The organism is Variovorax sp. Varisp85, assembly GCF_047304045.1.
GTDB lineage: Bacteria > Pseudomonadota > Gammaproteobacteria > Burkholderiales > Burkholderiaceae_C > Variovorax.
Genome location: NZ_JBGLYN010000009.1, coordinates 1 through 56,504, shown reverse-complemented (window position 1 = coordinate 56,504; position 56,504 = coordinate 1). Strand labels below are relative to the sequence as shown.

Below are 56,504 nucleotides of genomic sequence, written 5' to 3'. Positions count from 1 at the left end.
ACCACGGTCTTCACGCGGCGGGCGCTCGCTGTATTCCATGCCGGCCGGACGCTCGGTCAGGGCCTTCATGGACAGCTTGACGCGGCCCTTTTCGTCGGTTTCCAGAACCTTGACCTTCACGATCTGGCCTTCGCTCAGGTAGTCGGTCACCTTCTCGACGCGTTCGTGCGCGATCTGGCTGATGTGCAGCAGGCCGTCCTTGCCGGGCAGCAGGTTGATGAGCGCACCGAAGTCCAGGATCTTGGTGACCGGGCCTTCGTAGACCTTGCCGATTTCGACTTCGGCCGTGATCTGCTCGATGCGCTTCTTGGCCAGTTCGGCCTTTTCCGGGTCGGTCGAGGCGATGGTGATGGTGCCGTCTTCGTCGATGTTGATCGTCGTGCCGGTTTCTTCCTGCAGGCCGCGGATGACCGAGCCGCCCTTGCCGATCACGTCGCGGATCTTCTCGGGGTTGATCTTCAGCGTGGTCAGGCGCGGGGCGAAGCTGGAGACTTCGGCCTTGGCCTCGCCCATGGCTTCCTGCATCTTGCCCAGGATGTGCATGCGCGCTTCCTTGGCTTGCGCCAAGGCGACCTGCATGATTTCCTTGGTGATGCCCTGGATCTTGATGTCCATCTGCAGCGCGGTGATGCCGTTGGTGGTGCCCGCAACCTTGAAGTCCATGTCGCCCAGGTGATCTTCGTCGCCCAGGATGTCGGTCAGCACCGCGAAGCGGTTGTCTTCCTTGATCAGGCCCATGGCGATACCGGCCACGTGCGCCTTCATGGGCACGCCCGCGTCCATCATCGAGAGGCAGCCGCCGCAGACCGAAGCCATCGACGAGGAGCCGTTCGACTCGGTGATTTCCGACACCACGCGCACGGTGTACGGGAATTCTTCCTTGGTCGGCAGCACGGCGACGAGCGCGCGCTTGGCGAGGCGGCCGTGGCCGATTTCGCGGCGCTTGGTCGAGCCCATGCGGCCCACTTCGCCGGTGGCGAAGGGAGGCATGTTGTAGTGGAACAGGAAGCGGTCTTCGTACTCGCCGGCCAGCGCGTCGATGCGCTGTGCATCGCGTTCGGTGCCGAGCGTGGTGATGACCAGCGCCTGGGTTTCACCGCGCGTGAACAGGGCCGAACCGTGGGTGCGCGGCAGCACGGAGTTGCGGATCTCGATAGGGCGCACGGTGCGCGTGTCGCGGCCGTCGATGCGGGGCTCACCCGACAGGATCTGGCTGCGCACGATCTTCGATTCGATGGCGAACAGCAGGTCGTTGACCTTGCCGGCGTCGAAGGGCTCGCCGCTTTCCTTCAGCGTGTTCATCACGCTGGCATTGGCTTCGCGCAGGGCCTGCGTGCGGGCTTGCTTGCTGCGAATTTGATAGACGGCGCGCAGCTTCTCTTCGGCCAGGCCCTTGACCTTGGCGACGAAGGCTTCGTCTTCTGCGGGTGCCTGCCAGTCCCACACCGGCTTGCCGGCGTCGCGCACGAGGTCATGGATCGCGTTGATGGCAATGTTGGCTTGTTCGTGGCCGAACACCACGCCACCCAGCATGACTTCTTCGCTGAGTTGCTGGGCTTCGGACTCGACCATCAGCACGGCGGCTTGCGTGCCGGCGACGACGAGGTCCATCTGCGAATCCTTGCGGGCGGTCTGGCCCGGATTCAGCACGTACTGGCCATTGATGTAGCCCACGCGGGCGGCGCCGATCGGGCCGCTGAACGGAATGCCGGAGATGGCGAGCGCTGCGCTCACGCCGATCATGGCGGCGATGTCGGCATCGACTTCAGGGTTGAGCGACACGGTGTGAATGACCACGTGCACTTCGTTCAGGAAGCCTTCGGGGAACAGCGGGCGGATCGGACGGTCGATCAGGCGGCTGGTCAGCGTTTCATGTTCGCTGGGCTTGGCTTCGCGCTTGAAGAAGCTGCCGGGGATCTTGCCCGCGGCGTAGGTCTTCTCGATGTAGTCGACGGTCAGCGGGAAAAAATCCTGGCCGGGCTTGGCCGACTTGGAGGCGACCACGGTCGCCAGGATCACGGTGCCGTCGATGTCGACCAGCACGGCGCCATTGGCCTGGCGGGCGACTTCGCCCGTTTCCATGACGACGGTCTTGTCGCCCCATTGGAAGGACTTGGTGACTTTGTTGAAGAGGCTCATGTTTGCTCCTGTTTTAGTAGCGAACCACTCAGGGTTCGCAAGGGGCGGAGGCTGTCTCAGAACACGATGCCATTCCAGCGAAGCTCGGAGGGAACTTCATTGGAATGACACAGCTTCGCTCTGTTTGGCACTCCGAAAGTGGATCGCGAAGTAAAAAACGCCTGAGCTAGCGGACTAACCCAGGCGTTTTTTCATGCGATTCGATTTACTTGCGCAGACCCAGCTTGGCGATCAGCGCGGTGTAGCGGTCGGCGTCCTTGGACTTGAGGTAGTCGAGGAGCTTGCGGCGGCGGCTCACCATGCGCAGCAGGCCGCGACGGCCGTGGTGGTCCTTGGCGTGCGTCTTGAAGTGGGGGGTGAGCTCGTTGATGCGGGCGGTCAGCAGTGCGACTTGCACTTCGGGGCTGCCGGTGTCGTTGGCGGCGCGGGCGTTGTCCTTGACGACTTCGGCCTTGATGGAGGCTGCGATCATGATGATTTCCTTGGTTCCTAGGTGTTTGACTTGCGGTGAGCGCTGGAACTGCCCTCACCGTGCGCCTTGCGGCATGCAAAGCCTTGGAATTATAGCTCGCCCCCAGGCTGCGCGCACTTCGTGTCGCTTCGCCTACCCCCTACCGGGGGCAACACCTGCGGCCCGGCAAAGCCGGTTCCGCGGTGTTTCACGAAGGGGTCGCCGCCGGACTGAGCCTCTTTCCTCCCTTGCCATCGAACGAAGCCAGGCCTACCGCGCCGAGCACGCAGGCGGCCCCACCGATCTGCGCCAGACTGATACCTTCCCCCAACCAGAGGGCCGCCAGTATCAGTGCGGAAACCGGCAGGAGCGCAGTGAATAGCGCCGCTTCGGCCCCTTTCAGCCGCGCCGATCCGGCAAACCAGAGGACGAAGCCCAGCACCGTCGGCACCAGCGCGTAGTAGGCAACGCCGATCAGCGCATCGTTCGGCAACGGATGTTCCCAGGCCCGCTCGAACAGCGTCGGAACCAGCGACAGCAGGAGCCCGAAGGCTGCCATCAGCGTCGACAGCGCCAGGGGGCGCACCGGCACGCGCAGCCGCTTGTTGAGCAGGATGAACATTGCCTCACACACGACCGCACCCAGTATCAGCAGGTTGCCGGCGAACGCCGCGGCCGATTTGGAGTCCCCTGCGGAGCCTTCGCCCGGCCAGCTGATTGCCAGCACCCCTGCCGTCGCCAGCACGATGCTGCCCACCAGATATCGCCCCGGCCGCTCGCGCAAAGCCAGCACCGCCGCCAGCGCCGCAACGGCAGGCAGCGTCCCGGCCACCACGCCCGCGCTGGCGGCCGGCGCCCACCTCACACCAAGGATCAGCAGCACCGTATAGCCCACGCTGCCCAAACCCGCCTGGAACAAGAGCAGCACCAGGTCGCGCCGGTCGGGGCGAGGCCAAGGCGTGCGCGTCAGCCGCAGCAGCAGGAGAAACACCGGCAGCGCCATCGCAAACCGCAGCGCGGTCGCGGTGAACGGAGGGAGTCCGCCTGCGATGACCTTGCTGGCCACCACCGTGCTGCCCACCGTGACCATCGCCAGCGCGCACAGCGCCATTCCCTTCAACCGTTCCGACATGCCAGACCTTTCGCCTTCGAGAAAAGTCCGAGCTTCGCGGTCCGGTCGCGCCGCGTATTGAACGAAATTGCAGACGGCCGGATCAGCCCTTGCGCTGCGGCTGCTCCGCCAGCCAGTTGCGCAGGCGCTCCACGCCCTTCACCAGCCGCTGCGGGTCTTTCGAGGCAAAGCACCAGCGCAGCCATCCCTGCGCCTCGGGCGCGAAGGCATTGCCCGGCGCGAGCCCCAGGCCCGCCTCGGCGACCAGCCGCTTGGCCACTTCGAGCGAATCGCCGAAGCCTTCGAGCCGGAAGAAGGCATACATGCCACCCTTGGCCGAAGCCACCTGCACGCCCGGCAGCGCCGCCAGCAGCGGCACCAGCGTGTCGCGGCAGTGCTTCAGGTGCGCCACCACGCGCGGCGTGATCTCGCTCGTGTGTTCGATGGCAGTGATGGCGGCGCGCTGCGTGAACACGCTGGCGCACGAGGTGTTGAACTCGATCAGCTTGCCGATGTCGTCCACCATCGACGACGGCAGCACCAGCCAGCCCAGGCGCCAGCCCGTCATCAGGAAGCTCTTCGAGAAGCTGTGCGTGACGACGAGCCGGTCGTCGGGCTTCGAGATGTCGAGGAAGCTCGGCGCGCAGGCATTGGGCGTCGGCTCGTAGTACAGGCGCTCGTACACCTCGTCGGCGAGGATCCACGTGCCGGTCTGGCGGCAGTGGTCGAGCACGGCCTGCTGCTCGTCGCGCGTCATGGTCCAGCCCGTGGGATTGTTGGGCGCGTTGACGATCAGCAGCTTCGTCTTCGAAGTGACCGCCGCGCGCAGCGCGGGCAGGTCGAGCGTCCACTGCCCGTTCACCGGCACCAGCGGCAAGGTACGAACGCGCGCGCCCATGATGGCGGGCTGAGCCGTCAGGTTGGGCCACACCGGCGTCACGGCGACCACTTCGTCGCCCGCATCGACCAGCGCCTGCACCGCGAGCATCAGCGCGCTCACGCCGCCCGAGGTGACGGCGATGCGAGAGGCATCGACCGCCGGATGCAGCCCGCTCGTGTAGCGCGCGATGGCTTCGCGCAGCTCGGGCAGGCCAAGGTTGTGGGCGTAGAAGGTCTCGCCTCGCTGCAGCGAATCGATGGCCGCCTGGCGGATCACCTCGGGCGTGACTTCGTCGCTTTCGCCGAACCAGAAGGCCAGCACGTCGTCGCGGCCCATGCCGGCGTTGGCGACTTCGCGGATCTTCGACGCTTCAAGCTGATGGATCGCAGAACGCATGGAAATACCTTTCTTTTTCAGGAACGCCGCGGAACCGGCTTTGCCGGGCCGCAGGTGTTGCCCCCGGTGAGGGGGAGGGAGAAGCGACACGAAGTGCGCGAAGCCTGGGGGAGAGCCAAGTTCAAGGTTTCTTCATCTTGCACGAGGTCGGCAGTTCGGCGCGCTCGGCGGGAATCGTCTTGACCACACGGAAGCCGTAGCCCGAGCCCTCGACGTCGAACTGCACGCCCGGCCTGCCCTGCCGGTCCATCACGCCGACGACGAGCTGCTGCTGGAACTGATGGTCCGTCGCGCGCATGCGCCCGCGCTGGCCGTACAGGCTCACGTCGGCCTGCTCCAGCGCGCGCGCCATCGGCACCGCGTCGGCACTGCCCGCACGCTCGATGGCCTGCACGAGCGCTTCGATCATCAGCTGCAGCCGCATGTGCACATAGTCGTCGGCCGGCTTCGGAAAGCGCGTGCGGAAGGCTCGGTAGAAGGTTTCGGACTGCGCCGTCTGCACGTTGGGCAGCCAGTCGGCCACGGCGATCACGCGGCCGATGCCCGCATCGCCGATGGCGGCCGGTGCCCCCAGCGCATTGCCGTAGAAGGTATAGAAAGTACCGTTGAAGCCCGCCTCGCGTGCCGCCTTCACGAGCAGCGTGAGGTCGTTGCCCCAGTTGCCCGTGACCACGGCCTGCGCGCCGCTCGCGATGATCTTGGTGGCGTAGGGCGCGAAGTCCTTCACCTTGCCCATCGGATGCAGTTCGTCGCCCACGATCTCCACGTCGGGGCGCTGCGCACCGAGCTGCCGGCGCGCCTCGCGCAGCACGGCCTGGCCGAAGCTGTAGTCCTGGCCGATCAGGTAGACGCGCTTGAGCGCGGCATCGTCCCTCACCACATCCATCAGCGCAGCCACGCGCATGTCGGCATGCGCGTCGAAGCGGAAGTGCCAGAAGCTGCAACGCTCGTTCGTGAGCGCCGGGTCGACGGCCGCGTAGTTGAGGAAGACCACGCGGCGCGCGGGGTCGCGCTCGTTGTTCTTGTCGATGGCGTCGACCAGCGCCGAGGCCGTGGCCGACGAATTGCCCTGCAGCACGATGCGCGCGCCGTCGTCCATCGCGGCGCGCAGCGCGGAAAGCGCCTCCTCGTTCTGCCCCTTGCTGTCGTAGCGGTCGAGCTGCAACGGACGCGCGCCGCCGGGCAGCTTCACGCCGCCGCGCGCATTCACGCGCTCCACCGCCCACAGCAGGTTGCGGAACACGGCCTCGCCGGTGTTGGCGAACGGGCCGCTCATGCTTTCGATCAGCGCCAGGCGAACGGGTGCGGGCGGGGCCGCCTGCGCCAGCGCGGCGAACGGCCTCGCGCATAGCGCCAGCGCCGCGAATTTCAAGGCCTCGCGACGCCAAATAAAGGGGAGATTCATTGTCTTGAAACGCGTGCCGATGCGCCTAGATGAGGTCTCAAGCGGCACTCACGATGGAACGGCCGCGCAGTGTAAGGGACACACATTCCTTGTCCCCATTGTGTTCACTCAGGAGTTCTTCACCATGCTTTTCGCCCCCACCCTTCGCACCGCCCGCTTCGCTCCCCGCGCCTATGACCGCGCCTTCGAACGCTTCGTGAACGATGCCTTCGCCGCCCCCCGCCGCTCCCCGCTGGTGGAACAGGACGACAAGAGCTGGACCCTCTCGCTGGACGTGCCGGGCCTTGCGCGCGAAGACCTCGCGATCAGCATCGAAGGCGCCGTACTGCGCATCGACAGCAAGGCCGAAGCCAAGCGCCAGTTCAAGGCCGCCTACGAGCTGCCGCAGGACATCGACGTGGCCACCAGCGAGGCCAAGCTCGAGAACGGCGTGCTCACGCTGAAGCTCGGCAAACTGGTGCCCGCGAGCCAGGCCGCACAGTTGCAAATCAACTAGTCTGGCCTATGCCCACAAGAAGAAAATGTTGGTAACGGCCTCGTTTTGACTTTAAACGAGCACCTTATTCACAATAGCGCTGAATAACGTCACATGATGTGACGTTTTCTTAGAACTTTTTTCTTCGTGGGCGTCTCGTAACGCACCGAATTCCCTGCCGGTGCGGTTCGGGTGCCCCCAAAAGGCACCATGAAAACGCACCTTCAACCTGCCAATCCCAACGAACAATCCGACACGCTCCTGGTGTTCCTGCCCGGGGCCTACCTGAAGCCCGACGAGTTCGAGCGCGAAGGGTTCATCGCCGCGGTGCGCGAGCGCCATCTGGCGGCGGACGCGCTGCTGGTGGACGCGGACGTTTCCTACTACTACGAGCAAACGCTGAGCGAGCGCCTGCACACCGAGGTCATCGAGCCCCAGCGTGCCAGGGGCTACAAGTCGATCTGGCTCGTGGGTATTTCCATCGGTGGCTTCGGCGCGCTGATCCACGAACTGGCGCGGCCGGGCTCGGTGGACGGCATCGTGGCACTCGCGCCCTACCTGGGGCGCCGGGTGCTCGGCGCGGAGATCAGGAAGGCCGGCGGCCTGCGCGCCTGGCAGGCGCCCACCGGACCGCAAGCCGACGAGGAGCCCGACCGCAAGCTCTGGCCCTTCTTCCAGCAGTACCTGGACGCCAAGCCGTCGAAGAACCTGCCGCCGCTGTACCTGGGCTTCGGGCTGGACGACCGCTTTGCCAGCAACCACAAGCTGCTGGCCGACGCCCTGCCGCCGGGGCGCGTCTTCACGATCGAGGGCGGCCACGACTGGCCGCAATGGCGCCAGCTGTGGCGCAATGTGCTGGACGTGCTGCCGCTGCCGGCAATCGGCCGCTCGCGGCAGCCGGCTACGCAGCCTCCGGCAGCGGCGCCTCAGCCGACGAGAGCGACGCCATGGGCCATCGCGGCTTGACGTCGAAGGCATAGCGCTCGCTCGCCTGCGACAGCCCGGACTGCAGGCGCATCGCCGCAGCCATGGCGATCATGGCGCCGTTGTCGGTGCACAGGTGCAACTCGGGGTAGTGCACACGCACCTTGCGCTTTGCGCACGCGGCATTCAGCTGTTCGCGCAGATTCCTGTTGGCCCCCACCCCGCCCGCCACCACCAGCCGCTTGAGTCCGGTCTGGTCGAGTGCCGCGAGCGACTTCTTCAGCAGCACCTCGACGATGGCCGCCTGCGTGGACGCCGCCAGATCGGCCTTGTTCGCCTCGAGCTGGTCGCCGAGCTTCTTGGCCTGCGTGAGCACGGCCGTCTTCAGGCCGGCAAAGGAAAAATCGAGATCGCCGCTGTGCAGCAGCGGCCGCGGCAGCTTGAAGGCCGTTGCGTTGCCGCCTTCGGCCAGCTTCGCGAGCCACGGTCCGCCGGGGTACGGCAAACCCATGAGCTTGGCGCTCTTGTCGAAGGCCTCGCCGGCCGCGTCGTCGATGGTTTCGCCGAGCAGCTCGTAGCGGCCCACGCCGTCCACCCGCATCAGCTGCGTATGGCCGCCCGACACCAGCAGCGCGACGAACGGAAACTCCGGCGGATCGGCGCTCAGGAAGGGCGACAGCAGATGTCCCTCTAGGTGATGCACCCCCAGCACCGGCTTGCCAAGCGCCACGCCGAGCGCGCAGGCCACGCCGGCCCCCACCAGCAGCGCGCCCGCCAGGCCCGGCCCGCGCGTGTAGGCCACCACGTCGATCTCGGCCAGCGAGCGTCCGGCTTCGGCCATGACCGTCTCGGTCAACGGCAGCACGCGGCGGATGTGGTCGCGGCTGGCCAGCTCGGGGACCACGCCGCCGTAGGCCTGGTGCATGGCGATCTGGCTGTGCAGCGCGTGCGAACGCAGCATCGGCAGCGCGCTGCCGTGCGACTCGACCAGCGCCACGCCGGTTTCATCGCAGGATGATTCGATTCCCAACAAGAGCATGGCGCCGAGTGTAGGCGGCGCCCCGTGCGGCCGCCCGCGAAGGGGCAAACGGCGTCCTGCAAGGCACGGATGTTGCAGTGAGAGGGTCAGCGCCCCTCCCACCATGAAATCCGGACTGAGTTTTCTGATCGCCGCCCGCCGTTGCGAGATCGACGAGCTGGACCGGCTCGCCCGCACCAGCGAGCTGGTGGGTGTGATCGGCCGCCTCGTCCACGCGCTGCAGCGCGAGCGGGGCATGTCGAACATGTTCCTCGCGTCGCACGGCGGCCGCTTCGCAGACCAGCGCGGCCCGCAGATCGCCGAATGCATGGCGCTCGAGCAGGAGGTGCGCGCCGGCTTCGACCAGCTCGAAGCCGACGACCACCGCGGCGCTGGCGCCGGCCACAGCGCGCGCCTGTTCAGCCGCATCGCCTGGGTGCTCCCGGGCCTGGACGCCCTGCCTGCGCTTCGCCGCCGCATCGATGCGCTCGAACTGAAGCCTGCGCAGTCCACCGCCGCCTTCGCCAAGCTCGTTGCCGGCCTGCTGTCGGTGGTGTTCGAAGCCGCCGACGGCGCCACCGACCCCGAAATCTCGCGCCTGCTGGTCGCGATGTTCAACTTCATGCAGGGCAAGGAATTTGCCGGCCAGGAGCGCGCCTTCGGTGCCGCCGCACTGGCGCTGGGCCGCAGCGACGAGGCGCAGCGCCTGCAGTGGCAGCACCTGATCGAGTCGCAGGAGCGCTGCTTCCAGGTGTTCACCGATTTCTCTGGCCAGGCCGTGCTCGCGCTCTGGCGCAGCAGCCAGCCTGACGCCGAAGTGGCAGAGCTCGAACGCATCCGCCGGCGCGGCGCCACCTCCGCCCCGGCCGACGTACCGCTGAGCCAGGCCTGGTTCGACTGCTGCACCCGCCGCATCGACGCCATGAAGACCGTGGAAGAGCGCCTGGCCGCAGTCTTGCGCGCACTGTGCGAGCGCAAGACCGCGCAGGCGCGCAGCGAGTTGCAGGACTACCGGCAGCTGCTGGACACGCTGGCGCCGCAGGCCGGCGCCCTGTTCTTCGACGACGCCGACGCGCAGGCCGCCACGCCCGCCCAGTTCGGCCGCCACCTCGAACGCTCGGTGCTCGACATGGTCCAGGAGCAGTCGCACCGCCTGCAGGCCATGAGCGACGAGCTCGAAACCGTGCGCGCCTCGCTCAATGAACGCAAGATCGTCGAGCGCGCCAAGGGCCTGCTGATGGCGCACCGCCGGCTCAGCGAGGAAGAGGCGCACAAGATGCTGCGCCAGACCGCCATGAACCAGAAGCGGCGGCTGGTCGACGTGGCCGAGTCGATGCTGGCAATGGCCGACTACCTGCCCATGCTCGACCGCGCGCCCTCTCGCTGAAGCGCCCCCGGCCGTTCAACTTGGTGCAGTGCACAACAACCGTGCGATCGGCGCTGCGCGGCCCGATCGGGCCCTCGCCCGTGCTGCGCCACTGCATCGAGCTACTTTCTTGATAGCAGCACCCAGGTCCTGAAGGCTGGCACACCGCTTGCAAGCATTTCGTTCACAGGCCCCCAATGGGTCTTCAGGCAGGCGGCACCCAACGGCGGGTGCTTGCTACCGAACCGGACAAAGGCGTCCCCATCCCGCAAGGGCTCGTTTTCGAGCAGCCCCTGCGCGGTGCGGACGCCTTTTTTGTTTTTGTCTTTTGTTTGTTCGCCTTCAACCGGAGCCCCGCCCATGACCGACCTGCTCACAACCCGCCTCAGCCGACGCCGCGTCCTGCAAGCCGCCGCCATCGGCGCCGTGGGCATCGAACCCGCGCTGCGCGCCGCCGTCTGGGCCCAGGGCTCGGACAAGCCCGAGAAGGAGGAAGTGAAGATCGGCTTCATCCCGCTGACCGATTGCGCCAGCGTGGTGATGGCCTCGGTGCTGGGCATCGACAAGAAGTACGGCGTGAAGATCGTCCCCAGCAAGGAAGCCAGTTGGGCTGGCGTGCGCGACAAGCTCTCCAACGGCGACATCGACATGGCGCACGTGCTCTACGGCCTGGTCTACGGCATGCACCTGGGCCTGAGCGGCCCGAAAAAGGACATGGCCGTGCTCATGACCTTGAACAACAACGGCCAGGCCATCACGCTGTCGAAGAAGCTCTCGGACAAGGGTGCGGTCGATGCGGCCTCGCTCGCCAAGCTGATCGCAACGGAGAAGCGCGAATACACCTTCGCACAGACCTTCCCCACCGGCACGCATGCCATGTGGCTGTACTACTGGCTCGCCTCGGCCGGCATCGACCCGTTCAAGGACGTCAAGAACATCACCGTGCCGCCGCCGCAGATGGTGGCCAACATGCGCGTGGGCAACATGGACGGCTACTGCGTGGGCGAGCCCTGGGGCCAGCGCGCCATCATGGACGGCATCGGCATCACGGCCATCACCACGCAGGACATCTGGAAGGACCACCCCGAGAAGGTGCTTGGCTGCACCGCCGAGTTCGCGAAGAAGTACCCGAACACCGCACGCGCCGTGACGGCCGCCATCCTCGAGGCCGGCAAGTGGATCGACACCGGCCTGCAGAACAAGAACAAGATGGCCGAGACCATCGCCGACAAGAGCTACGTCAACACGAGCGTGGACGCCATCAACCAGCGCATCCTGGGCCGCTACACCAACGGCCTGGGCAAGAGCTGGGACGACCCCAACCACATGAAGTTCTACAACGGCGGCGCCGTGAACTTCCCGTACCTGTCGGACGGCATGTGGTTCCTCACGCAGCACAAGCGCTGGGGCCTGCTGAAGGAACACCCCGACTACCTGAAGGTGGCCACCGAGATCAACCGCATCGACATCTACAAGCAGGCTGCCGCAGCCACGCAGACGCCGGTGCCCAAGGAAACGATGCGAACCAGCAAGCTGTTCGACGGCTCGGTCTGGGACGGCAAAGACCCAAAGAAGTACGCCGAGTCCTTCAAGCTTCATGCATAGGGAGAACAACATGGTCAGCGCAGTCTTTCACTCGCCGCTCGAAGCGACCACCGCGCAGGTGACGCAGGCGGCCCCTTCCGTCGCCGCCAGGCCGGCAGCCCCCAAGCCCGCACCCGCCCCGGCGCCCGAGCCCCGGGTGCGCACGCCCATCGACCTGCGCGCCTTCTGGATGCGCGTGCTGCCGCCGCTGGCGGGCTTCGGCCTGCTGCTGCTGATCTGGGAAGTGGTGGCCATGAAAAGCACCACCGGCTTCCCCACGCCCGCAGCCACCTGGCAGCAGGCCGTGACGGTGTTCAGCGATCCGTTCTACAGCAAGGGCCCGAACGACCAGGGCGTGGGCTGGAACGTGCTCTCGTCGCTGCAGCGCGTGGCGCTGGGCTTCGGGCTGGCGGCGCTGGTCGGCATTCCGGCCGGCTTCGCCATCGGGCGCTTCGAATTTCTCGCGCGCATGTTCAACCCGCTGATCAGCCTGCTGCGCCCGGTGTCGCCACTGGCCTGGCTGCCCATCGGCCTCTTGGTGTTCAAGGGCGCCAACCCGGCGGCCATCTGGACCATCTTCATCTGCTCTATCTGGCCGATGGTCATCAACACGGCCGTGGGCGTGCAGCGCGTGCCGAGCGACTACATGAACGTGGCCAAGGTGCTGAACCTCAGCGAATGGAAGATCCTCACCAAGATCCTGTTCCCCGCCGTGCTGCCCTACATGCTGACCGGCGTGCGCCTGGCCGTGGGCACCGCGTGGCTGGTGATCGTGGCGGCCGAGATGCTCACGGGCGGCGTCGGCATCGGCTTCTGGGTGTGGGACGAGTGGAACAACCTCAACGTCGCCAACATCATCATCGCGATCTTCGTGATCGGCATCGTCGGCCTGGTGCTGGAGTTCGCGCTCATCAAGCTCGCAACGGCGTTCACATTCGAAGAGGTGAAGTCATGATCGACGACAGCAAGTACATCGAGATCCACGGGGTCGAGCAGGCGTTCAAGACGCCCAAGGGCCGCTTCGTCGCGCTGCGCGACGTGAACCTGAACGTGGCCAAGGGCGAGTTCATCACGCTCATCGGCCACTCGGGCTGCGGCAAGTCGACGCTGCTGAACCTGATTGCCGGGCTCACCACGCCCACCGAAGGCTCGCTGCTGTGCGCCAACAAGGAAATCAGGGGCCCCGGCCCCGAGCGCGCGGTGGTGTTCCAGAACCACTCTCTGCTGCCCTGGCTCACCTGCTTCGAGAACGTGTACCTCGCGGTCGAACGCGTGTTCGCAGCCACCGAAAACAAGGCGCAGCTGCGCGCGCGCACCGATGCGGCGCTGGCGCTGGTGGGCCTCACGCCCGCCGCGCAGAAGCGCCCCGGCGAAATCTCCGGCGGCATGAAACAGCGCGTGGGCATTGCACGCGCGCTGTCGATGGAACCCAAGGTGCTGCTGATGGACGAGCCCTTCGGCGCGCTCGACGCCCTCACCCGCGCCAAGCTGCAGGACGAGCTTCTGGCCATCGTGCAGAAGACGCACAGCACCGTGGTCATGGTGACGCACGACGTGGACGAGGCGGTGCTGCTGAGCGACCGCATCGTGATGCTGACCAACGGTCCGGCCGCCACCATCGGCGACGTGCTGGCCGTGGACATTCCGCGCCCGCGCAACCGCGTCGAGCTGGCCGAAGACCCGGCCTACGTGCACGCGCGCAAGGCGGTGATCGACTTCCTCTACACGCGCCAGGCGCACGTGGAGAAGGCCGCGGCCTGACAGATCGACACAGCGCCCAGGCGCGTCGAGCCATGCCTTCCTTCCAGCAAACACCGCGGAACCGGCTTTGCCGGGCCGCAGGTGTTGCCCCCTGCAAGGGGGTTGGCGTAGCGACACGCAGTGCGCGAAGCCTGGGGGTGTGCCAGTTTCACGACATGATCACCTGGAGGCTGTGCTCGTACGACGCCGTGAGGCGCTCGAAGGTGTCGACCAGCGCGTCGCTGGAGCGAACGAGCGTGGCGCGGCCATCGGCGCTGTCGAGCGCGTGCACGCCGCCGACCAGCCGCAGCCATTCGTCGCGGGCGCTGGCCAGCGCGGTGCGGATCTCCGTGGTGCTGAGCGGGGCGCGCTCGAGTTCGAGCAAGGCGGCCTCGAACTCGGCCATGGTGGGCACCAGCCGCGCGTTCGCGGCTTTCTCTTTCAGCGTGGCAGCGAGCAGCGCGTCTTTCGCCAACCGCTGCGCACGCATGCGCTGCCGTCCGCATATGTTGACGATGCGCAGCGCACGCCGCGCGCCCGAGGCTTCGAGCGCCTCGGTCAGCGCCTCCGCGGCCGAGAGCAGCACTTCGGCGCGCTGGTCGACGTCGGCCAGTCCCGCCGCCGTGGGCCGCGCCGTCAAGGCCGGAGCCAGCCCGCTCCAGGCGGCTTGCGCCTGTACGAGCGCCTGCGCGCCAGCCGCATCGAGCCCGAGGGCCGCCAGGTGATCGAGGTTCTGCTGCACCCGCTCGGCGGACTGCGTGCGCAGCACCCGCGCCCGCTGCGCATCGATGCTGCCCAGCAGCTGCGCCGCCACGCGCACCAGCCGCTGCGAGAGCATGCGCAACTGCCCGGCGCGGTTGATCGCGTCGGCCCACTGCGCCGCCTCGATGACCGAGCGCGACACCTCGCCGAGCCGCAGGTTGGCGTGCATCGCGGCGCCGCGCAGCAGGCCGAAGGCTTCGTCCTCGCCGATGCCGCGCGCGGACATCAGCAGGCCCTTGGCGCGGTCGACCCACTTGCGCTCGTCCATGCGGGTGCGCAGGCTCTCCAGTTCGGTGCGCAAGACGCTCTCGCGCTGCCAGCGGGCCTGGGCACGAGCGGCCAGCGCGGCGAGCGATGCGGCATCGACGGCATCGTTCTGCATCCACGCCTGCACGCCGAGCTGCACCAGCTCTTCGTGCTGCGCACCGCTCAACGGCTCGCCGACGAAGCTCAGCGCACACGGCGGCACGCCGGACCACGCGCGCAGCGCGTCGAGCAATGCGGGCGTGGGCAAAGGCAGGCAGATCAAGGCCTGGGCCGGGGCCAGCGCCTCGACCTGCCGCGCGAAGGTGCCCGCATCCGCGCAGCCGACCACCTCGAGACTGGCGTCGGACAGCGCCTGTGCAAGCGCCTCCGGCAGCACGGGGCCAGCAGTTTCATCGGGCAGGACAACGAGAAGGGGCATCTTGGAAAAGCGGTGTGGGAGCGCACCGCGAGCATAGGCCACGCCCGCGCGAATTCGCAGGCATGCCTCTTGCATGGAACGGACCGCGGTGTAACGAAGCACCGCTTTGGTGAGGCTGCAGGCTCCTGCATCCGGCTCGGCAACGCACATGCCGAGCGCACCCCCACGCCGACAGCGTCCGCTGCCGGCACTCCGTCTCCAACCCCGTCCGTCGACACGGCCCATCCAGGGTCAGGCCGCGGCTTTTTGCACCTTTGAACGCCATGTCCAGTTTCAAGAACTTCTTGCAGTCAGGCCACAGTCCGACGCTGTTCGCGGCCTTCCTGTACTTCTCGTTCTCCTGCTGCATCTGGGTGCTCAACGGCGCCATGGCGCCCTTCATCGGCGAAACCTTCAACCTCTCGCCGGCGCAGAAGGGCCTGATGCTGTCGGTGCCGATCATCGCGGGCGCGCTGATGCGTTTTCCACTCGGCATCCTCTCGCAGTACATCGGCCGCAAGAAGGCCACGCTGGTCGAGATGGGCCTGATTGCAGTGGCGATGCTGTTCGGCTTCTTCTTCGTGAAGAGCTTCAACAACCTGCTCGCCATGGGCGTGCTGCTGGGCATCGCGGGCGCGAGCTTCGGCGTGGCGCTGTCGCTGGGCTCGGGCTGGTTCCCGCCGCAGCACAAGGGCCTGGCCATGGGTCTGGTGGGCGCTGGCAACGTGGGCACCGCGGTGTCGGTGCTGGTGGCGCCGCCGCTCGCGCTGTGGCTGGGCTGGCAGGCGGTGTACGGCGTGGCCGCGGTCGCCATCCTGGTTCCCATGGTGGTGATGGTGGTGTTCGCCAAGGAACCGCCGGACGTGAACGCCCATTCGAGCTTCCGCGAGCACATCGCCTGCCTGTTCGAGAAGGACGGCTGGGTGTTCAGCCTGATCTACGGCGTGACCTTCGGCGGCTTCATCGGCCTGACGACCTTCCTGCCCTCCTACTACTACGACCAGTTCGGCGTGAGCAAGGTGCAGGCCGGCCAGCTAACCATGCTCGCGGCCTTCATGGGCGCGGCGGTGCGCATCGTGGGCGGCTGGCTTTCCGACCGCTGGGGCGGTGTGAACACGCTGACCGTTGTGCTGCTGGTGGTGGCCGTGAGCCTCGTGCTGGTGGGCGTCTCGTCGGGCTCGCTGGCCGTCACCACGCTGGTGCTGATCGTGTGCTTCGCCGCGCTGGGCGCGGGCAACGGCGCGCTGTTCCAGCTGGTGCCGCTGCGCTGGCCCGCAAGCACGGCAGTGGCCGGTTCGATGATCGGCGAGATCGGCGCGCTGGGCGGTGGCCTCGTGCCCAACGCCATGGGCCTGTCGAAGCAGTATCTGGGCAGCTACCTGTGGGGCTTCGTGTTCTTCGCGATGCTGTCGCTAGCGATGCTGGGCGTGATGCGCGTGATGCAGATCCGCTGGACCCGCACCTGGGCCGAGAAGGGTGGCCGAGCGCGCGTTGCACCGGTACATGCTTCGCCCGCAGTCAACAGCAACTCGCGGAAAGCTGCCCGGTCATGAACCGCCCCGCCGACCTCCGTTCAACGTGGCAGGAACAGGAGCCACACGATCAGCAAGAGGTTGAACAGCATCGACACGCCCAGCGCCAGCTGGTAGAGCGCAAGTGGGTCGCGGCGGATCAGCGGCGTGGCGGCGGGCGCGCTCACGGGGCGGGATGCACCGCGTTCGAGCGCGAGCAGCAGCTCCTCGGCGGTCTCGAAGCGCTCGCGCGGATCGCGGGCGACGGCCTTGCGCACCAGGTGGTCGAGCCAGATCGGCACGTCGGGCCGCAGGCGCGAGAGCGCGACCGGGTCTCGCCGGTAGCGCGCCACCTGGTAGGGCTCGATCTCGCCGTAAGGCAGGTGGCCGGTGAGCCACTGGTACAGCGTGACGCCGAGAGCGAACAGGTCGCTACCCGCATCGGCGACGCCACCCTCCTCCCATTGCTCGGGGTTGATGTAGCTCGGCGTGCCGGCATGCAGTTCGCGCTGCGCCGCGCTTTCGCGGCCGGACAGCGCCACCCCCAGGTCGATGATGCGCCAGCGGCCGTCCTCGCCCAGGTGCAGGTTGCCCGGCTTGATGTCGCGGTGCACCACGCCCTGGCGGTGCAGCCGGCCGAGCGCACGGCTCAGTGCGATGGCGGCGGCAACGACCTCGCCCACCGCGCCCCGCGCGTTCGCCTTGCGCAGCTGCTCCAGCGTACGGCCGCCGTGCCAGTCGAACACGATGTACAGCGCGCTCGCATCCGCGGCGCGCTCGTGCACGCGCACGAAGCCGTTGCCGCCGACGCGCAAACCGAGCCACGCCTCGTGCGCCAGCATCGCGCGCTCCTGCGGGTCGCCGGCGCGCGAGGGGTGCAGCGTCTTCAGCGCGACCAGCTCGCGCGTGGCCGGATGCCTGGCCTGGTACAGCAGGTGCACGCCGGTGTCGGCCACCAGCGCGGTGATGGCGTAGCCGTCGAGCACGTCGCCCACCTTCAGCGCGGGCGGTGGTGCGAGCCGGCGGCCGTCGCCGAGTTCGTCGTCGAGCTGCCGCGCGTCGAGCCCCACCACGCGGATGACCAGCGCCGTCGCGTTGTCGCGCGTGCCGGCCTCCAGCGCCGCGCGCACCAGCGCCTCGCTGGCCGCCTCGGCGTCGCCCTGCAAGGCGAGCGCGGCCACCTGCTGCGGCCTGAGCACGCCATGCACGCCGTCGGAGCTCAGCACGAAGCAGTCGCCCACGCGCACGTCGCCCTGCACGTAGTCGACGCGCACCTGGTCGTCCAGGCCGATGGCGCGCGTCAGGCGGCTGCGCATGTCGGGATGGTCGAAGGCATGGTCCTGAGTGAGCGGCACGGCCGGCTCGCCGCCCGCGCGAACGCGCCAGGCACGCGTGTCGCCCACGTGCGCCAGCGTGTAGCCCTGGCCATGCAGCACCAGCGCGGTGAGCGTGGTGAGCGCCGTGCCGCCGCCGTCCTTGCCCTGGCGCCGGCGGTTGTGGTCGGCCAGCCAGCCGTTCTGCGCGCCGATCAGGCGGTCGAGCGCGGCGGTCGGCTCCCAGGTATCGGGCGTGGCGAAGTAGTCGGCCAGCAGGCCCATCACCGTGGTCTGCGCCGCCTCGCGGCCGTGCCCGCCGCTGGACACGCCATCGGCAATGGCCGCGATGAGGCCGCGCGCCTCGTCGCCCCGCGGCGCATGCACCGCGCCGGCGAAGTCTTCATTCAGCTCGCGCGGTCCGCGCTGGCTGCTGTAGCCGATGTCCACTTCAAAGCTCATGGCGCGATTCTCCTCGCGCGCCGCGGGCACTCGCTTGCTTGATTCGACGAAAGGTAGGGCCCCATGAAGAAAATGAAACTCGTGATGGTCGGCAACGGCATGGCCGGCGTGCGCACGCTCGAAGAGCTGCTGAAGATCGCGCCCGACCTGTACGACATCACCGTCTTCGGCGCGGAGCCGCATCCCAATTACAACCGCATCCTGCTGTCGCCCGTGCTGGCCGGCGAGCAGACGGTCGACGAAATCGTGCTCAACAGCTGGGAGTGGTACAGCGACAACCACATCACGCTGCATGCCGGCAAGAAGGTGGTCGAGGTCGACCGCGTGAAGCGCATCGTGCGCGCGGAAGATGGCACCGAAGCCGCCTACGACCGCCTGCTGATGTGCACCGGCTCCAACCCCTTCATGCTGCCGGTGCCAGGCAAGGACCTGAAGGGCGTGATCGCCTACCGCGACATCGCCGACACCGACTACATGATCGAGACCGCGCGCACGCACAAGAACGCGGTGGTCATCGGCGGCGGCCTGCTGGGCCTGGAAGCCGCCAACGGCCTGATGCTGCGCGGCATGAACGTGACGGTGGTGCACGTGATGCCCTGGCTGATGGAACGCCAGCTCGACGACGTGGCGGGCAAGCTGCTGCAGAAGTCGCTGGAAGACCGAGGACTCAAGTTCCTGATGGGTGCGCAGACGCAGGACATGGTCGGCAATGAAGAGGGCCGCGTCAAAGCCATCCGCTTCAAGGACGGCACAGAGGTCGCGGCCGACCTGGTGGTGATGGCGGTCGGCATCCGCCCCAACGTGGAGCTGGCCGAGAAGATGCGCCTGCACTGCAACCGCGGCATCGTCGTCACCGACACGATGCAGACCGTGACCGACGCGCGCATCTATTCGGTGGGCGAATGCGCGGCGCACCGCGGCATCGCCTACGGCCTGGTCGCGCCGCTGTTCGAGCAGGCCAAGGTGGCGGCCAACCATCTCGCCCAGTTCGGCATCGGCCGCTACCTCGGGTCGCTCACCTCCACCAAGCTCAAGGTGACTGGCATCGACCTGTTCAGCGCCGGCGAGTTCATGGGCGGCGAAGGTACCGAAGAGATCGTCATGAGCGACCCCTTCGGCGGCGTCTACAAGAAGCTGGTGCTCAAGGACGACAAGCTGGTCGGCGCCTGCCTGTACGGCGACACGGTGGACGGCAGCTGGTACTTCAAGCTGCTGCGCGATGGCCGCAGCGTGCACGACATTCGCGACAAGCTGATGTTCGGCGAATCCAACATCGGCGACACCGGCCACGAGGGCCACAGCAAGGCCGCGAGCATGCCCGACGACGCCGAGGTGTGCGGCTGCAACGGCGTGAGCAAGGGCACGATCTGCAAGGCCATCAAGGACAAGGGCCTGTTCACGCTCGACGAAGTGAAGAAGCACACCAAGGCCAGCGCGAGCTGCGGCTCGTGCACCGGGCTGGTCGAGCAGATCCTGATGTTCACGGCCGGCGGCGACTACTCGGCCACGCCGAAGAAGAAGGCCGTGTGCGGCTGCACCGACGTGAGCCACCAGGACGTGCGCGACGCGATCCGCAAGCAGCACTACCTCACGCACGACGAGGTGTACCGCAACCTCGGCTGGCGCACGCCCAACGGCTGCGCCACCTGCCGCCCGGCCGTCAACTACTACCTGATCAGCACCTGGCCGAAAGAAGCGAAGGACGATCCGCAGAGCCGCTTCATCAACGAGCGCAGCCACGCCAACATCCAGAAGGACGGCACCTACTCCGTCATTCCGCGCATGTGGGGCGGCCACACCACACCCGACGAGCTGCGCCGCATCGCCGACGCGGCCGACAAGTACAAGATCCCGACCGTCAAGGTCACGGGCGGCCAGCGCATCGACCTGCTGGGCGTGAAGAAGGAAGACCTGGAGAACGTCTGGAAGGACATCGGCATGCCCAGCGGCTTTGCCTACGCCAAGTCGCTGCGCACGGTGAAGACCTGCGTGGGCAGCGAGTGGTGCCGCTTCGGCACGCAAGACTCCACGCAGATGGGCAAGGACCTGGAACGCGCGCTGTGGGCCATGTACTCGCCGCACAAGGTCAAGCTGGCCGTGTCGGGCTGCCCGCGCAACTGCGCGGAGGCCGGCATCAAGGACGTGGGTGTGATCGGCGTCGATTCGGGCTGGGAAATCTACGTCGGCGGCAACGGCGGCATCAAGACCGAGGTGGCCGAATTCCTCGTCAAGGTGAAGACCAGCGAAGAGGTGATGGAGTACGCGGGCGCGTTCCTGCAGCTGTACCGCGAAGAGGGCTGGTACCTGGAACGCACGGTGCACTACATCGGCCGTGTGGGCCTGGACTACGTGAAGAAGCGGATCCTCGAAGACGCGGAGGCCCGCAAGACGCTGTGGGAGCGCCTGCAGTTCGCGCTCGACGGCGAGCCGGATCCGTGGTTCGAGTCGGCGCAGGCCTCGGTCGACGTGCGGCAGTTCACCCCGCTGACCGCATGAAGCGCAGGGCTTTCCTCGCATCCGCGGCCGCCGCCGGCATGGGCGCCGGGCTGGGCGCAAATGCCCAGGTCACCGACCTGAACGATGCGATCAACAAGGCGGGCCGCCAGCGCATGCTGTCGCAGCGCGCGAGCAAGGCATATCTGGCACTGGTGCAGAACGTCGAATCGCGCAACGCGCAGCTGGTGCTCGACAAGTCGATCGCGCTGTTCGAGCGCCAGCTCGGCGAGCTGAAAGCCTTCGCGCCCAGCCCGACCATTCGCGGCACCTACGAGTCGCTCGACAACGCCTGGAGCGAGTTCAAGCGCGCACTCACGAGCATGACGCCCGGCAAGGAGGAAGCCACCCGAGTCGTGAAGCTCGACGCCGCCGTGCTCGCGCTGGCCAACCAGGGCACCGCGCAGTACGAAGCCGCCTCGGGCAGGCCGGTGGGCAAGCTCGTGAACATCGCGGGCCGCCAGCGCATGCTGTCGCAGCGCATGGCCAAGTTCTACCTGGCCTCGGCAATGCAGATCGACCCGGCGGGCAGCACGGCCGAGATCGGCAAGTCGCGCGCCGAATTCCTGGCCGCGCTCGAAGTGCTGCGCAACGCGCCCGAGGCCACCGCGCAGATCAGGCAGGAGCTGGTGCTGGCCGATGCGCAGTGGATGTTCTTCAACCGGGGCCTGCAGCGCCTCGAAGGCGCCGGCGCGTCGCCCGCCCTGATGTCCGACGTGTTCGTCGCCAGCGAGAACCTGCTGGCGATCATGGACCGCGTCACCGGCCTGTACTCAGAAATCAAGACGTAGACGAAAAGAGAGCCACCATGAGCGATTGGAAAGTCATCTGCCGCATCGACGACATCCCCGTGCTCGGCGCCCGCCGCGTGGCGCGGCCTGCCGGCCTGGACGTCGCCGTGTTCCGCAATGCCGAGGACCAGGTGTTCGCGCTGCTCGACCGCTGCCCGCACAAGGGCGGCCCGCTCAGCCAGGGCATCGTGTTCGGCACCAGCGTGGCCTGCCCGCTGCACAACTGGGCGATCGGGCTGGACGACGGCTGCGCCAAGTCGCCCGACGAAGGCTGCACGCCGAAGTTCGCCGTGAAGGTGGAAGACGGCGTGGTGCATCTCGACGCGGGCGAACTGGCCACGCACGCCATCGACCTGCCACGCCCCATTGCCGGTCCCAAGGTGTTGTCCCCTCTCCCTCTGGGAGAGGGCTAGGGTGAGGGCAGCAGCGTGACCTTCGTGAGCGCCGTCAACCCTCACCCCCGCTCGCTCCCGGAGGGAGCGGGTGCAATGCGGGAAACCCGCTCCACCTGCCCCTACTGCGGCGTAGGCTGTGGCGTCATCATCGAATCGAGTGGCGACGAGATCACCGGCGTGCGCGGCGACCCCGATCATCCGGCGAATTTCGGCCGCCTGTGCACCAAGGGCTCGACGCTGCACCTCACGGCCAGCGCAACGGTCACGCGGCAGACGCGGCTGCTGCAGCCCATGCAGCGCCTGGTGCGCGCGGAAGCGCCCGTGGCGGTTGCGTGGGACACCGCGCTCGACAACGCCGCAGGCAAGTTCGCGCAGGTGATCCGCGACCATGGCCCCGACGCGGTCGGCTTCTATGTGTCGGGCCAGCTGCTCACCGAGGACTACTACGTCTTCAACAAGCTCGCCAAGGGCCTGGTCGGCACCAACAACGTCGACACCAATTCGCGCCTGTGCATGAGCAGCGCGGTCGCCGGCTACAAGCAGACGCTGGGCGCCGATGCGCCGCCGGCCTGCTACGACGACCTGAAGCATGCCGACTGCCTGTTCATCGTGGGCAGCAACACGGCGTGGGCACACCCCATTCTTTTCCGCCGCATCGAGGACGCGAAGGCCGCGAACCCCGCGCTCAAGATCATCGTGGCCGACCCGCGCCGTACCGACACGGTCGAGATCGCCGACCTGTTCCTGCCGATCCAGCCCGGCACCGATGTGATGCTGTTCAACGGCATGCTGCACCTGATGCTGTGGGAAGGCTGGATCGATGCGAAGTACATCGCCGCCCACACCAGCGGTTTCGACGCGCTGAAGGCCATCGTGCGCGAATGCACGCCCGACAAGGTGGCGCAGGTCTGCGGCATCTCGAAGGACGACCTGCTCGCGGCCGCACGGCTGTTTGCCACATCGCCTGCCACGCTGAGCCTGTACTGCCAGGGCCTGAACCAGTCGTCGAGCGGCACGGCGAAGAATGCCGCGCTCATCAACCTGCACCTGGCGACCGCGCAGATCGGCCGGCCCGGCGCGGGCCCGTTCTCGCTGACCGGCCAGCCCAATGCGATGGGCGGACGCGAGGTCGGCGGCCTGGCCAACCTGCTGAGCGCGCACCGCGACCTGGCGAACCCCGATCACCGCGCCGAAGTGGCCGCGCTGTGGGGCGTGCCCTCGGTGCCCGAGAAGCCGGGCAAGACGGCGGTCGAGATGTTCCAGGCCGCGGCCGACGGCGAGATCCGCGCGCTGTGGATCGCCTGCACCAACCCCGCGCAATCGATGCCCGACCAGGCGACGGTGCGCCGCGCGCTGGAGCGCGCCGAGTTCGTGGTGGTGCAGGAAGCCTTCGCCACCACCGCCACCTGCGCCTTCGCCGACCTGCTGCTGCCCGCCACCACCTGGGGCGAGAAGGAAGGCACCGTGACCAACAGCGAGCGCCGCATCTCGCGCGTGCGCCCGGCCGTTGCCGCACCTGGCGAGGCGCGCAACGACTGGTCGATCGCGGTGGCCTTCGCGCACCGGCTCGAACGGCAGCTCGGCCGCCCGTCCACGCTGTTCCCGTACGAGACGGCCGAATCGGTCTGGAACGAACACCGCGAATCGACGCGTGGGCGCGACCTCGACATCACCGGCCTGAGCTACGCGATGCTGGAAACCGCCGGCCCGCAGCAATGGCCGCTGAAGGAGGGCGAAAGCACCGGCCGCGTTCGCCTCTACGAAGACGGCGTGTTCCCCACGCCCGACGGCCGCGCCCGTTTTGTCGACACCGTCTACAAGCCGGTGGCCGAGGCCCGCGAAGCGCGCTACCCCTTCTCGCTGAACACCGGCCGCCTGCGCGACCAGTGGCACGGCATGAGCCGCACCGGCACGGCCGGCCGGCTGTTCGGGCACGTGTCGGAGCCAGTCGTGCAGATGAACGCGCAGGACATGGCGCGCCGCCAGATCGGCGAAGGCGACCTCGTGCACCTGACCTCGAAGCGGGGCTCGATCATGCTGCCCGCGCGCGCCAGCGCCGAGATCGGCCTGAGCCAGGCCTTCGTCGCCATGCACTGGGGCGAGGAATACCTGAGCGGTTGCTCGTCGACCGGCGTGCGGCTGGCGGGCATCAACGCGCTCACCACGCCGGCCTATTGCCCGACCTCGAAGCAGCCCGAGCTGAAGCACACGCCGGTGAAGATCCTCAAGGCCGAACTGCCGTGGTCGCTGCTGGCCATGGCCTGGCTGCCCGCCGACGCGGCACTGGCCGCGCACCGCGCGCTGCAGCCGCTGATGGCGCTGTTTCCTTTTGCGACCTGCGTGCCGTTCGCGGGCAACACCCAAGGCCAGGAGCGCAGCGGCATCCTGTTCCGCGCCGCCGCGCACGACGCGCCCGACGAGGCGCTGGTCGAGAAGATCGAAGCCCTGCTCGGCCTGCAGACCGCCGACACCCTGCGCTACGCCGACCGCCGCCGCGGCCAGCGACGCTCCGCGCGACTGGTGCGCCGCGCCGACGGCAGCGCCGGCCTCGAGGCCTTCCTGCTGGGCGGCGACACCAGCGCGGAAGCCTGGATCGCCACGCTGCTGCGGGAAGAGCTGCCGGCACAGAGCTATGGCCGCCTGCTGCTGTCGCCGGGCTCGAAGGCACCGGTGGCGGTGCAGTCGCGCGGCAAGACGGTGTGCACATGCTTCAACGTCGCGGACGTGGCGATCCAGACCGAGCTGGGGCGCTGCAGCGGCACGGCCGACGAGCGGCTGGCCAAGCTGCAGGGGGCCCTGAAGTGCGGCACGAACTGCGGATCGTGCATTCCGGAACTCAAGCGGATGGTGCGGGCGACGCCGGCCGAGGCCGAAGCGGTCACCCCATGATTCCCCGTCTTGCTCCCTCCCCCGCTGGGGGAGGGAGCCAATCCAAGGCATAAGCCATCTCGCATTCCGGCATAAGCCTTGCAGGACAATCCATCCACCCATGGGAATCAGCCAATACATCAAGGAAATCGGCCGCGGCGCGCGAGGCGCCAAGCCGCTCACGCGCGAACAGGCCACCGACCTGTTCGGCCAGGTGCTGGACGGCACCGTCACCGACCTCGAGATCGGCGGCTTCTGCCTGGCCATGCGCATCAAGGGCGAAACGCCCGAGGAGATGGCCGGCTTCCTCGATGCGACCCATGCGCGGCTGAACCGCATCCCGGCCGGTGACCGCCCGCTGGTCGTGCTGCCGAGCTACAACGGCGCGCGCAAGCTGCCGGTGCTCACGCCGCTGCTGGCGCTGCTGCTGGCCCGCGAAGGCCTGCCGGTGCTAGTGCATGGCAGCGCAAGCGAAACCTCGCGCGTGCTCGCATCGAACGTGCTCACGGCACTCGGGCTGCCGCCGATGGCCGAAATCCGCCCCATCGCCAACGGCGAAGCGGCCTTTGCGCCCACCGAGCTGCTGAACCCCGCGCTCAAGCGCCTGCTCGACGTGCGCCGCGTGGTCGGCCTGCGCAACCCCGGCCACAGCGTGGTCAAGCTGATGCAGCCCACCGCCGGCCCCTGCGTGGTGATCGCGAGCTACACGCACCCCGAATACGCGCGCACCATGGGCGAGACCTTCGAGCTCACGGGCATGACCGCCCTGCTCTCGCGCGGCCTCGAAGGCGAAGTGGTGTCCGACCCGCGCCGCACCGCGCAGATCGACGGCTTCGTGCGCGGCGTGCGCACCGAGCTGCAGGCGCAGCAGGCCGGCACCGCCGCCGAAGTGCCGGGCCTGCCGAAGGAAATCGACGTCGCGACCACCGCCGACTACACGCGCCGCGTGCTGGCCGGCGAGCTTCCCGTGCCCGAGGCCATCGCAACGCAAGTCAGGCACATCACGCAACTGGCATCCCACGCATGAACAACGCATCCACTCTCATCACCGGCCACTGCACCCTGGTCGGCGCCGGCCCGGGCGACCCGGAACTGCTGACCGTCAAGGCCGTGAAGGCGATCCAGGCCGCGACGGTGCTGCTGGTCGACGACCTCGTGAGCGACCAGATCGTGCAGGCCTACGCCCGCCCCGGCGCGCGCATCGTGCACGTGGGCAAGCGCGGCGGCTGCAAGAGCACGCCGCAGGCATTCATCGAGCGACTGATGATCACCGCGGTGCGCGAAGGCGAGACCGTGGTCCGGCTCAAGGGCGGCGACCCGTTCATCTTCGGCCGCGGCGGCGAAGAGGTGGAGCACCTGCGCGAAGCCGGCATCGAATGCGCCGTGGTCAACGGCATCACCGCGGGCCTCGCGGCCGTGACCTCGCTGGGGGTGCCGCTCACGCACCGCGACCATGCGCAGGGCGTGGTGTTCGTCACCGGCCACGCCAAGACCGGCGCGGGCGCGGGCGAAGACCCGACCGACTGGCGCGCGCTGGCCGCGACGGCCTACAACGCACGCCTGACGCTGGTGATCTACATGGGCGTGTCGGGTGCCGCGCACATCGAACGCGAGCTGCTGCAAGGCCTGCCGGGCGACACGCCGGTGGCGGTCATCCAGCATGCGAGCCTGCCGCACCAGCGGCACATCGCGACCACGCTGGGCAACCTGCAGAACGGTATCGCCAAGGCCGGCCTGGCCAGCCCGGCGGTGATCGTGGTAGGCGACGTGCTGCGCGGGCTGGCAGCCGCTGAGGTACCGGTGGACGCGGACAAGTTCGGTACCTGATCGGCACCTGACCAGGGCGAGGACAGCACGAGCGGCACGGGCGCCGCGCACCACAACGTGGCATGGATCGTGCTGAGCCATCGGCAATGAATGCCGTCGCCACGCCCGAACCCGCCGCAGTCGAGATCGTCGCGCTCACCAAGCGCTATGCCCCCGGCACACCGGCCGCCGTCGACCGGATAGACCTGCGCATTGCCAGCGGCAGCTACTGCTGCCTGCTCGGCCCGTCGGGCTGCGGCAAGAGCACCACGTTGCGCATGATCGCGGGCCACGAGTCCGTCACCAGCGGCGACATCCTGCTGGACAACCGCAACATCACGAACCTGCCCGCCGCCGCGCGCGGCACCGCGATGATGTTCCAGAGCTTCGCCCTCTTCCCGCATCTCTCGGCCACCGACAATGTGGCCTTCAGCCTCAAGATGAAAGGCGTCGGCAAGGCCGAGCGCCATCGGCGCGCCAACGACCTGCTCGCGCGCGTCGCCATGGGCCACCTGGCCGCGCGCAAGCCCGGTGAACTTTCGGGCGGCCAGCAGCAGCGCGTGGCGCTGGCGCGGGCGCTCATCACCGAACCGCGCGTGCTGCTGCTCGACGAGCCGCTCTCGGCGCTCGACCCCTTCCTGCGCATCCAGATGCGCGCCGAGCTGCGGCGCTGGCAGAAGGAACTGGGCCTGACCTTCGTGCACGTCACGCACTCGCAGGAGGAGGCGATGGCGCTGGCCGACACCATGGTGGTCATGAACCACGGCGTGATCGAGCAGGTCGGCTCGCCGCACGCGGTCTACAACCATCCGGCGAGCGAATTCGTGGCACGCTTCATGGGCGGCCACAACGTGTTCGATACGCCGGCCGGCCCGATCGCGGTGCGCAACGACCACATGCGGATCGCCGCGGCAACGGATGCCGCCACGGCGGCCGGCTTGCCCGCCACCGTCACCGACGTCGAGTACCAGGGCACCTACGTGCTGCTCGGCCTGGCGCTCGACGCCGTCGCGCCGGGGCGCCAGAACGTTTCGGTGCTTCTGGGCGAGGCCGCCTTTCTTTCGCGCCCCTATGCGCAAGGCGAGGCGGTGCGCCTTTCGTGGGCCGAGGCCGACGCTCGCGTGCTCGGCCCCGGCGCCAGGCCGCCGGGCGAGCGCGTGCCGGCGCCCGTCAACGCAAACGCCCTGCGCGACGACACGGCCGCACTCGCCCTGACCCTGTGAGCGCTCCAGTAGCCCGCTTTCTCGTTTTCCCGCGTTCGTCCCCTTCCACTTTTTTTCTGGAGACCTAGCCATGACCGACCCCATCGACTCGTCCACCGGCGTCAAGCGCCGCACCCTTCTGCAAGGCACGGCCGGCATCCTGGCTGCGGGCGTCGCGCCCTTCGTGCATGCGCAGGAGAAGGTCGTGCTGCGCTACCTCGGCACCGCCGTGAACCAGGACAAGGCCATCGCCGAGAAGTTCAAGGCCGACACCGGCATCGAGATCCAGTACGTGGCCGTGACCACCGACGACGTGACCAAGCGCGCAGTCACCGCGCCGAACAGCTTCGACCTGATCGACACCGAGTTCTTCTCGCTCAAGAAGATCGTGCCGACCGGCAACCTCAAGGGCATCGACACCAAGCGCGTGAAGAACGCCGACAAGATCACCTCGCTCTTCACCAAGGGCGAAGTGGCGGGCAAGAAGGTCGGCAGCCAGGGCACGGCGCCGGTCAAGGTGATCTACCTCGAAGGCGAGAAGAGCAAGGCCTTCGCCAAGTCGGCCACGCAGTTCATGTCGCTGATCCCGACCACCTACAACGCCGACACGCTGGGCATCCGCCCGGACCTGATCAAGCGCCCCATCGGCTCGTGGGCCGAGTTGCTGAACCCCGAGTTCAAGGGCAAGGCCGCGATCCTGAACATTCCGTCGATCGGCATCATGGACGCCGCGATGGTGGTGGAGGCCAAGGGCATCCACAAGTACGCCGACAAGGGCAACATGACCAAGGCCGAGATCGACCTGACGATCAAGACCCTGATCGAAGCCAAGAAGGCCGGCCAGTTCCGCGCGCTGTGGAAGGACTTCAACGAGTCGGTGAACCTGATGGCCTCCGGCGAGGTGGTGATCCAGTCGATGTGGTCGCCCGCCGTGACGGCCGTGCGCAGCAAGGGCATCGACTGCACCTTCCAGCCGCTCAAGGAAGGCTATCGCGCCTGGGCATCGGGCTTCGGCCTGCCGGCCACGCTTTCGGGCAAGAAGCTCGACGGTGCCTATGAATTCATCAACTGGTTCCTCGATGGCTGGGCAGGCGCCTACCTCAACCGCCAGGGCTACTACAGCGCCGTGCTCGACACCGCCAAGACCAAGATGGAAGCCTACGAGTGGGCCTACTGGATGGAAGGCAAGCCCGCCACCCAGGACATCAAGAGCCCGCAGGGCGACGTGATCGCCAAGGCCGGTGCGGTGCGCGACGGCGGCAGCTACGAGCAGCGCATGGGCGGCATCGCGTGCTGGAACGCGGTGATGGACGAGAACGAATACATGGTCCGCAAGTGGAACGAGTTCGTTGCGGCCTGACCTTCGACCTGAGCTTGTGAGCGCTCCTTCGACCAGCGCGTCCGTCGCCACCACGCCCATCCATGCTGTGAAAGCATGGTGGCAGGCGGCGCCGTTCGCGCTGGTGTTCCTGCTGTTCTTCCTGATCCCGCTGGCGCTGGTCGCCATGGTCAGCCTGTGGAACTTCAACGAGTACGAGCTGATCCCGGCCGTCACGCTGCGCAACTACCTGAGCCTGTTCGAGGGTTGCGCGAGCCTCACCGACAACGGCGACCTCTGCGTCACGCTCAACACCTACCTGAGCACCTTCAAGTTCTGCGTGCTGGTGTGGGGCATCACGCTGCTCGTCGGCTTTTCGGTGGCCTACTTCCTGGCATTCCACGTGCGCTCGTCGACCATGCAGACGGTGCTGTTCGTGCTGTGCACCGTGCCCTTCTGGACCTCCAACGTGATCCGCATGATCTCGTGGGTGCCGCTGCTGGGACGCAACGGACTGGTCAACCAGGCGCTGATGGGCATGGGCCTCGTGAACCAGCCGGTCGAGTGGCTGCTGTTCTCCGACTTCTCGGTGGTGCTGGCCTTCGTGCACCTGTACACGATGTTCATGATCGTGCCGATCTTCAACAGCATGATGCGCATCGACCGCTCGCTGCTCGAAGCGGCCAGCGACGCGGGCGCCTCGGGCTGGCAGACGCTGTGGAACGTGGTGGTGCCGCTGTCGCGCACCGGCATCCTGATCGGATCGATCTTCGTCATCACGATCGTCATGGGTGACTTCGTCACCATCGGCGTGATGGGCGGCCAGCAGATCGCGTCGATCGGCAAGATCATCCAGGTGCAGACCTCGTACCTGCAGTTTCCGCTGGCTGCGGCCAACGCCATGATCCTGCTGGCGGTGGTGCTGATGATCATCTGGGGCCTGACCCGGATGGTCGACATCCGCAAGGAGCTCTGAGATGCAGACACCCATCGGCGCCCAGCGCGCGCCCGGTTTCTGGCCGCTGGCCACCGTGTTCGGGCTCTTCGTGCTGTTCCTTTACGGCCCGATGATCACGATCTTCGTTCTGAGCTTCCAGGGCCCCGAAGGCGGCCTGACCTTTCCGCTGCGCGGGCTGTCGCTGCACTGGTTCTACAAGCTGGCCGAAGGCCTGGGCACCGTCGACATCGGTGCGGCCTTCCGGCGCTCGCTGGCGCTGGGTGCGGTGGTGATGGCTTTCACCGTCGTGCTGTCGGTGCTCGCCGGGCTCGCATTCCGCAAGAAGCTCGCGGGCAGCAACGCCCTGTTCTTCGTGACGGTCGCCAGCCTCATCATGCCGTCGATCATCATTTCGCTGGGCATCGGCCTGCAGTTCCGGCTGCTCGACACGGGCATCAAGAGCTTGCTCACGGCCGTGGACGCAACCACGCTGCTCGAGGGCTACGGCACCGCGCTCGGCCTGTTCAGCTCCGCCCTCGGCGCGCACCTGACGTGGACGCTGCCATTCGGGCTGCTCATCATGTTCGCGGTGTTCAACCGCTTCAACCCGGCCTACGAGGAAGCCGCGCGCGACCTCGGCGCAACGCCGTGGCAGACCTTCCGCTTCGTGGTGCTGCCGCTGATCGGCCCATCAATCGTTGGCATCGGCATGTTCGGCTTCACGCTGTCGTGGGACGAGATTGCCCGCACCTCGCAGGCCATCGGCGACGTCAACACGCTGCCGCTCGAACTGCAGGGGCTGACCTCGACGGTGACCACGCCTTCGATCTATGCGCTCGGCACGGTGACCACCGTGGTGTCGCTGCTGGTGATGGCGGTGGCGCTGGGCGCGGCTGCCCTGCTGCGCCGGCGCTCCGTGCGGAAGGCGTGAGCGTTTTCCTACAGCCGCCTAAAATCGCGCCCCAACAAAAGCGCAAGCAAGAAAGAGGCGGAAATGCTCGAGAAACTCAATGAATTCACGGAAAGCCACGGCGAATTGCGCCGCGGCCGAGGCCTGGTCACGGGAACCATCGCACTGAGCCTCGGCATTCTGTGCTTCCTCGGTGTGCTGGCCTTCCACTTTCCGCAGTACCTCACCACGCCCGAGCTGCGCAAGAGCTACAACGTCGACGTGATGCGCTTCATCCTGCTGGCGGCCATGGTGATCTCGGGCGGGCTGTCGCTGGTCAACATCATCTTCAACCGCTCGCGCTGGCTGTCGTCGGCCGCGTTCCTGCTGGTAGTGGCCTCGGCGCTGCTGGGCGGGCACAAGGTGCCCGTGCACGACTTCGCGGACAACACGCCGTACATCGGGCTGGACTGGTTCATCCTCGACCTGCTGGGCTCGTCGCTGATCTTCATCTTCATCGAGAAGCTCTTTGCGCTGCGCAAAGACCAACCCGTGTTCCGCGAGGAGTGGCAGACCGACTTCCACCACTTCGTGGTGAACCACATGATCGTGGGCTTCGTGCTGCTGGCCACCAACCTGATGGTGCACAAGTTCTTCGGCTGGGCCGCCAACGACGGCATCCGCGGCTGGGTGGGCAACCTGCCGTTCTGGGCCGGCATCCTGCTGATCATCCTGGTGGCCGACCTCGTGCAGTACTGGACGCACCGCGCGTACCACGAAGTGCCGGTGCTGTGGCGCCTGCACGCGGTGCACCACAGCGTGAAGAGCATGGACTGGATGGCGGGCTCGCGCCAGCACATCCTCGAACTGCTGATCACGCGCACGCTGGTGCTCGCGCCCATCTACGTGCTGGGCTTCAGCAAGGAAGTGATCGACGCCTACATCGTGGTGGTGGGCTTCCAGGCGGTGTTCAACCACTGCAACGTGAGCGTACGGCTCGGCCCGCTGCGCTACCTGATCGTGACGCCCAACTTCCACCACTGGCACCACAGCCAGGACATCGAGGCGCTCGACAAGAACTACGCGGCGCACTACGCCTTCCTCGACTACCTCTTCGGCACCGCGGTGAAGAGCACCAAGCTCTGGCCCGAGAAATACGGCGTGCTGGGCGACTACGTGCCCAACGGCTTCTTCAAGCAGCTGAAGTTCCCCTTCGTCTGGAAAGGCTGATGCACTCCCGCTTCCGGACTTTCGCGGCCCTCGCTGCCGCGGGCGCCGCCTTGCTGCTCACGGCCTGCGCCACCCGCGTCGACCTGCCGACCAAGGACGCCGGCCTGCGCGTGCGGGTGCAGAGCTCGGTCATCGCACCGGGCAACGGCGGCGAGCTCATCGCCGCCGACGCGCTGGCGCCGGGCGACATCCTGCTGACCTCCATCGCCACGTTGAACTCCTTCGGCATCCGGCTGGGCACCTTCTCGCCGGTGAGCCATGCGGTGCTCTACCTCGGCGACGGCCAGATCGCCGAAGCCGTGGGCACCGGCGTGCGCGCACGGCCGCTGGCCGAGGTGGTCGATGAAGAGCAGATGGTGGTGGCCTTCCGCGTGCCGGGCGTGGACGAAGCCAGTGCCGGGCGCATGCGCGAATGGGCGCTGTCGCAGGTCGGCGCGCGCTACAACACCGTGGGCGTGCTGCTGAACGCGCCTTTCGTGCTGAACCGACGCCTGTGCGAGCTGCCGCTGATGCCGGGCGCAGTCAGCCACTACTGCATGAGCGGCATGGCGATGGTTCAGTTGGGCGCGAGCCGCGACGACCAGTTCTTCTGCTCGCAGTTCGTGCTCGAGGCCTACCGGCAGGCCGGCCTGCCGATCACCAGCGCCGATCCGCGCTGGGTGAGCCCGGCCGACTTGCTGCACATGCGCGAAGGCGACGTGCCCTCCATCGCCGCCACGCAGCCGCTGCGTTATGTGGGCCACCTCAAATACAACCCGCCGCCGCTGCTCGCGGCAGACGGCCCTTGAGCGCGCCCGCGTCTTCCCGCTTCGACGTCGTCGTGATCGGCGCCGGGGCCGCCGGGCTGTTCTGCGCCGGCATCGCAGGCCAGCGCGGGCTCAAGGTGCTGGTGGTGGACCACAGCGAGAAGGTGGGCGAGAAGATCCGCATCTCGGGCGGCGGCCGTGCCAACTTCACCAACCGTGATCTCGATGTGCGCGCGCCGCAGCGCCACTTCATCGGCGACAACCCCAATTTCTGCCGCTCGGCGCTGTCGCGCTACGCGCCGCAGCAGTTCATCGAACTGGTACAGAGGCATGGCATCGCCTTCCACGAGAAGCACAAGGGGCAGCTGTTCTGCGATGGCTCCTCACAGCAGATCGTCGACATGCTGCTGGCGGAATGCGAGGCGGGCGGAGTCGAGCGCTGGCAGCCGTGCAAGGCCGGAAACATCACGCTGACGGGCTCTGGCAGCTATCGAATCGAGAGCAGCCGCGGTGCCATCGAGACGCCGAAGATCGTGGTTGCCACCGGCGGCCTGTCGATTCCCCAGATCGGCGCCAGCGACTTCGGCTACCGCATCGCCGAGCAGTTCGGCCTGCGCCTCGTCGCGCCCCGGCCAGCGCTGGTGCCGCTGACCTTCGGCGGCGAGGCCTGGGCGCCGTATGCCGAACTGGCCGGGCTCGCGCTGCCGGTGCGCATCGAGACCGGTGCCAGGAAAGAGAAGACGGCATTCCTCGAAGACCTGCTGTTCACCCACCGAGGCCTGTCGGGCCCGGCCGTGCTGCAGATTTCGAGCTACTGGAAGCCCGGCACCCCGCTGACGCTCGATTTCGCGCCGGGCACGAACGTGGCCGAGGCGCTCGGCGAAGCCAAGCTGCGCTCGAAGAAGCGCATCGCCAACGAACTGGCCACGCTGGTGCCCTCCCGGCTGGCCGACGCCTGGGTCGGCCAGGACCCGGCCCTGCAGCGCCCCGTCAACGAGGCCGCCGACAAGGCGCTGGCCGCCCTGTCGGAGCGCATCGCCCGCTGGCAGATCACGCCCAGCGGCACCGAAGGCTACAAGAAGGCCGAGGTAACGGCCGGCGGTGTCGACACCCGCGACCTGTCGTCCCAGACCATGGAATCGAAGCAGCCGGGCCTGTATTTCATCGGCGAAGTGGTCGATGTGACGGGTTGGTTGGGCGGATACAACTTTCAATGGGCCTGGGCGAGCGCGCATGCCTGCGCAAGCGCGCTATAATCTCGGGCTAACTTCTGGCCTCCCCTCAACGGCCACCAAAGATTTCAGTTGAGGAACCCCGGCTTTGGGCCTCGATCTCCCCGAGCCAACTTCAGTTCAACGATTCATCAATGACCACCATCCGCGTTAAAGAAAACGAGCCCTTCGACGTCGCACTGCGCCGTTTCAAGCGCACCATCGAAAAGCTCGGCCTGCTGACCGACCTGCGCGCCCGCGAGTTCTACGAAAAGCCGACCGCCGAGCGCAAGCGCAAGAAGGCCGCCGCGGTCAAGCGCCACTACAAGCGCGTGCGCAGCATGCAGCTGCCCAAGAAGCTGTACTAAGCAACGCCCCCGGGCGGCAGGCCTCGACGAAAGTCGGCGCCGTCGCCCAGTTGCCTCAGCCGCGCCAGGGAAACCTGCCGCGGCTTTTGTTTTTGCCAAAGGTTGCCGAATGACTCTCAAAGAACAGATCACCGAAGACATGAAGACGGCGATGCGCGCCAAGGACTCCGAGCGCCTCGCCACCATCCGCCTGCTGCTTGCAGCCTTGAAGCAGAAGGAAGTCGACGAGCGCGTGGAACTCGACGACGCCATGGTCGTCGCCATCGTCGACAAGATGGTCAAGCAGCGCAAGGACTCGATCGCCGCCTTCACCACCGGCGGCCGCATCGACCTGGCCGACAAGGAAGCTGCCGAGATCAAGGTGCTCGAGGTCTACCTGCCCCAGCGCATGAGCGCCGATGAAACGGTGGCCGCAGTGAAGGCCATCGTGGCCGAACTGGGCGCCAGCGGCCCCGGCGACATGGGCAAGGTGATGGGCGTGGTCAAGACCCGCCTCGCCGGCAAGGCCGACATGGGCCAGGTCAGCGCTGCCGTCAAAGCGGCCCTGACAGGCGCCTGATGAGCACCGGCAGCCCCCGCGCCCCGATCCTCAAGGCCTGTGCCTGCCTGGTCGACGCGCAGGGCCGGCTGCTGGTGTTTCGCCATCCCGAGGATGGCAACATGCAACTCCCCAAGGGCACCATCGAGCCCGGCGAGTCGCCCGAGATCGCGGTGTGCCGCGAGCTGCTCGAAGAATCGGGCATCGACTACGCCGGCCCGCTGCAGTCGCTCGGCACGCTCGACCGCGAATGCGAAGCCGGCGTCGAGGGCAACACGCACCGCCATCCGCAGCTGTGGCACCTGTTCCTGATGCGCGCCGAGGGCGGGCTGCCCGAGACCTTCATGCACACCGCCACCGGCAGTCCCGAAGAAGAAGGCCTCATCTTCCTGTTCAGCTGGCTCGAACCCGGCGATGCCATCGACGACTTCGCCCTGCCCTACCGCCAGACCATCGAGCGCGTGCGCACGGCCCTGCTGCTCGCGGCCTGAGCCTTTTCAGCCCGCGGCGCGCGTGGCCATGTACACGCCCAGCAGCGCCAGCCCGACCAGGAAGCAGCGCCGGAACACCGCCACCGAAAGCCGCCGCCGCAGCCAAGTCCCGAGCACCATGCCGCCGATGGCCGGCACCAGCATCGCGATCGACCCGCCCACCGCAGACGCCGGATAGCTCCCATTTCCGGCCAGCCCCATGGCCAGCACCACGGTCGAGGTGGTGAACGAAATCCCCATCGCCTGGATCAGCGAGTCGCGCTGGAACCCCAGCGCCTGCAGGTACGGCACGGCCGGCACCACGAACACACCGGTCACGGCCGTCACCAGCCCCGTGGCGATGCCCGCCACAGGCCCCAGCCAGCGCGCCTGCCCCTCGGCTACGTGCAGCTGCCGCCCCGTCAGCCCCCAGCCCGCATAGAGCACCAGCGCCACGCCGAGCGCCACCGTCGCCCATGCCCCCGACGGCACGCCCAGCCACAACGCGCCGCCCAGCGTGCCGACGACGATCCCCGCCTGCATGCCGCCGATGCGCTCGAGCACCGGCAGGAAGCTCGCGCGCGGCCCGGTCTGCCAGACGTTGGTGACCAGCGAGGGCACGATCAGCAGTGCCGCCGCCTGCACTGGCGGCATCCACAGCGCGAGCAGCGCCATCGACACCGTGGGCAGCCCCAGCCCGATCACGCCCTTGATCACCCCGGCCAGCAGGAACACGGCCGCTGCGGCAACCCAGAAGCCCGTCAAGTCGTTCGAATGCATCATCGCGGCCGAGTCTGCCGGGCAATGCCGCACCGGGAAATGCGGTGTTCGCAGAGCCGGCCTCAGGCTGGGACTGAGGCTCTTGATGCACACTCCGCCGAACCATGCGATTCGATCTCACCGACCTTCGGCTTTTTCTCAACGTGGTCGAAGCCGGCAGCCTCACCGGCGGCGCCGGGCGTTCGCACATGACGCTGGCCTCCGCGAGCCAGCGCGTGCGCGGCATGGAAGACGCCCTCGGCAGCCCGCTGCTCACGCGCCACGCGCAGGGCGTGCGCGCCACCGAAGCCGGCCGCACGCTGCTGCACCATGCGCGCGTCGTTCTGCAGCAGATGGAACGCCTGCGCGGCGAGCTCGGCGAATACGGCCAGGGCCTCAAGGGCCACGTGCGCTTCATGTGCGGCACCTCGGCGCTGACCGAGCACCTTCCCGAGGTGCTGAGCCGCTTTCTCGCCGAGCATCCGCGCATTTCGGTCGACCTCGAGGAGCGCGCCAGTCCGGACACGGTGGAAGCGCTGCGCGGCGGCCTGTGCGACATCGGCATCGTCTCGGGCGCCATCGACAGCGAAGGCCTGGAATGCCACCCCTTTCGCCGCGACGACCTCGTGCTCGTGATGCCCCGCGGCCACGCGCTGGCCGGACGCCGGCGCCTGCGGCTAGCCGACGTGGTCGACAGCGAATTCGTGGGCCTGCCTGCGAACAGTGCGCTGCAGCAGCTGATCACCCAGCATGTGCGCGCGCTCGGCAAGCACCTGGCCTACCGGGTGCGCGTGCGCAACTTCGAGGCCGTGTGCCGCATGGTGGAGTACGGCATCGGCGTCGGCATCGTGCCGCAGACCGCGGCCGAACGCTGCGCGCGTTCGATGAAGATTGCGCGCGCCTCGCTCTCCGACACCTGGGCGGAACGCACGCTGATGGCCTGCGTGCGTTCGTCGGAAGACCTGCCGCTCAATGCGCGGCGCATGCTCGAGCACCTGATCGCACCGCCCGCAGAAGCTGCAAAGAAGTGACCGGTGGGCGGGCGCCCGCCCAGGGGCTCAGCTGCCCGCGATCTTCATGCGGTTCACCAGGACCGACCCCGTGGTCTTGGCGCCGAAGGTGTAGGCATCGGCCCCGATGGCCTCGATGCCCATGAGCATGTCCTTCAGGTTGCCGGCGATGGTGATCTCCTGCACCGGGAAGGCGATGCGGCCCTTCTCAACCCAGAAGCCACTGGCGCCGCGCGAGTAGTCGCCGGTCACGTAGTTCACGCCCTGGCCCATCAGCTCGATCACGAACAGGCCGGTGCCGAGCTTGGCGAGCATGGCGTCGAGGTCGTCGCCGTGCTTGGTGAGGCGCGAGCTCAGCGTCAGGTTGTGCGAACCGCCGGCGTTGCCGGTGGTCTTCATACCCAGCTTGCGGGCCGAGTAGGTCGAGAGAAAGTAGCCTTCGAGGCGGCCGGCATCGACCACCTTGCGCGCCCGCGTGGTCACGCCTTCGTCGTCAAAGGGCGAACTGCCCTTGCCGCGAATGAGGTGCGGGTCTTCGGCCACATCGACGTGCTTGGGCAGCACTGGCTTTCCCAGCGAGTCGAGCAGGAAGCTGCTCTTGCGGTACAGCGCACCCCCGCTCACGGCCTGCACCAGCCCGCCCAGCAGGCCCACGGCCAGCGGCGACTCGAACAGCACCGGGCATTCGGTGGTCTTGATCTTGCGCGACTTCAGGCGGCTCAGCGCCCGTTCGGCGGCGTAGCGGCCCACGGCCTGCGGGCTGGCCAGTTCGCCGGCCGAGCGCATGGAGCTGTACCAGGCATCGCGCTGCATGTCGTCGCCCTTGCCGGCGATGGGCGCCACCGAGATCGAGTGCCGCGAGCTGGCATAGCCGCCGCGAAAGCCGTGCGTGTGGGCGCTGAAGAAGTGGCTCTGCTGCGCCGAGACGCCCGCGCCTTCGCTGTTGGTGATGCGCTTGTCGGTCGTCAGGGCCGCCTCTTCGCATTCCAGCGCCAGCCTGGCGGCCTGCTCGCTCGTCACGTCCCAGGGATGGAACAGGTCGAGTTCGGGGTGCACCTTGGCGATGTCCTCTTCGTCCGGCAGGCCGCTGACGGGGTCTTCGGCCGTGAAGCGGGCGATGTCGTAGGCCGCCTGCACGGTCTGCTTGATGGCGGCGTCGGAGAAGTCGGAGGTGCTGGCGTTGCCGCGGCGGTGGCCCACGTAGACCGTGATGCCCAGCGACTTGTCGCGGTTGCGCTCGACGTTTTCCAGCTCGCCCTTGCGTACCGAGACGCTCAGGCCGCAGCCCTCGGAGGCCTCGGCCCCGGCGTCGGTGGCGCCGAGCTTCTTGGCATGGGCCAAGGCCGAGTCGACCAGGTTTTCGAAGAAGGAGCGGCTGTAGGCGAAGCCGGAATCGGCGCGCGAGGAGGATGTCGTCATGTGGTGGCTATGATACTTGCGCCCCCCATTTCCCGTTTTCCCCCCAGCTTCCCACTGCGCATTGCACGCGTTGCAACGCCGCACGGTGCGGCCCAGAATCCACCTCATGTCCCGCAAACCCAAAAAAGGCTATTTCGTCCGTGGCCAGTTCGTAGCCGAAGGCAGCGAACTCGACCTTGAGCTCAAGCGCGAGCTCAAGGGCTCCGACGAAGCCAGCCGCACCGATCTCAAGCGCGAAAGCGACGAATTGCAGAAGCTCGGCACCGAGCTGCTCACACTGCGCGCCGGCCTGTTCGACGCACTCCAGCTCGACGAGAAACTGGTCGACGCCATCGCCGAGGCCAAGCGCATCACCAATTTCGAGGGCAAGCGCCGCCAGATGCAGTTCATCGGCAAGCTCATGCGCAAGCTGGAGCCCGAAGTGCTCGAGGCAGTGAAGCTCGCCCTGAGCGAACAGAACAGCGTGCCGGCCGCCGAAACCGCCGCCCTGCACGAGGCCGAACGGTGGCGCGACCGGCTGATTGCCGACGACGACGCCCTGGGCGGCTGGATCGAAACCCATCCCGCCACCGACTCGCAACAGCTGCGCGCGCTGGTGCGTCAGGCCCGCAAGGACATGAAGTCCGGCCCGGCCGGCGAAGCGCCGCGCCAGGGCAAGGCCTATCGCGAAATCTTTCAGCTCGTGCGCGCGCAACTGGCAGTGCACGGAGGCGCGGACCATGCGGCGGCCGCCGCCGCACAAGACCGGGAAGACGACGCATGAGCCCCTTGTCTTTCTCCCTCCCCTCCCGGGAAGGAGCAACACCATGAGCGCACCGGACTCTGTTCGCATCGGCATCGTCTCGGTCAGCGACCGCGCCTCCAGCGGCACCTACGAAGACAAGGGCCTGCCTGCGCTGAAGGAGTGGCTCGGCCGGGCACTGAAGAATCCCATCGAATTCGAGCCCCGACTGATCCCCGACGAGGCCGACCGCATCAGCGCGACGCTGATCGAACTGGTCGACGCCGGCTGCTCGCTGGTGCTGACCACCGGCGGCACCGGCCCCGCCCTGCGCGACGTGACCCCAGAGGCCACGCTGGCCGTGGCCCACAAGGAAATGCCCGGCTTCGGCGAACAGATGCGCCAGATCAGCCTGCGCTTTGTGCCGACGGCGATCCTGTCGCGGCAGGTGGCGGTAATCCGTGGCAAGAGCCTGATCATCAACCTGCCGGGGCAGCCGAAGTCGATTGCGGAGACGCTCGAAGGGCTCAAGGACACCGAAGGCGTGCAGGTCGTACCCGGCATCTTTGCAGCGGTGCCTTATTGCATCGACCTGATCGGCGGGCCGTACCTCGAGACGGACGATTCGGTCTGCAAGGCGTTCAGGCCGAAATCCGCCATCAGGCGCTGAGGCGCCAGGCCTCGCGCTCGCCTTCCTCCTCCCGCCGATGCGCGATGCGGTAGAGCAGCGGCAGCACCAGCAGCGTCAGCGCGGTCGACGACAGGATGCCGCCGATCACCACCGTCGCCAGCGGCCGCTGCACCTCGGCACCGGTACCGGTGGCGATGGCCATCGGCACGAAACCCAGCGAAGCGACCAGCGCCGTCATCAGCACCGGCCGCAGCCGCGTGAGCGCGCCTTCGCGGATCGCGGCGTCCAGCGGCAGGCCGCCTTCGCGAAGGTTGCGGATGAACGAGATCATCACCAGCCCGTTGAGCACCGCCACGCCCGACAGCGCGATGAAGCCCACCGCCGCCGAGATCGACAGCGGAATGCCGCGCATCCACAGTGCCACGATGCCGCCCGTGAGCGCGAAGGGGATGCCGGTGAACACCAGCAGGCCGTCCTTGAGGTTGCCGAACATCGCGAACAGCAGCGTGAACACCAGCAGCAGCGACACCGGCACCACTACCTGCAGCCGTTCGGTGGCCGAGGCGAGGTTCTCGTACTGGCCGCCCCACACGGTCCAGTAGCCGGCGGGGATCTTCACCTTGCCCATCGCCTCCTCGGCCTCGGCCACGAAGGAGCCGAGGTCGCGGCCGCGCACGTTGGCGCTGACCACGATTCGGCGCTTGCCGTCCTCTCGGCTCACCTGGTTGGGGCCGGGCGCGATGTCCAGCGTTGCCACCTCGCTCAGCGGGATGAAGCTGGTGCGCAGGCCCTCGGCGCCCGCGCCCTTGGGCAGCGCCACGGGCAGGCGCTTGATGGCTTCCAGGTCGGTGCGAAGTTCCTCGGGCAGTCGCACGATGATGTCGAAGCGCCGGTCGCCGTCGAACAGCGTGCCCGCCTCGCGCCCGCCGACCGCCGCCGAGATCGCGTCCTGCACGTCGCCCACGTTGAGGCCGTAGCGCGCGGTCTTGTTGCGGTCGATGTTCACCGTGAGCATCGGCAGGCCGGTGGTCTGCTCGACCTTCACCTCGGCCGCGCCGGCGATCTTGCCCAGCACGCCCGACACCTCGGCCGCGGCCTTGTTCAGCACGTCCATGTCGTCGCCGAAGATCTTCACGGCCACGTCGCTGCGCACGCCCGAGATCAGTTCGTTGAAGCGCAGCTGGATCGGCTGCGAAAACTCGTAGTTGTTGCCCGGCAGTTTCTCCACTTCTTCCTGCACGGCGGCAAGGAGCTCGTCGCGCGTGCGCTTCGGCTTGGGCCACTCGCTCTCGGGCTTGAGCATGATGTAGCCGTCGGAGATGTTCGGTGGCATCGGGTCCGATGCAATCTCGGCCGTGCCCGTGCGCGCGAACACGCGCTCGATCTCCGGAAACCTCGCCTTCAGCGTGCGTTCGAGCTGCTTCTGCATCTCGACCGACTGCGTGAGGCTCGTGCCCGGGATGCGAAGCGCCTGGATCGCGAAATCTCCCTCGCTCAGGCTCGGCACGAACTCCGTGCCCAGGCGCGTCGCCAGCAGACCCGACAGCACCACCGCCACCGCGGCCAGGGTAATGACCAGCGGCTTGGCCGACATGACGCGCGCGAGCAGCGGCTCGTAGCCGCGCTTGGCCCACACCATCAGGCGGTTCTCCTTCTCGCTGACCTTGCTGCCAATGAACAGCGCCACGGCCGCGGGGATGAAGGTGATCGACAGGATCATCGCGCCCAGCAGGGCAATCACCACGGTGAAGGCCATCGGGTGGAACAGCTTGCCCTCGACGCCCGTGAGCGCAAAGATCGGCAGGTACACGATCATGATGATCAGCTGGCCGAACAGCAGCGGCCGGCGCGCCTCCTGCGAGGCCGCGAACACTTCGTGGAAGCGCTCGCTGCGCGTCAGTGGCCGCCCCTTGTGTGACTGCGCATGGGCCAGCCTTCGCACGCAGTTCTCCACGATCACCACCGCGCCGTCGATGATGATGCCGAAGTCCAGCGCGCCCAGGCTCATGAGGTTGGCGCTGACCTTCTGGTTCACCATGCCGGTGAAGGTGAAGAGCATCGACAGCGGAATCACCAGCGCAGTGATCAGTGCCGCACGGATGTTGCCGAGAAACAGGAACAGGATCGCGATGACCAGCACCGCGCCCTCGAACAGGTTCTTCTTCACCGTGGCGATGGCCTTGTCGACCAGCACGGTGCGGTCGTACACCGTCACCGCCTTCACGCCGGCGGGCAGCGTGCGATTGATTTCCTGCATCTTCTTGTCGACAGCCTGCGACACGGTGCGGCTGTTCTCGCCGATCAGCATGAACACGGTTCCGAGCACCACTTCGCGGCCGTTGTCGGTGGCCGCGCCGGTGCGCAGTTCCTTGCCGATGCCGACCTCGGCCACGTCCTGCACGCGCAGCGGAATGCCGCCCGCGTTGCCGAGGATCACGTTGCCGATGTCTTCCACCGACTTCACCTGCCCCGGCGCGCGAATGAGGTACTGCTCGCCGCGCTTCTCGATGTAGCCCGCGCCCACGTTGGCGTTGTTGCGCTCCAGCGCGGTGACCAGGTCGGTCATCGTGAGGCCGTGGGCCAGCAGCTTGGCGGGGTCGGGCGCGATCTGGAACTCCTTGGCGTAACCGCCGATGGAGTTGATCTCGGTCACGCCCGCCACGTTGCGCAACTGCGGCTTGATGATCCAGTCCTGGATCTCGCGCAAGTCGGTGGGCGAGTACGGCTTGCCGTCGGCCTTCTTCGCCCCCTCCTGCGCCTCGACGGTCCAGAGGTAGATCTCGCCGAGGCCGGTCGAGATCGGCCCTATCACCGGCGAAATGCCGCTCGGCATGCTTTCCCGCGCAGACTGGATGCGCTCGTTGACGAGCTGCCGCGCGAAGTAGATGTCGATGCCGTCCTTGAAGATCACCGTCACCTGCGACAGGCCGTAGCGCGACAGCGAACGGGTCTGCTGCAAGCCCGGCAGTCCGGCCATGACCGTCTCGATCGGGTAGGTCACGCGCTGCTCGGCCTCAAGCGGCGAATAGCCGGGTGCGGCAGTGTTGATCTGCACCTGCACGTTGGTGATGTCGGGCACCGCGTCGATGGGCAGCTTCTGGTAGCTGAAGATGCCGAGTGCGGCCATGCCGAGCACGGCGAGCAGGATCAGCCAGCGCTGTTCGATGGAAAAGCGAATGATGCGTTCGAACATGCAGGCGTCCTCAGTGGGTGTGCGTGGCCGAGCTCTTGCCCTGCTGCGACTTCACGACGAAGCTGCCGCTGGCGGCATGGGCCGCGCCGGGCTCCAGTCCGCTCACGATCTCGATACGCTTGCCGTCGCTGCGCCCGGTCTGCACATGCTGCGGCACGAAGCCGCCGGGCACCCTGAGGAACACAGTCGGCTTGTCCTCCACCGTCTGCACCGCCTCGGCCGAGACGGTCACGGGCGCATCCATCTCGGAGGCCACGAGCTCGACGTTCACGAACAGGCCCGGGCGCCAGATGCGCTGCGGGTTGGTGAGCGTGACGCGCGCGGTGGCGGTGCGCGTCTGCGCGCCGATCAGCGAGCCCACGTACGACACCGTGCCACTGGCCGTCTGGTCGAACGAGGTCGAGCGGATGGTCACACGCTCGCCGATGCGCACGAGGTTCAGGTTGTTGGCGGCCACGCTGATCTCGGCCCACACGGTCGACAGGTCGGAGATGGTGAAAACGTTGACGGCTTCTCCCACCGACTCGCCGAGCGAGATGTGCTTCTCGACCACCATGCCGTCGAAGGGCGCGCGCAGCTCGTATCGGCCCAGCGCCGACGAGCCGGGCGTGGCGCCGAGCGCCAGCAGCTTCTGGTTGGCGTTGGCCACTGCGATCTGCGCCTCCTGCATCGCCTGCTGGGCTTGCAGGTAGTCCTGCTGCGCGGAGATCTTTTCTTCCCATAGCTTCTTCTCGCGCTCGTAGGTGGTGCGGGCCAGCTGCAGCCGGCGCTGCGCCGACTGCAATTCGCTGCGCTGCTCCGAAAGACCCGGGCTCGACAGCACCGCGAGCACCTGGCCACGCTTCACTTCCTGCCCCAGGTTGGCCGGCACGCTGTCGACCACGCCCGCCACGCGCGGCACCACGTGGGCCGTGCGGTCCTCGTTGAACTTGATCTCGCCGGGCAGCTGCAGCGACGTCTTGATGCGCGCGGGGCCGGTGCTCTCGATGCTCACGTCGGCCGCCTTGATCTGCTCGTCCGTGAAGGCGATCTTCTCTTCGTCTTCCTTGTGGCCGGCGGGCTCGTGGCTGGCTTCCCGCTTGCCCTCTTCGTGGTGCTCCTTGTCGATATGGCCCGAGGCTTCGCCATGGCTGTGATCGTGGTCCTTGCCCTGCGCCCCGGCTTCCTTGTGGCCTTCTTGGCCTTCGTCTTCGTGATGCTCGCCGTCGCCGTGCCCCGTGGCCTCCGAATGGCCTGCCGCTTCGGGCTTGGCGGGTGCGGTGCGCAGAATCATCGCGCCAGCGCCAAGGCCCAGCACCACGACGACCGCGATGGCGATCCACTGCTTCCTGCCCCCGCTTTTTTCAGCGAAAGGTTTGCGTTCTTCGGTGTTCATGATCTTTGGAATTCCTTGCTTGTCAGCGCGCAATGGGCGCCGTCGCGGGAGAGAAGTCGCTGGCTTCGTTGCCGAGCAGCCGGTCGAGGTCGCCGGCCGCGCGGTGCGCGTCGGCCAGTGCGAGCAGGTACTGCGCACGCACCTGGAACAGCGTGCGCTGCGCATCGAGCGCTTCAAGAAAGCTGAACTTGCCGAGCTCGAAGCCCTTGGCCGCGGCCTTGTAGGCGGCTTCGGCGCCAGGCAGCGCATCGCGTTGCAGCGTCTGCGCGGTGGCGCGCGCGGAGCGCAGCCGCTCCGAAGCCTGCGTAACGTCTGCGCCCAGCTGCAACTCGGCGGCGGCGAGGTCGTCGCGGGCCTTCTCTTCGCGGCTCAGGGCCTCGGCGACGTTGCCGCGGTTGGTGTCGAAGATCGGCAACGGAACCGACAGGCCCACGACCACCTGGTTGCGGCGGCTGCCACCGGTCTCGCCCTCGGAGGACGGCACGCGCTTGGCACCGAGCGACACAGTCAGGTCGGGAATGCGCCTGGCCCGCTCCAGTTCGGACAGCGCCTTGCGCCGCTCGACTTCGAGCCGCGCCTGCCGCACCGCGGGCGCGGCACCCAGGCGGCTTTCCACTTCCTGCGCCGGCACCATCGCCGGCAGTTGGTCGACCGCGCCTTCCACCTGCGTGAAGCGCGGGCTCGGATTGCCCCACAGCGCGGCCAGCTGCCGGCGCGCCGAGCGCAGCGCGCCCTCCGCCTGCTGCAGCTCGACGCGGATGCCGGCCTCGGCCACGCGCGCCCTGGTTTCTTCCAGCGGCGAGACCTTGCCAGCTGCCACGCGGTTGGCCGCCGCGCGGGTGGCCGTCTGCGCGAGTCCGGCGGAATCCTGCGCGAGCCGCAGGCGCTCCTGCGAGGTCAGCACGTCGAAGAAGGCGGTGACCGTCGCCGCGCGGATCTCCGCGCGGCGGCCGGCCAGCGCAGAGACGGCCTGGTCTCTCGCGCGCTCGGCCGCCGTCACGCGGGCAGCGCGCTTGCCGCCCAGTTCGAGCGGCTGGCTCAGCTGCAGCGTGGTGGTGCGGTTGTCGCGGCGCAGGTCTTCCACCTGCGCATCGAGCGTGGGGTTGGGCCAGGCGCCGGCCTGGACGATGGCGGCCTCGGTGGCGTCCTGCTCGCGGGATGCCGCGGACAGGCCGGGGTTGGCCTGCAACGCCATCGCGACGGCGTTGCCCAGCGTCAGCGGGCCTGAGGGCTCCAGCGTGCGGGCCGCCGCGCCGGATGGCTGTGAATACGGGGAGCCGGCAGCGGTCGGTGTGACCTGTGAAAAAGCCGGGGGCGCCGCCATGGCCAACGCGGCCAGCGGCACGAAGAGCGTGCGCATCGAATTCTCCTGGGTTGCGAAACAACGGACGGACGAATTCGGCGAGAGCTCAGCTGATGGTGGAAATCAGAAAAGGGGGTGTTCTCTCGCCGAATCAAAGGGCGAGAGACCAGTCGGGACGGACTGGAACGTCGGAGATGTGCGAGGCGAAGCGCTCGGCGGACGTCGCGCGCAGGGCCGGGGCCACGCGCGCCGCGGCCTTCGCCGGCTCAGCCGAAGCTTCTGCATGCTGCACGCTGCCGGAATGGCAGACCGCGCAGTCGCCGACCACGGCATTCGGCTGGGTGCTGGAGTTCTTCTGCGCGCCCTCCCCGCTGTGGCTGCGGTCGGTGCCGCGGGTTTCGCTTTCGTGATGGCCCCAGTGCTCGGGCTGCGTATCGCGCTCATGCTGGCAGTACGCCGATGCCGACGCCCAGCTGAACTGGAACGGCAACAGGACGAGCAGGAAGATGAGAAACCAGCGGCGCATGGGAGCAAAAAGTATATCGGCGGCGCGCGGCAGGCTCGGGCAAAGGCCTTGCGGCCCGCGGGCCCGGCGCAATGTATGACACCGGGTGAAGGCTTCGTCCGTCAATAGGATTACCAAATCGTAATCCCCGTATCAAAAGCGCTTCGATACCATGCGTGAATGCGGATCCTTGTCATAGAAGACGAACCCAAACTGGGCGACTACCTGAAAAAGGGGCTCGAGGAGAACGGCTACGTCGTGGATATCGCTCGCGACGGCATCGAGGGGAGGTACCTCGCCACCGAGGGCGACTACGCCCTCGTCCTGCTCGACGTGATGCTGCCCGGCATCGACGGCTTTGCCGTGCTGCAGGCCATCCGCCGCACGAAGAACGTGCCCGTGCTGGTGCTGACGGCGCGCGACAAGGTCGAGGACCGCGTGCAGGGGCTGCAGCAGGGCGCGGACGACTACCTCGTCAAGCCCTTCTCCTTCTCCGAACTGCTGGCGCGCGTGCAGGCGCTGATGCGCCGCGGCAAGCAGCAGGAATCCACCGTGCTGCGGCTGGCCGACCTGGAGGTCGATCTCGTCAGCCGCAAGTGCACGCGCAACCGCACGCGGCTCGACCTCACGGCCAAGGAGTTCACGCTGCTGCTGGTGCTGCTGCGCCGGCGCGGCCAGATCCTGTCGCGCACCACGCTCGCCGAGCAGGTGTGGGACATGAACTTCGACAGCGACACCAACGTGGTGGAAGTGGCCATTCGGCGCCTGCGCAGCAAGCTCGACGATCCGTTCGAGGTGAAGCTGCTGCACACCGTGCGCGGCATGGGCTACGTCCTCGAAGACCGCTCCTGGTCTTGACCGCCCGGCCGCACTCACTCCAGAGCCGGTTGTCGCTCTGGTTCGCCGCGCAGACCCTGTTCGGGCTCAGCGTGATCTGCTTCGCCATCTACCTCGTCACGGCCTGGAGCTTCGGGCAGAAACAGGAAGAGGAGCTCAACCAGAAGGCAGTGCTGGTGGAGCACCTGCTCAAGGAGGCCGACAAAGGCGGCGACCTCGTCTTCCTGCGGCACAAGCTCGACGACTTCTTCTCGATGCAGGACGACGTGAGCCTGTCGATCTCGCATGCGGGCAAGCAGCTTTTCCAGTCCAGTCCCACAGCCGGCAGCCGCTGGATGCGGCGCAACCTCTTGGTGCCCTGGCAGCAGAGTGGCCTGACGACGCAGTTGCAGGTTCAGCTCGGCGTGAACACGGCGCAGGAAGACCGCCTGCTGGAGCGACTCGGATGGACACTGCTGGGCGCCGTCGTGCTGGGCACGGCGCTGGTCTCGCTCACGGGCATGTGGCTGGTGCGGCGCGGCCTGCGCCCGCTCAAGGCGCTGGCCGAGCGCACCGCTGCAATGGCGCCCGACAAGGCCAACCGCCCCATCGATGCGATGGACTTCGCCGAAGAGCTGCGCCCCTGGATCACCCAGTTCAACGCGCTGCTGCTGCGGGTGCAGCGCGCCTATGTGCAGCTCGAATCATTCAACGCCGATGTGGCGCACGAGCTGCGCACGCCGCTGGCCAACCTGATCGGCGCCACCGAACTCGCGCTCACGCGTCCGCGCGGCAACGAGGAGCTGCAGGCCGTGCTCGCGTCCAACCTCGAAGAGATCGGGCGGCTCTCGGGCATCGTCACCGACATGCTGTTTCTCTCGCAGGCCGAAAGCGGCACGCCGATGCGCACACGGGCGGCGGCCAGCCTGGCGGCGCAGGCGGGCGACGTGATCGACTTCTACGACGCCATGCTGGAAGAAGCCGGCCTGCGCGCCGAGGTGAAGGGCGACGCCGTGGCCGACGTGGACGCCGCGCTGGTCCGGCGCGCCCTCTTCAACCTGCTGGGCAATGCGATCCGTTTCGCGGCGCCTGCCTCGACGATCCGCATCGAGATCGGGAGCGAGAAGAACCACAGCGAGGTCACCTTGGCGGTGGTCAATCGGGGCGAGCCGATCGACCCCGCCGCGTTGCCTCGCCTGTTCGAGCGCTTCTATCGCGCGGCACCGGCCCGCGACGGCTCGCCTCGGCACCACGGCCTGGGCCTGTCCATCGTGGAAGCCATCGCGCGCATGCACGGCGGGCGCGTGTTCGCGGCGAGCCAGGGCGGCGAGACGCGCATCGGCTTCACAGTGCGCCGCGACGGCTGAGCCGCCGTCAGGACTTGGCGCGAGCGCCGTCCGACGCGACTGCTGCCTTGCGGCCGATGAACAGGTTGATCAGCGGCCCCGTCATTGCCGTGGTCACGAGCGCCATCACCAGCAGCATCGTGAACAGCTCGGGGCCGATGAGCCCTGCATCGAGGCCGATCTTCATCACGATGAGTTCCATCAGACCGCGCGCATTCATCAGCGAGCCCGTGGCGAGGCTGTCGCGCCAGCCATAGCCCGCCATGCGTGCGCCGGCCGCGCCGCCTGCGATCTTGCCCACGGTGGCCACGCCCACGATCAGCAGCATTGCGCCAAGGCTCGCGCCCGAGAAGGCATTGGCCGTGGTGCCCAGTCCCGCCAGCGCGAAGAACAGCGGCATCAGCACGACGATGGAAATCGGCTCGATGCGCTCGGTGAGCGACTTCAGCAGCCGGTCGTCGCGCGGCAGGCAGGCGCCGAACAGGAAGGCGCCGAACACCGCATGCAGGTGCAGCCACTCGGTGACCAGCGCCGTCGCCAGCAGGCCGATCATCAGCGCCGCCATCACCGTGGTCGAAGGCTCGCCCTCGGGCGCCTTGGCGCGCAGCAGCCGCGCGAAGGCCGGCTTGAGCCCGAAGAACAGCGCCAGCAGCACCACCGCCATGCCCAGCGTGGTCTTGAGCAGGCCCCGGTAGCCCTCGCCCGCGCCGACCAGCGCGACCACGACGGCCAACAGGATCCAGGCGAACACGTCGACCACGGCCGCGGCACCCAGCGACAGCTGGCCGAAGGGCGTGCGCGTCATGCCGCGGTCTTTCAGGATGCGCGCCATCACGGGAAAGGCGGTGATCGACAGCGCCGCCGCGATGAACAGCGCGAACGGCCAGAACGCGACCCCGGCCGGCGCGAGCGCCGGATGCAGCGCCGGCGCGATCGCCAGGCCCAGCGCCATCGGCACGGCCACGCTCAGCACGCCCACGTAGCCCGCCGAGCGAAGCTGCTCACGCACGCCCTGCGACGCCCGCAGCTCCAGGCCGACCACAAACATGAACAGCACCAGCCCCAGCGTCGACAGCGACGAAAGCCCCTGCAGCGACTCCTTGGAGAACAGCTGCGCATGCAGCGAGGGAAACAGCGCCCCCATCACGACCGGCCCGAGCATCAGCCCCGCCGCCATCTCGCCGACGACGCCCGGCTGGCCCACGTGGCGAAGAATCCATCCGCACAGGCGCGCGGTGATCAGGATGACGATGAGTTGCAGCAGGAGCGAAGTGACAGACATCGGGAGACGGGAGTACGGAAGGCAATGCGGCGGATGTTAGTTCGAAGCCGTGTCGTCGAGCCAGCGGTTGGCCCATTGGTTCAGCGGCGCGAGGCGCTTGACGAGTTCGCCGCCCGACTCGGTGAGCGCATAGCCTGCATCGGCAAGCTCGACCACGCCGACAGCGCGCAGCTCCTTGAGCCGGTCGTTCAGCACCGAGGGCGACATGTCGTCCGTGCTGGTGCGCAACGCCCTGAAGCTCTGCGGCAGCCCGTCGCGCAGCTCCCACAGGATGCGCAGCGTGCCCTTGCGGCCGAGCTGCTCCAGCAGCCGCATGATGGGCCGGCGCGATGCCGTGGGTTGTGCGTCTTCCATGCCGGGTCCTTCGGTTGATCGGTCGTTCGGCGAGTGTACGCGCTTGCGCTACGCATTTCGTAGCGATAGACTGCAGCGAATCGCTACGCTTTTCGTAGCGATTTCCATCATTGCATTGAAGGAACCGTCCATGGCCGACACAGCCGCAAACCCCACGCCGAGGATTCCCCCGCTCGAAGCGCCCTATCCCGAGCCCATCGGCGAACTGCTCCAGCGCATGACGCCGCCGCAGGCGCCCGAAATCCTCGCCCTGTTCCGCGTGATGGCCGTGAACCCTGCGCTGGCCGAACGCACGCTCGACCTGGGCCGCTACCTGCTGGGCCGCAAGGCGGCCATCGGCCTGCGCGAACGCGAGATCGTCATCCTTCGGGTCTGTGTCCGCTGCGGTGCCGAATACGAATGGGGCGTGCACTGGGCCGGTTTCGCCGACGCGGCCGGCTTCAGCGAAACCGACCGGCGAGTGATGGCATCGGCCGATGGCGATCTTTCATTGCTCGCGCCGCGCGACCGGCTTCTGGTATCGATGGTCGATCAGTTGCACGACACGAGCAATGTGGACGATGCACTGTGGGAGGCCCTGGGCGCGCACTGGAGCCATGCGCAGCTGATCGAGCTGATGATGCTCGCGGGTTGGTATCACTCCGTGAGCTATGTGTGCAATGCGGCGCGGGTGCCGCTGGAGGCGTGGGCTGCGCGCTGGTGAAGTGAAGCCGTGGCTTCTACTTTTGCGCGCGCATCAGACGCAGCCCGTTCGCCACCACCAGCAGGCTCGCCCCCATGTCGGCAAACACCGCCATCCACATGGTCGCGCTGCCGAACACCGCGAGCACGAAGAACACGGCCTTGATGCCCAGCGCCAGCGTGATGTTCTGCCACAGTACCGAATGCGCCCGGCGCGACAGGCGGATGGTCTCGGGGATGCGGCGCAGGTCGTCGTTCATGATGACCACGTCGGCCGCCTCCATCGCGGTGTCGGTGCCGGCCCCGCCCATCGCGAAGCCGATGTCGGCCTGCGCGAGCGCGGGGGCGTCGTTGATGCCGTCGCCGGTCATCGCGGCGGCGCCGTAGCGCTGCTGCATGGCCTTGACGGCTTCGAGCTTCTCCTCGGGCAGCAGGTTGCCGCGCACGTCGTCGATGCCGGCGTGGGCGCCGATGGCCTTCGCGGTGGCGGCGTTGTCGCCGGTGAGCATCACGGGCACGACGCCGAGCGCACGCAGTTCCGCCACCGCGGCCTGCGACGATTCCTTGATGGTGTCGGCAACGGCGAACAGCGCGAGCACGGCCTTGTCCGATGCCAGCAGCGTGACGGTGCGGCCCGCCTCTTCATGGCGCTTCAGTTCGGCTTCGAGCGACGGCGTGCACAGGCCTCGCTCCTCGATCAGGCGGTGGTTGCCGAGCACGTAGGCCTGCCCCGCGTGCGTGGCCTGCACGCCGCGGCCGGGCAGCGCGGCGAAGTCGCCGACTTCGTCCTGCGGCCCCTTCAGGCCTTCGGCAATGGCCTTCGACACCGGGTGGTCCGAACGACCCGCGATGCTGGCAGCAATGGTGAACACCGTGGCCTCGTTGCCCGAGGTGTCGACCAGCACCGAGTCGACCAGCTTCGGCTTGCCTTCGGTGACGGTGCCGGTCTTGTCGAGCGCAACCGCCTTGAGCCTGCGCGCCTCTTCGAGGTACGTGCCGCCCTTGATGAGAATGCCGCGCCGCGCGGCCGCGGCCAGCGCGCTCACCACGGTGACAGGCGTCGAGATCACCAGCGCGCACGGGCAGGCGATGACCAGCAGCACCAGCGCCTTGTAGATGGCCTGCAGCCACGTCCAGTCCATGAACAGCGGCGTGAGCACCGCCACGGCCAGCGCCAGCACGAAGACGGTGGGCGTATAGATGGCGGCGAACCTGTCGACGAAGCGCTGCGTCGGCGCGCGCGAACCCTGCGCCTCCTCGACCGCGTGGATGATGCGCGCCAAGGTGGTGTTGGCCGCCACCGCCGTCACGCGGAACTCCAGCCCGGCGGTCTGGTTGATGGTGCCCGCGAACACCTGGTCGCCGACGGTCTTGTCGACCGGAATGCTCTCGCCCGTGACCGGCGCCTGGTCGATGGCGCTGGTGCCTTCGGTGACGACACCGTCCAGCGGCACGCGCTCGCCGGGGCGGATGCGCGCAATGGCATCCAGCACCACCTCGCTGGCCATCACGGTGCGCCAGCTGCCGTCGGCCTGCTTCACCTCGGCCTGCTCGGGCGCGAGCGCCAGCAGGCTCTGGATGGCATTGCGCGCGCGGTCCACGGCGCGCGCTTCGATCAGTTCCGCGATGGCATAGAGCGCCATCACCATCGCGGCTTCGGGCCACTGGCCGATGATGAAAGCACCGGTGACGGCCACGGCCATCAGTGCGTTGATGTTCAGGCGCCCGCGCACCAATGCGGCAAAGCCCTTCTTGTAGGTGTCGAGACCGGCGAGGCTGATCGCGCCCAGCGCCAGCACCATCTCGGCCGCCATGAAGCCCTTGCTCTCGAACCCCATGAAGGAGATCGATTCGGCCGCGATGGCCAGCAGCAGTGCAGCCACCAGGCGTGCAAGCCCGATGCTCATGCCGGCGATCTTCGCGGGCGCGGCTGCCGCGGCACCCTCTGCGTTCAGCGGCTCGGGCTTGAAGCCGGCCTTGCGGATCGCGGCGAGCGCCTGGGGCAGCACGCCGTCGTCGGTGGTGATGGCCATGGTGCGTTCGCCAAGCCGGAAGCGCAGGCCCTTGACCCCCGCGACCGGCTCGAGCGCACGGCGGATCTCGGATTCCTCGACGGCGCAATCCATCGTGGGAATGCGAAAGAGCAAGGCGCCCTTGGGAATATCGGCCGCGTCGATGGCGGGCGACGAGCCGCAGACCGGATCGCCGCAGCAGGATGTTGCGGCAGGGGAATGCGCATGCCCGGGCGCGTGGTCGTGACCATGATCGTGGTCGTGGTCGTGGTCGTGGTCGTGCGGATGAAGGGCCGGCGTCACCGGCTTCAGGGCGTTCTGATTCGTCATGGCATCGATTGGAAACCCTGAAGCAGGTGTAGAGTCAAACGCTCATTCCCACTCGTTCATTTGCCGCATCATGAAAATCGGGGAACTGGCCAAGGTCGCGAACACGCCGGTCGAAACCATCCGGTACTACGAGCGCGAGCAACTGCTGCCCGAGCCCGCGCGCACCGATGGCAACTACCGCATCTACGACGAAGACCATGCCCAGCGCCTGGGCTTCATCCGCCGCTGCCGCTCGCTCGACATGACGCTCGACGAGATCCGCAGCCTGCTGAAATTCCGCGACGCGCCACAGGACGACTGCGGCGAGGTCAACCAGTTGCTGGACGACCACATCGGCCACGTGGCCACGCGCATCGCCGAACTCAAGATGCTGGAGAAGCAACTGAAGGCGCTGCGCCAACAATGCTGCGGCCCCGAATCGGCCAACGCCTGCGGCATCCTGCAGGAACTGGACACCGCCTCCCTCGCTCCCGAGACCTTCGGCCAGCACGCAGGCCATGTGCACGGGGCGCTGCACGCGCCGGCCAAGCGGGGCGGCTGATCGGGCTTCTTACTTGCCCACCAGCTGCGTGAGCTTGTCCGCCTCGAAGTTCTCGTCGCGCGCCGCATCGCCCGGCACGCAATCCTTGGTGCCCGGCTGCGCCGACAGCTTCTCGATGGCCTGCCACAGCAGCGCGATCTGGTGCTCCTGGCTCGATGCGCTGTCGATCAGCCCGCGCAGCGCCTGGCTCAGCGGGTCGTCTTCCTGCGTGATGCCGTAGGCGGAGAACTTCTGCGGCGCGGCCACATCGGCGCTTTCGCCGGTCTTCGACGGAATGATGCGTGCGGGAATGCCCACCGCGGTCGCCCCCGCCGGCACCGGCTTGATGACCACCGCGTTGCTGCCGATCTTGGCGCCATCGCCCACGACGAAACCGCCCAGCACCTTGGCCCCCGCGCTCACCACCACATCACGCCCCAGCGTCGGGTGCCGCTTGGCGCCCTTGTAGAGCGAGGTGCCGCCCAGCGTCACGCCCTGGTAGATGGTGCAGCCGTCGCCGATCTCGGCCGTCTCGCCGACCACCACGCCCATGGCGTGGTCGAAGAACACGCGCTCGCCGAGCTTGGCGGCCGGATGGATCTCGATGCCGGTGAGCCAGCGCGCCCAGTGCGCGATGAAGCGCGCGGGCCACTTGAAGCCATGCGTCCAACAGGCGTGCGCCCAGCGATGCAGCACCACGGCATGGAAGCCGGGGTAGACCGTGATCACTTCCCATGCGCTGCGGGCGGCCGGGTCGCGTTCGAGGATGCACCGGATGTCGGCGCGCAGTCGAGTGAACATCGCTGCCTTCTGTCTGTTGTCGTTATATCGATAGGGGCGAAGCAGTCTAAGGCCGGGGGTCTTCGCGTAGGGCCGAAGGGGTTTTTTATTCAGGAGCTTTTGCCGGCCTTGGGTGCCTTGGCGGCGTCGGCCATGGCCTTGGCGATGCCACGCAGGATGTGGATTTCCTCCGGCGTAGGCTGGGCGCGGTTGAAAAGCTGCTGCAGCCGCGGCATCAGCTTCTTGGGCGCTTCGGGATCGAGGAAACCGATCTCCACGAGCGAGCGCTCCCAGTGGTCGAGCATGCCGGCCACCGCCTGCGCATCGGCCGCCTGCACGGGGTTGATGGCTTCGCGCACCTCGTAGCCACCGAGCGCGAGCCGCCACTCGTAGGCCACCACCTGGATCGCCGCGCCCAGGTTGAGCGAGCCGAACTTCGGATCGGTCGGGATGCTCAGGGCCACGTTGCAGCGGTAGACGTCCTCGTTGCGCATGCCAAATCGCTCGGAGCCGAACAGGAAGGCCACGTGCTGGTCGCCCTGTTTGGCCAGGGGTTCCAGGTGCTCCCGGGGCGTGCGCGTGGGCGGGCCGAAGTCGCGCGGGATCATGGCCGTGGCGCACAGGTGGGTGACGCCGTCAAGGGCTTCGTCCAGCGTTTCTACGATGCGGGCGTTGGTCAGCACGTCGAGCGCGCCGCTCGCGCGCTGGATGGTTTCCTCGCGCCGCAGCACGTTGGCCCAGCGCGGCGCCACCAGTACGAGGTCGGAAAAACCCATGGTTTTCATGGCGCGGGCGGCGGCGCCCACGTTGCCGGCGTGGCTGGTCTGGATCAGGATGAAACGGGTGCGCATGGCGGATTTGGAGACACGAAACGGCGGAGCCGGTAAAATCCCCCGATTCTCGCTGCCCGCATCGCCGGGCCGCCTCCGGGGGCCTCCCCACCGTTCTTCCCACAATCCAATGTCGTCCCCCAACCTGCATCCCATGCTCAACGTGGCCGTCAAGGCCGCACGCGCCGCCGGCGCGATCATCAACCGCGCCGCCCTCGACGTCGAGGCCGTTCGCATCTCCCAGAAGCAGGTCAACGACTTCGTCACCGAAGTCGATCACGCCAGCGAAAAAGCGATCATCGAGACGCTGCTTGGCGCGTACCCGGGGCACGGCATCCTGGCCGAAGAATCGGGCACCGAACACGGCGCCAAGGACTCCGACTACGTCTGGATCATCGATCCGCTCGACGGCACCACCAATTTCATCCACGGCTTCCCGGTGTACTGCGTGTCCATCGCGCTGTCGGTGCGCGGCAAGATCGAGCAGGCCGTGGTGTACGACCCCACCCGCAACGACCTGTTCACCGCCACCAAGGGCCGCGGCGCCTACATGAACGAGCGCCGCATCCGCGTCTCCAAGCGCACCCGCCTCAACGAGTGCCTGATCTCCACCGGCTTCCCGTTCCGCACCGGCGACAACTTCAAGCAGTACCTGGCCATCATGGCGGACATGATGCCCCGCGCGGCCGGCCTGCGCCGCCCCGGCGCCGCCGCACTCGACCTCGCCTACGTGGCGGCCGGCTTCACCGACGCCTTCTTCGAGACCGGCCTGAATCCCTGGGACGTGGCCGCGGGTTCGCTGCTGGTGACCGAGGCCGGCGGCCTGATCGGCAACTTCACGGGCGAGCCCGAGTTCCTCGAACAGCGCGAATGCCTGGCCGGCGCCCCGCGCATCTACGGCCAGCTGGTGCCGCTGCTCGCCAAGTATTCGAAGTTTGCCAACGTGGACGACAAGCTGCGCGCCAGCGACCGCGTGCGCGCCGTGTCCGCCTCGACCAAGTCGAATGCCGCCGACGCCTCGGTCGACCTGTACGCCCGCAGCACCGTGGTCGACTTCGCGGATGAAGCTGCCGAAGGCGCCGCCCCGGCCCCCGCCCCCCCCCCCCCCCCCCCCCACCTCCCCCCCCCCCCCCCCCCCCCCCCCCCCCCCCCTGGCCCCGCCGCCGGCGCCCCC

50 protein-coding genes (1 of these 50 running past the window's edge) are annotated in these 56,504 nt (G+C 67.7%); 31 read left to right on the top strand and 19 right to left on the bottom strand.

The genetic code is table 11. The features are described 5' to 3' along the window. The 5 genes from pnp to ACCC97_RS05815 form a co-directional block, all read right to left on the bottom strand. Positions 1-2,139, bottom strand: the 5' portion of a protein-coding gene (gene pnp / locus ACCC97_RS05835) for a polyribonucleotide nucleotidyltransferase (protein WP_413331850.1). 162 nt of this gene lie to the left of the window's left edge; only the first 2,139 of its 2,301 coding nucleotides appear in the window; its start codon is at positions 2,137-2,139; its stop codon lies beyond the left edge, outside the window. Between the two features lie 205 nt (positions 2,140-2,344). After that, entirely contained in the window at positions 2,345-2,611 is a 267-nt protein-coding gene (rpsO, locus tag ACCC97_RS05830) for a 30S ribosomal protein S15 (RefSeq protein WP_007837783.1), read from the bottom strand. Between the two features lie 187 nt (positions 2,612-2,798). Further along, complete coding sequence (locus tag ACCC97_RS05825) at positions 2,799-3,722, bottom strand: DMT family transporter (RefSeq protein WP_413331848.1); 924 nt, start codon at positions 3,720-3,722, stop codon at positions 2,799-2,801. Positions 3,723-3,804: 82 nt separating this feature from the next. Further along, positions 3,805-4,977, bottom strand: a complete 1,173-nt coding sequence (locus tag ACCC97_RS05820; protein ID WP_413331847.1) for a pyridoxal phosphate-dependent aminotransferase — start codon at positions 4,975-4,977, stop codon at positions 3,805-3,807. A 121-nt stretch (positions 4,978-5,098) separates the two neighbouring features. Further along, a complete protein-coding gene (locus ACCC97_RS05815) occupies positions 5,099-6,382 on the bottom strand; it encodes a branched-chain amino acid ABC transporter substrate-binding protein (protein WP_413331846.1) in 1,284 nt (427 codons plus the stop codon). Between the two features lie 124 nt (positions 6,383-6,506). Between ACCC97_RS05815 and ACCC97_RS05810 the strand changes: the two genes are divergently transcribed. Both ACCC97_RS05810 and ACCC97_RS05805 read left to right on the top strand, forming a co-directional pair. After that, entirely contained in the window at positions 6,507-6,878 is a 372-nt protein-coding gene (locus tag ACCC97_RS05810; protein ID WP_413312560.1) for an Hsp20/alpha crystallin family protein, read from the top strand. Positions 6,879-7,067: 189 nt separating this feature from the next. After that, positions 7,068-7,823, top strand: a complete 756-nt coding sequence (locus tag ACCC97_RS05805) for an alpha/beta hydrolase-fold protein (protein WP_413331845.1) — start codon at positions 7,068-7,070, stop codon at positions 7,821-7,823. Here ACCC97_RS05805 and tsaD read toward each other — a convergent pair. Continuing rightward, a complete protein-coding gene (tsaD, locus tag ACCC97_RS05800; RefSeq protein ID WP_413331844.1) occupies positions 7,759-8,820 on the bottom strand; it encodes a tRNA (adenosine(37)-N6)-threonylcarbamoyltransferase complex transferase subunit TsaD in 1,062 nt (353 codons plus the stop codon). The genes ACCC97_RS05805 and tsaD overlap by 65 nt on opposite strands. A 103-nt stretch (positions 8,821-8,923) precedes the next feature. Between tsaD and ACCC97_RS05795 the strand changes: the two genes are divergently transcribed. The 4 genes from ACCC97_RS05795 to ACCC97_RS05780 all read left to right on the top strand — a co-directional run bounded on the left by ACCC97_RS05795 (position 8,924) and on the right by ACCC97_RS05780 (position 13,510). Continuing rightward, positions 8,924-10,186, top strand: a complete 1,263-nt coding sequence (locus tag ACCC97_RS05795) for a nitrate- and nitrite sensing domain-containing protein (protein ID WP_413331843.1) — start codon at positions 8,924-8,926, stop codon at positions 10,184-10,186. A 339-nt stretch (positions 10,187-10,525) separates the two neighbouring features. Continuing rightward, entirely contained in the window at positions 10,526-11,770 is a 1,245-nt protein-coding gene (locus tag ACCC97_RS05790) for a CmpA/NrtA family ABC transporter substrate-binding protein (RefSeq protein WP_007838172.1), read from the top strand. Positions 11,771-11,780: 10 nt separating this feature from the next. Beyond that, positions 11,781-12,704 carry a nitrate ABC transporter permease gene (ntrB, locus tag ACCC97_RS05785; protein WP_413331842.1) on the top strand — a complete coding sequence of 308 codons (924 nt, stop codon included), beginning with the start codon at positions 11,781-11,783 and terminating at the stop codon, positions 12,702-12,704. Next, positions 12,701-13,510, top strand: coding sequence for an ABC transporter ATP-binding protein (locus tag ACCC97_RS05780; protein ID WP_413331841.1), 810 nt, complete (start codon positions 12,701-12,703; stop codon positions 13,508-13,510). Before ntrB ends, ACCC97_RS05780 begins: the two co-directional genes overlap by 4 nt. A gap of 148 nt (positions 13,511-13,658) precedes the next feature. On the opposite strand, the gene ACCC97_RS05775 is transcribed toward ACCC97_RS05780, so the two are convergent. Beyond that, entirely contained in the window at positions 13,659-14,936 is a 1,278-nt protein-coding gene (locus ACCC97_RS05775; protein ID WP_413331840.1) for an ANTAR domain-containing protein, read from the bottom strand. 263 nt (positions 14,937-15,199) lie between these two features. Here ACCC97_RS05775 and ACCC97_RS05770 point away from each other — a divergent pair, with 263 nt between their 5' ends. Further along, on the top strand, positions 15,200-16,468 hold the full coding sequence (locus ACCC97_RS05770; protein ID WP_413331839.1) for an MFS transporter: 1,269 nt from the start codon (positions 15,200-15,202) through the stop codon (positions 16,466-16,468). A 20-nt stretch (positions 16,469-16,488) separates the two neighbouring features. On the opposite strand, the gene ACCC97_RS05765 is transcribed toward ACCC97_RS05770, so the two are convergent. Then, a complete protein-coding gene (locus ACCC97_RS05765) occupies positions 16,489-18,201 on the bottom strand; it encodes a bifunctional protein-serine/threonine kinase/phosphatase (RefSeq protein WP_007833663.1) in 1,713 nt (570 codons plus the stop codon). A 63-nt stretch (positions 18,202-18,264) separates the two neighbouring features. Here ACCC97_RS05765 and nirB point away from each other — a divergent pair, with 63 nt between their 5' ends. The 16 genes from nirB (at position 18,265) to ACCC97_RS05685 (ending at position 35,484) form a co-directional block, all read left to right on the top strand. Then, on the top strand, positions 18,265-20,697 hold the full coding sequence (gene nirB, locus ACCC97_RS05760) for a nitrite reductase large subunit NirB (protein ID WP_007833664.1): 2,433 nt from the start codon (positions 18,265-18,267) through the stop codon (positions 20,695-20,697). Continuing rightward, the gene (locus ACCC97_RS05755; RefSeq protein WP_413331838.1) at positions 20,694-21,485 is read left to right on the top strand and encodes a type IV pili methyl-accepting chemotaxis transducer N-terminal domain-containing protein; all 792 of its coding nucleotides are present in this window, start codon (positions 20,694-20,696) and stop codon (positions 21,483-21,485) included. The genes nirB and ACCC97_RS05755 overlap by 4 nt, the downstream gene beginning before the upstream one ends. 17 nt (positions 21,486-21,502) lie before the next feature. Continuing rightward, positions 21,503-21,898 (top strand): nitrite reductase small subunit NirD, encoded by a 396-nt coding sequence (gene nirD, locus ACCC97_RS05750; RefSeq protein WP_413331837.1) that lies wholly within the window; start codon positions 21,503-21,505, stop codon positions 21,896-21,898. A 75-nt stretch (positions 21,899-21,973) separates the two neighbouring features. Continuing rightward, the gene (locus tag ACCC97_RS05745) at positions 21,974-24,769 is read left to right on the top strand and encodes a molybdopterin-dependent oxidoreductase (protein ID WP_413331836.1); all 2,796 of its coding nucleotides are present in this window, start codon (positions 21,974-21,976) and stop codon (positions 24,767-24,769) included. 100 nt (positions 24,770-24,869) lie between these two features. After that, positions 24,870-25,775 (top strand): DNA-binding protein YbiB, encoded by a 906-nt coding sequence (ybiB, locus tag ACCC97_RS05740; protein ID WP_413331835.1) that lies wholly within the window; start codon positions 24,870-24,872, stop codon positions 25,773-25,775. Beyond that, positions 25,772-26,575: a uroporphyrinogen-III C-methyltransferase gene (cobA, locus tag ACCC97_RS05735; protein ID WP_007833673.1), complete on the top strand. Its 804-nt coding sequence runs from the start codon at positions 25,772-25,774 to the stop codon at positions 26,573-26,575. Before ybiB ends, cobA begins: the two co-directional genes overlap by 4 nt. A gap of 86 nt (positions 26,576-26,661) precedes the next feature. Next, on the top strand, positions 26,662-27,777 hold the full coding sequence (locus tag ACCC97_RS05730; RefSeq protein WP_413331834.1) for an ABC transporter ATP-binding protein: 1,116 nt from the start codon (positions 26,662-26,664) through the stop codon (positions 27,775-27,777). A gap of 70 nt (positions 27,778-27,847) precedes the next feature. After that, positions 27,848-29,116: an ABC transporter substrate-binding protein gene (locus tag ACCC97_RS05725; protein ID WP_413312574.1), complete on the top strand. Its 1,269-nt coding sequence runs from the start codon at positions 27,848-27,850 to the stop codon at positions 29,114-29,116. A 16-nt stretch (positions 29,117-29,132) separates the two neighbouring features. Further along, complete coding sequence (locus tag ACCC97_RS05720; protein ID WP_413331833.1) at positions 29,133-30,050, top strand: ABC transporter permease; 918 nt, start codon at positions 29,133-29,135, stop codon at positions 30,048-30,050. 1 nt (position 30,051) lies between these two features. Continuing rightward, positions 30,052-30,942 carry an ABC transporter permease gene (locus ACCC97_RS05715; RefSeq protein ID WP_007833679.1) on the top strand — a complete coding sequence of 297 codons (891 nt, stop codon included), beginning with the start codon at positions 30,052-30,054 and terminating at the stop codon, positions 30,940-30,942. Positions 30,943-31,005: 63 nt separating this feature from the next. Further along, entirely contained in the window at positions 31,006-32,130 is a 1,125-nt protein-coding gene (locus tag ACCC97_RS05710; protein ID WP_007833683.1) for a sterol desaturase family protein, read from the top strand. Further along, positions 32,130-32,918, top strand: a complete 789-nt coding sequence (locus ACCC97_RS05705; protein ID WP_413331832.1) for a YaeF family permuted papain-like enzyme — start codon at positions 32,130-32,132, stop codon at positions 32,916-32,918. The genes ACCC97_RS05710 and ACCC97_RS05705 overlap by 1 nt, the downstream gene beginning before the upstream one ends. Then, complete coding sequence (locus ACCC97_RS05700; RefSeq protein ID WP_007833686.1) at positions 32,915-34,132, top strand: NAD(P)/FAD-dependent oxidoreductase; 1,218 nt, start codon at positions 32,915-32,917, stop codon at positions 34,130-34,132. Before ACCC97_RS05705 ends, ACCC97_RS05700 begins: the two co-directional genes overlap by 4 nt. A 110-nt stretch (positions 34,133-34,242) precedes the next feature. Continuing rightward, positions 34,243-34,455 (top strand): 30S ribosomal protein S21, encoded by a 213-nt coding sequence (rpsU, locus tag ACCC97_RS05695; protein WP_007833691.1) that lies wholly within the window; start codon positions 34,243-34,245, stop codon positions 34,453-34,455. A 109-nt stretch (positions 34,456-34,564) separates the two neighbouring features. Further along, positions 34,565-35,014, top strand: a complete 450-nt coding sequence (locus ACCC97_RS05690) for a GatB/YqeY domain-containing protein (RefSeq protein WP_007833692.1) — start codon at positions 34,565-34,567, stop codon at positions 35,012-35,014. After that, the gene (locus ACCC97_RS05685; protein WP_007833693.1) at positions 35,014-35,484 is read left to right on the top strand and encodes an NUDIX domain-containing protein; all 471 of its coding nucleotides are present in this window, start codon (positions 35,014-35,016) and stop codon (positions 35,482-35,484) included. The genes ACCC97_RS05690 and ACCC97_RS05685 overlap by 1 nt, the downstream gene beginning before the upstream one ends. A gap of 6 nt (positions 35,485-35,490) precedes the next feature. On the opposite strand, the gene ACCC97_RS05680 is transcribed toward ACCC97_RS05685, so the two are convergent. Continuing rightward, positions 35,491-36,246 carry a sulfite exporter TauE/SafE family protein gene (locus ACCC97_RS05680; protein ID WP_413331831.1) on the bottom strand — a complete coding sequence of 252 codons (756 nt, stop codon included), beginning with the start codon at positions 36,244-36,246 and terminating at the stop codon, positions 35,491-35,493. A gap of 101 nt (positions 36,247-36,347) precedes the next feature. On the opposite strand from ACCC97_RS05680, the gene ACCC97_RS05675 reads away from it, so the two are divergent. Further along, positions 36,348-37,253, top strand: a complete 906-nt coding sequence (locus ACCC97_RS05675) for a LysR substrate-binding domain-containing protein (protein WP_413331830.1) — start codon at positions 36,348-36,350, stop codon at positions 37,251-37,253. A gap of 27 nt (positions 37,254-37,280) precedes the next feature. Here ACCC97_RS05675 and pmbA read toward each other — a convergent pair whose 3' ends face one another. Next, on the bottom strand, positions 37,281-38,651 hold the full coding sequence (gene pmbA, locus ACCC97_RS05670; RefSeq protein ID WP_007833703.1) for a metalloprotease PmbA: 1,371 nt from the start codon (positions 38,649-38,651) through the stop codon (positions 37,281-37,283). A 106-nt stretch (positions 38,652-38,757) separates the two neighbouring features. On the opposite strand from pmbA, the gene yjgA reads away from it, so the two are divergent. Then, the gene (gene yjgA / locus ACCC97_RS05665; RefSeq protein WP_413331828.1) at positions 38,758-39,414 is read left to right on the top strand and encodes a ribosome biogenesis factor YjgA; all 657 of its coding nucleotides are present in this window, start codon (positions 38,758-38,760) and stop codon (positions 39,412-39,414) included. Between the two features lie 43 nt (positions 39,415-39,457). Further along, on the top strand, positions 39,458-40,042 hold the full coding sequence (gene mog, locus ACCC97_RS05660; protein ID WP_413312582.1) for a molybdopterin adenylyltransferase: 585 nt from the start codon (positions 39,458-39,460) through the stop codon (positions 40,040-40,042). Here the strand turns inward: mog and ACCC97_RS05655 are convergent. From ACCC97_RS05655 to czcI, 4 genes are all read right to left on the bottom strand, one after another. Beyond that, the gene (locus tag ACCC97_RS05655; protein ID WP_413331827.1) at positions 40,032-43,196 is read right to left on the bottom strand and encodes a CusA/CzcA family heavy metal efflux RND transporter; all 3,165 of its coding nucleotides are present in this window, start codon (positions 43,194-43,196) and stop codon (positions 40,032-40,034) included. The genes mog and ACCC97_RS05655 overlap by 11 nt on opposite strands. 10 nt (positions 43,197-43,206) lie before the next feature. Then, entirely contained in the window at positions 43,207-44,571 is a 1,365-nt protein-coding gene (locus ACCC97_RS05650; RefSeq protein ID WP_413331826.1) for an efflux RND transporter periplasmic adaptor subunit, read from the bottom strand. Between the two features lie 22 nt (positions 44,572-44,593). Then, positions 44,594-45,931 carry a TolC family protein gene (locus tag ACCC97_RS05645; protein ID WP_413331825.1) on the bottom strand — a complete coding sequence of 446 codons (1,338 nt, stop codon included), beginning with the start codon at positions 45,929-45,931 and terminating at the stop codon, positions 44,594-44,596. A gap of 94 nt (positions 45,932-46,025) precedes the next feature. Next, the gene (czcI, locus tag ACCC97_RS05640) at positions 46,026-46,400 is read right to left on the bottom strand and encodes a cation efflux protein, CzcI family (protein WP_413331824.1); all 375 of its coding nucleotides are present in this window, start codon (positions 46,398-46,400) and stop codon (positions 46,026-46,028) included. A 159-nt stretch (positions 46,401-46,559) separates the two neighbouring features. Between czcI and ACCC97_RS05635 the strand changes: the two genes are divergently transcribed. Continuing rightward, on the top strand, positions 46,560-47,237 hold the full coding sequence (locus ACCC97_RS05635) for a heavy metal response regulator transcription factor (protein ID WP_413331823.1): 678 nt from the start codon (positions 46,560-46,562) through the stop codon (positions 47,235-47,237). Continuing rightward, positions 47,234-48,562, top strand: a complete 1,329-nt coding sequence (locus ACCC97_RS05630; RefSeq protein WP_413331822.1) for a heavy metal sensor histidine kinase — start codon at positions 47,234-47,236, stop codon at positions 48,560-48,562. Before ACCC97_RS05635 ends, ACCC97_RS05630 begins: the two co-directional genes overlap by 4 nt. A gap of 7 nt (positions 48,563-48,569) precedes the next feature. On the opposite strand, the gene ACCC97_RS05625 is transcribed toward ACCC97_RS05630, so the two are convergent. Together ACCC97_RS05625 and ACCC97_RS05620 are read right to left on the bottom strand one after the other, a co-directional pair. Then, on the bottom strand, positions 48,570-49,823 hold the full coding sequence (locus tag ACCC97_RS05625; protein WP_413331821.1) for a cation:proton antiporter: 1,254 nt from the start codon (positions 49,821-49,823) through the stop codon (positions 48,570-48,572). A gap of 36 nt (positions 49,824-49,859) precedes the next feature. Beyond that, positions 49,860-50,177 (bottom strand): winged helix-turn-helix transcriptional regulator, encoded by a 318-nt coding sequence (locus ACCC97_RS05620; protein WP_007833720.1) that lies wholly within the window; start codon positions 50,175-50,177, stop codon positions 49,860-49,862. A 130-nt stretch (positions 50,178-50,307) separates the two neighbouring features. Between ACCC97_RS05620 and ACCC97_RS05615 the strand changes: the two genes are divergently transcribed. Next, positions 50,308-50,880, top strand: coding sequence for a carboxymuconolactone decarboxylase family protein (locus ACCC97_RS05615; RefSeq protein ID WP_007833721.1), 573 nt, complete (start codon positions 50,308-50,310; stop codon positions 50,878-50,880). Positions 50,881-50,896: 16 nt separating this feature from the next. Here the strand turns inward: ACCC97_RS05615 and ACCC97_RS05610 are convergent, their stop codons facing one another. Beyond that, positions 50,897-53,200: a heavy metal translocating P-type ATPase gene (locus tag ACCC97_RS05610; RefSeq protein ID WP_413331820.1), complete on the bottom strand. Its 2,304-nt coding sequence runs from the start codon at positions 53,198-53,200 to the stop codon at positions 50,897-50,899. A 70-nt stretch (positions 53,201-53,270) separates the two neighbouring features. On the opposite strand from ACCC97_RS05610, the gene cadR reads away from it, so the two are divergent. Beyond that, on the top strand, positions 53,271-53,741 hold the full coding sequence (gene cadR / locus ACCC97_RS05605; RefSeq protein WP_007833725.1) for a Cd(II)/Pb(II)-responsive transcriptional regulator: 471 nt from the start codon (positions 53,271-53,273) through the stop codon (positions 53,739-53,741). Between the two features lie 9 nt (positions 53,742-53,750). Here the strand turns inward: cadR and cysE are convergent, their stop codons facing one another. Both cysE and ACCC97_RS05595 read right to left on the bottom strand, forming a co-directional pair. After that, a complete protein-coding gene (gene cysE, locus ACCC97_RS05600; RefSeq protein WP_007833726.1) occupies positions 53,751-54,521 on the bottom strand; it encodes a serine O-acetyltransferase in 771 nt (256 codons plus the stop codon). Between the two features lie 89 nt (positions 54,522-54,610). Beyond that, positions 54,611-55,351 carry an RNA methyltransferase gene (locus tag ACCC97_RS05595; protein WP_007833727.1) on the bottom strand — a complete coding sequence of 247 codons (741 nt, stop codon included), beginning with the start codon at positions 55,349-55,351 and terminating at the stop codon, positions 54,611-54,613. 109 nt (positions 55,352-55,460) lie between these two features. Between ACCC97_RS05595 and ACCC97_RS05590 the strand changes: the two genes are divergently transcribed. Beyond that, on the top strand, positions 55,461-56,504 hold a 1,044-nt coding region (locus ACCC97_RS05590; RefSeq protein WP_413331818.1), incomplete at its 3' end, for an inositol monophosphatase family protein.

Excerpts from the sequence above, each read along its gene's own strand:
- ACCC97_RS05680 (WP_413331831.1), bottom strand. The coding sequence starts at position 36,246 with ATGATGCATTCGAACGACTTGACGGGCTTCTGGGTTGCCGCAGCGGCC.
- ACCC97_RS05690 (WP_007833692.1), top strand. The coding sequence starts at position 34,565 with ATGACTCTCAAAGAACAGATCACCGAAGACATGAAGACGGCGATGCGC.
- ACCC97_RS05725 (WP_413312574.1), top strand. The coding sequence starts at position 27,848 with ATGACCGACCCCATCGACTCGTCCACCGGCGTCAAGCGCCGCACCCTT.
- ACCC97_RS05620 (WP_007833720.1), bottom strand. The coding sequence starts at position 50,177 with ATGGAAGACGCACAACCCACGGCATCGCGCCGGCCCATCATGCGGCTG.
- ACCC97_RS05635 (WP_413331823.1), top strand. The coding sequence starts at position 46,560 with ATGCGGATCCTTGTCATAGAAGACGAACCCAAACTGGGCGACTACCTG.
- ACCC97_RS05815 (WP_413331846.1), bottom strand. The coding sequence starts at position 6,382 with ATGAATCTCCCCTTTATTTGGCGTCGCGAGGCCTTGAAATTCGCGGCG.
- ACCC97_RS05775 (WP_413331840.1), bottom strand. The coding sequence starts at position 14,936 with ATGCCCCTTCTCGTTGTCCTGCCCGATGAAACTGCTGGCCCCGTGCTG.
- nirD (WP_413331837.1), top strand. The coding sequence starts at position 21,503 with ATGAGCGATTGGAAAGTCATCTGCCGCATCGACGACATCCCCGTGCTC.
- ACCC97_RS05820 (WP_413331847.1), bottom strand. The coding sequence starts at position 4,977 with ATGCGTTCTGCGATCCATCAGCTTGAAGCGTCGAAGATCCGCGAAGTC.
- ACCC97_RS05625 (WP_413331821.1), bottom strand. The coding sequence starts at position 49,823 with ATGTCTGTCACTTCGCTCCTGCTGCAACTCATCGTCATCCTGATCACC.
- ACCC97_RS05780 (WP_413331841.1), top strand. The coding sequence starts at position 12,701 with ATGATCGACGACAGCAAGTACATCGAGATCCACGGGGTCGAGCAGGCG.
- ACCC97_RS05675 (WP_413331830.1), top strand. The coding sequence starts at position 36,348 with ATGCGATTCGATCTCACCGACCTTCGGCTTTTTCTCAACGTGGTCGAA.
- ACCC97_RS05710 (WP_007833683.1), top strand. The coding sequence starts at position 31,006 with ATGCTCGAGAAACTCAATGAATTCACGGAAAGCCACGGCGAATTGCGC.
- rpsO (WP_007837783.1), bottom strand. The coding sequence starts at position 2,611 with ATGATCGCAGCCTCCATCAAGGCCGAAGTCGTCAAGGACAACGCCCGC.
- mog (WP_413312582.1), top strand. The coding sequence starts at position 39,458 with ATGAGCGCACCGGACTCTGTTCGCATCGGCATCGTCTCGGTCAGCGAC.
- rpsU (WP_007833691.1), top strand. The coding sequence starts at position 34,243 with ATGACCACCATCCGCGTTAAAGAAAACGAGCCCTTCGACGTCGCACTG.
- ACCC97_RS05685 (WP_007833693.1), top strand. The coding sequence starts at position 35,014 with ATGAGCACCGGCAGCCCCCGCGCCCCGATCCTCAAGGCCTGTGCCTGC.
- ACCC97_RS05795 (WP_413331843.1), top strand. The coding sequence starts at position 8,924 with ATGAAATCCGGACTGAGTTTTCTGATCGCCGCCCGCCGTTGCGAGATC.
- czcI (WP_413331824.1), bottom strand. The coding sequence starts at position 46,400 with ATGCGCCGCTGGTTTCTCATCTTCCTGCTCGTCCTGTTGCCGTTCCAG.
- ACCC97_RS05645 (WP_413331825.1), bottom strand. The coding sequence starts at position 45,931 with ATGCGCACGCTCTTCGTGCCGCTGGCCGCGTTGGCCATGGCGGCGCCC.
- cadR (WP_007833725.1), top strand. The coding sequence starts at position 53,271 with ATGAAAATCGGGGAACTGGCCAAGGTCGCGAACACGCCGGTCGAAACC.
- ybiB (WP_413331835.1), top strand. The coding sequence starts at position 24,870 with ATGGGAATCAGCCAATACATCAAGGAAATCGGCCGCGGCGCGCGAGGC.
- ACCC97_RS05715 (WP_007833679.1), top strand. The coding sequence starts at position 30,052 with ATGCAGACACCCATCGGCGCCCAGCGCGCGCCCGGTTTCTGGCCGCTG.
- ACCC97_RS05745 (WP_413331836.1), top strand. The coding sequence starts at position 21,974 with ATGCGGGAAACCCGCTCCACCTGCCCCTACTGCGGCGTAGGCTGTGGC.
- ACCC97_RS05770 (WP_413331839.1), top strand. The coding sequence starts at position 15,200 with ATGTCCAGTTTCAAGAACTTCTTGCAGTCAGGCCACAGTCCGACGCTG.
- pmbA (WP_007833703.1), bottom strand. The coding sequence starts at position 38,651 with ATGACGACATCCTCCTCGCGCGCCGATTCCGGCTTCGCCTACAGCCGC.
- ACCC97_RS05805 (WP_413331845.1), top strand. The coding sequence starts at position 7,068 with ATGAAAACGCACCTTCAACCTGCCAATCCCAACGAACAATCCGACACG.
- ACCC97_RS05705 (WP_413331832.1), top strand. The coding sequence starts at position 32,130 with ATGCACTCCCGCTTCCGGACTTTCGCGGCCCTCGCTGCCGCGGGCGCC.
- ACCC97_RS05810 (WP_413312560.1), top strand. The coding sequence starts at position 6,507 with ATGCTTTTCGCCCCCACCCTTCGCACCGCCCGCTTCGCTCCCCGCGCC.
- cysE (WP_007833726.1), bottom strand. The coding sequence starts at position 54,521 with ATGTTCACTCGACTGCGCGCCGACATCCGGTGCATCCTCGAACGCGAC.
- ACCC97_RS05730 (WP_413331834.1), top strand. The coding sequence starts at position 26,662 with ATGAATGCCGTCGCCACGCCCGAACCCGCCGCAGTCGAGATCGTCGCG.
- ACCC97_RS05655 (WP_413331827.1), bottom strand. The coding sequence starts at position 43,196 with ATGTTCGAACGCATCATTCGCTTTTCCATCGAACAGCGCTGGCTGATC.
- ACCC97_RS05755 (WP_413331838.1), top strand. The coding sequence starts at position 20,694 with ATGAAGCGCAGGGCTTTCCTCGCATCCGCGGCCGCCGCCGGCATGGGC.
- tsaD (WP_413331844.1), bottom strand. The coding sequence starts at position 8,820 with ATGCTCTTGTTGGGAATCGAATCATCCTGCGATGAAACCGGCGTGGCG.
- nirB (WP_007833664.1), top strand. The coding sequence starts at position 18,265 with ATGAAGAAAATGAAACTCGTGATGGTCGGCAACGGCATGGCCGGCGTG.
- ACCC97_RS05765 (WP_007833663.1), bottom strand. The coding sequence starts at position 18,201 with ATGAGCTTTGAAGTGGACATCGGCTACAGCAGCCAGCGCGGACCGCGC.
- ACCC97_RS05615 (WP_007833721.1), top strand. The coding sequence starts at position 50,308 with ATGGCCGACACAGCCGCAAACCCCACGCCGAGGATTCCCCCGCTCGAA.
- yjgA (WP_413331828.1), top strand. The coding sequence starts at position 38,758 with ATGTCCCGCAAACCCAAAAAAGGCTATTTCGTCCGTGGCCAGTTCGTA.
- ntrB (WP_413331842.1), top strand. The coding sequence starts at position 11,781 with ATGGTCAGCGCAGTCTTTCACTCGCCGCTCGAAGCGACCACCGCGCAG.
- ACCC97_RS05650 (WP_413331826.1), bottom strand. The coding sequence starts at position 44,571 with ATGAACACCGAAGAACGCAAACCTTTCGCTGAAAAAAGCGGGGGCAGG.
- ACCC97_RS05610 (WP_413331820.1), bottom strand. The coding sequence starts at position 53,200 with ATGACGAATCAGAACGCCCTGAAGCCGGTGACGCCGGCCCTTCATCCG.
- ACCC97_RS05825 (WP_413331848.1), bottom strand. The coding sequence starts at position 3,722 with ATGTCGGAACGGTTGAAGGGAATGGCGCTGTGCGCGCTGGCGATGGTC.
- cobA (WP_007833673.1), top strand. The coding sequence starts at position 25,772 with ATGAACAACGCATCCACTCTCATCACCGGCCACTGCACCCTGGTCGGC.
- ACCC97_RS05790 (WP_007838172.1), top strand. The coding sequence starts at position 10,526 with ATGACCGACCTGCTCACAACCCGCCTCAGCCGACGCCGCGTCCTGCAA.
- ACCC97_RS05595 (WP_007833727.1), bottom strand. The coding sequence starts at position 55,351 with ATGCGCACCCGTTTCATCCTGATCCAGACCAGCCACGCCGGCAACGTG.